The organism is Cellulomonas sp. GTC20042, from assembly GCF_055389595.1.
Map to the genome: position 1 here is coordinate 2616011 of NZ_AP043678.1, position 56286 is coordinate 2672296.

General features: G+C 73.5%; 50 protein-coding genes, 2 tRNA genes and 1 riboswitch (2 of these 53 only partly in view). Of the genes, 21 read left to right on the plus strand and 31 right to left on the minus strand.

All coding sequences use genetic code 11. The features are described from left to right. Window positions 1–2169, plus strand: the 3' portion of a protein-coding gene (aceE, locus tag ACZ5HG_RS12185; RefSeq protein ID WP_464176596.1) for a pyruvate dehydrogenase (acetyl-transferring), homodimeric type. The gene continues 573 nt to the left of window position 1, outside the view; only the last 2169 of its 2742 coding nucleotides appear in the window; the start codon falls outside the window, past its left edge; the stop codon is at window positions 2167–2169. Window positions 2170–2427: 258 nt separating this feature from the next. On the opposite strand, the gene ACZ5HG_RS12190 is transcribed toward aceE, so the two are convergent. After that, the gene (locus tag ACZ5HG_RS12190) at window positions 2428–3090 is read right to left on the minus strand and encodes a hypothetical protein (RefSeq protein ID WP_464176598.1); all 663 of its coding nucleotides are present in this window, start codon (window positions 3088–3090) and stop codon (window positions 2428–2430) included. A gap of 112 nt (window positions 3091–3202) precedes the next feature. Here ACZ5HG_RS12190 and ACZ5HG_RS12195 point away from each other — a divergent pair, with 112 nt between their 5' ends. The 6 genes from ACZ5HG_RS12195 (at window position 3203) to ACZ5HG_RS12220 (ending at window position 8950) form a co-directional block, all read left to right on the plus strand. Then, complete coding sequence (locus tag ACZ5HG_RS12195; protein ID WP_464176600.1) at window positions 3203–4498, plus strand: PucR family transcriptional regulator; 1296 nt, start codon at window positions 3203–3205, stop codon at window positions 4496–4498. Between the two features lie 105 nt (window positions 4499–4603). Beyond that, the gene (locus ACZ5HG_RS12200; RefSeq protein ID WP_464176602.1) at window positions 4604–5599 is read left to right on the plus strand and encodes an ACP S-malonyltransferase; all 996 of its coding nucleotides are present in this window, start codon (window positions 4604–4606) and stop codon (window positions 5597–5599) included. Next, on the plus strand, window positions 5596–6600 hold the full coding sequence (locus tag ACZ5HG_RS12205; RefSeq protein ID WP_464176604.1) for a beta-ketoacyl-ACP synthase III: 1005 nt from the start codon (window positions 5596–5598) through the stop codon (window positions 6598–6600). The genes ACZ5HG_RS12200 and ACZ5HG_RS12205 overlap by 4 nt, the downstream gene beginning before the upstream one ends. Window positions 6601–6691: 91 nt before the next feature. Beyond that, window positions 6692–6940, plus strand: coding sequence for an acyl carrier protein (locus ACZ5HG_RS12210; RefSeq protein WP_464176607.1), 249 nt, complete (start codon window positions 6692–6694; stop codon window positions 6938–6940). A gap of 125 nt (window positions 6941–7065) precedes the next feature. After that, window positions 7066–8304 carry a beta-ketoacyl-[acyl-carrier-protein] synthase family protein gene (locus tag ACZ5HG_RS12215; protein ID WP_464176609.1) on the plus strand — a complete coding sequence of 413 codons (1239 nt, stop codon included), beginning with the start codon at window positions 7066–7068 and terminating at the stop codon, window positions 8302–8304. Between the two features lie 151 nt (window positions 8305–8455). Next, entirely contained in the window at window positions 8456–8950 is a 495-nt protein-coding gene (locus tag ACZ5HG_RS12220; protein WP_464176611.1) for a GNAT family N-acetyltransferase, read from the plus strand. Between the two features lie 10 nt (window positions 8951–8960). Here the strand turns inward: ACZ5HG_RS12220 and ACZ5HG_RS12225 are convergent, their stop codons facing one another. The 7 genes from ACZ5HG_RS12225 to def all read right to left on the minus strand — a co-directional run bounded on the left by ACZ5HG_RS12225 (window position 8961) and on the right by def (window position 18300). Further along, complete coding sequence (locus tag ACZ5HG_RS12225; RefSeq protein ID WP_464176613.1) at window positions 8961–9575, minus strand: NAD-dependent epimerase/dehydratase family protein; 615 nt, start codon at window positions 9573–9575, stop codon at window positions 8961–8963. A 247-nt stretch (window positions 9576–9822) separates the two neighbouring features. After that, window positions 9823–13698, minus strand: coding sequence for a hypothetical protein (locus ACZ5HG_RS12230; protein WP_464176615.1), 3876 nt, complete (start codon window positions 13696–13698; stop codon window positions 9823–9825). A gap of 381 nt (window positions 13699–14079) precedes the next feature. Then, window positions 14080–15612 carry an FAD-dependent oxidoreductase gene (locus tag ACZ5HG_RS12235; protein WP_464176617.1) on the minus strand — a complete coding sequence of 511 codons (1533 nt, stop codon included), beginning with the start codon at window positions 15610–15612 and terminating at the stop codon, window positions 14080–14082. Beyond that, the gene (locus tag ACZ5HG_RS12240) at window positions 15609–16493 is read right to left on the minus strand and encodes an FAD:protein FMN transferase (RefSeq protein ID WP_464176619.1); all 885 of its coding nucleotides are present in this window, start codon (window positions 16491–16493) and stop codon (window positions 15609–15611) included. Before ACZ5HG_RS12240 ends, ACZ5HG_RS12235 begins: the two co-directional genes overlap by 4 nt. Next, complete coding sequence (locus ACZ5HG_RS12245; RefSeq protein WP_464176621.1) at window positions 16480–16980, minus strand: hypothetical protein; 501 nt, start codon at window positions 16978–16980, stop codon at window positions 16480–16482. The genes ACZ5HG_RS12240 and ACZ5HG_RS12245 overlap by 14 nt, the downstream gene beginning before the upstream one ends. A 195-nt stretch (window positions 16981–17175) precedes the next feature. Beyond that, the gene (locus ACZ5HG_RS12250) at window positions 17176–17673 is read right to left on the minus strand and encodes a DUF3145 domain-containing protein (RefSeq protein ID WP_464176623.1); all 498 of its coding nucleotides are present in this window, start codon (window positions 17671–17673) and stop codon (window positions 17176–17178) included. Between the two features lie 141 nt (window positions 17674–17814). Then, on the minus strand, window positions 17815–18300 hold the full coding sequence (gene def, locus ACZ5HG_RS12255) for a peptide deformylase (RefSeq protein WP_464176624.1): 486 nt from the start codon (window positions 18298–18300) through the stop codon (window positions 17815–17817). 187 nt (window positions 18301–18487) lie between these two features. On the opposite strand from def, the gene ACZ5HG_RS12260 reads away from it, so the two are divergent. Genes ACZ5HG_RS12260 through ACZ5HG_RS12270 form a run of 3 tightly spaced genes read left to right on the plus strand, consistent with a single transcriptional unit; the run spans window position 18488 to window position 22104 of the window. Continuing rightward, on the plus strand, window positions 18488–19336 hold the full coding sequence (locus ACZ5HG_RS12260; protein ID WP_464176626.1) for an ATP-binding cassette domain-containing protein: 849 nt from the start codon (window positions 18488–18490) through the stop codon (window positions 19334–19336). Between the two features lie 16 nt (window positions 19337–19352). Further along, window positions 19353–21482 carry a YhgE/Pip family protein gene (locus ACZ5HG_RS12265; protein ID WP_464176628.1) on the plus strand — a complete coding sequence of 710 codons (2130 nt, stop codon included), beginning with the start codon at window positions 19353–19355 and terminating at the stop codon, window positions 21480–21482. Between the two features lie 13 nt (window positions 21483–21495). Continuing rightward, window positions 21496–22104: a TetR/AcrR family transcriptional regulator gene (locus ACZ5HG_RS12270; RefSeq protein WP_464176630.1), complete on the plus strand. Its 609-nt coding sequence runs from the start codon at window positions 21496–21498 to the stop codon at window positions 22102–22104. A gap of 206 nt (window positions 22105–22310) precedes the next feature. Here ACZ5HG_RS12270 and ACZ5HG_RS12275 read toward each other — a convergent pair whose 3' ends face one another. From ACZ5HG_RS12275 to ACZ5HG_RS12285, 3 genes are all read right to left on the minus strand, one after another. Next, on the minus strand, window positions 22311–22529 hold the full coding sequence (locus ACZ5HG_RS12275) for a BldC family transcriptional regulator (RefSeq protein WP_464176632.1): 219 nt from the start codon (window positions 22527–22529) through the stop codon (window positions 22311–22313). 19 nt (window positions 22530–22548) lie between these two features. Next, window positions 22549–22623: riboswitch (cyclic di-GMP riboswitch) on the minus strand. A 135-nt stretch (window positions 22624–22758) separates the two neighbouring features. Next, window positions 22759–23469 carry a response regulator gene (locus ACZ5HG_RS12280; protein ID WP_464176634.1) on the minus strand — a complete coding sequence of 237 codons (711 nt, stop codon included), beginning with the start codon at window positions 23467–23469 and terminating at the stop codon, window positions 22759–22761. After that, window positions 23466–26072, minus strand: a complete 2607-nt coding sequence (locus ACZ5HG_RS12285; RefSeq protein WP_464176636.1) for a DUF4118 domain-containing protein — start codon at window positions 26070–26072, stop codon at window positions 23466–23468. The genes ACZ5HG_RS12280 and ACZ5HG_RS12285 overlap by 4 nt, the downstream gene beginning before the upstream one ends. A 90-nt stretch (window positions 26073–26162) precedes the next feature. Here ACZ5HG_RS12285 and ACZ5HG_RS12290 point away from each other — a divergent pair, with 90 nt between their 5' ends. After that, complete coding sequence (locus tag ACZ5HG_RS12290) at window positions 26163–26645, plus strand: hypothetical protein (protein WP_464176638.1); 483 nt, start codon at window positions 26163–26165, stop codon at window positions 26643–26645. Between the two features lie 9 nt (window positions 26646–26654). Here ACZ5HG_RS12290 and ACZ5HG_RS12295 read toward each other — a convergent pair whose 3' ends face one another. Further along, window positions 26655–26927, minus strand: coding sequence for a hypothetical protein (locus ACZ5HG_RS12295; RefSeq protein WP_464176640.1), 273 nt, complete (start codon window positions 26925–26927; stop codon window positions 26655–26657). Window positions 26928–27149: 222 nt separating this feature from the next. Between ACZ5HG_RS12295 and ACZ5HG_RS12300 the strand changes: the two genes are divergently transcribed. Next, window positions 27150–27767, plus strand: coding sequence for a dihydrofolate reductase family protein (locus ACZ5HG_RS12300; RefSeq protein WP_464176642.1), 618 nt, complete (start codon window positions 27150–27152; stop codon window positions 27765–27767). A gap of 6 nt (window positions 27768–27773) precedes the next feature. On the opposite strand, the gene ACZ5HG_RS12305 is transcribed toward ACZ5HG_RS12300, so the two are convergent. Together ACZ5HG_RS12305 and ACZ5HG_RS12310 are read right to left on the minus strand one after the other, a co-directional pair. Next, a complete protein-coding gene (locus ACZ5HG_RS12305; protein ID WP_464176644.1) occupies window positions 27774–28409 on the minus strand; it encodes a hypothetical protein in 636 nt (211 codons plus the stop codon). 146 nt (window positions 28410–28555) lie between these two features. Then, window positions 28556–28969, minus strand: coding sequence for a hypothetical protein (locus ACZ5HG_RS12310; RefSeq protein WP_464176646.1), 414 nt, complete (start codon window positions 28967–28969; stop codon window positions 28556–28558). A gap of 63 nt (window positions 28970–29032) precedes the next feature. Between ACZ5HG_RS12310 and ACZ5HG_RS12315 the strand changes: the two genes are divergently transcribed. Further along, window positions 29033–30211, plus strand: a complete 1179-nt coding sequence (locus ACZ5HG_RS12315; protein ID WP_464176648.1) for an RtcB family protein — start codon at window positions 29033–29035, stop codon at window positions 30209–30211. A gap of 67 nt (window positions 30212–30278) precedes the next feature. Here ACZ5HG_RS12315 and ACZ5HG_RS12320 read toward each other — a convergent pair whose 3' ends face one another. Genes ACZ5HG_RS12320 through murQ form a run of 3 tightly spaced genes read right to left on the minus strand, consistent with a single transcriptional unit; the run spans window position 30279 to window position 33686 of the window. After that, on the minus strand, window positions 30279–31319 hold the full coding sequence (locus ACZ5HG_RS12320) for a MupG family TIM beta-alpha barrel fold protein (protein WP_464176650.1): 1041 nt from the start codon (window positions 31317–31319) through the stop codon (window positions 30279–30281). Continuing rightward, complete coding sequence (locus ACZ5HG_RS12325; RefSeq protein WP_464176652.1) at window positions 31319–32767, minus strand: PTS transporter subunit EIIC; 1449 nt, start codon at window positions 32765–32767, stop codon at window positions 31319–31321. The genes ACZ5HG_RS12320 and ACZ5HG_RS12325 overlap by 1 nt, the downstream gene beginning before the upstream one ends. Window positions 32768–32780: 13 nt before the next feature. Beyond that, window positions 32781–33686, minus strand: a complete 906-nt coding sequence (gene murQ, locus ACZ5HG_RS12330; protein WP_464176654.1) for an N-acetylmuramic acid 6-phosphate etherase — start codon at window positions 33684–33686, stop codon at window positions 32781–32783. Window positions 33687–33800: 114 nt separating this feature from the next. On the opposite strand from murQ, the gene ACZ5HG_RS12335 reads away from it, so the two are divergent. Next, entirely contained in the window at window positions 33801–34691 is an 891-nt protein-coding gene (locus ACZ5HG_RS12335) for a MurR/RpiR family transcriptional regulator (RefSeq protein ID WP_464176656.1), read from the plus strand. A gap of 37 nt (window positions 34692–34728) precedes the next feature. Here the strand turns inward: ACZ5HG_RS12335 and ACZ5HG_RS12340 are convergent, their stop codons facing one another. The 3 genes from ACZ5HG_RS12340 to ACZ5HG_RS12350 all read right to left on the minus strand — a co-directional run bounded on the left by ACZ5HG_RS12340 (window position 34729) and on the right by ACZ5HG_RS12350 (window position 36046). Then, window positions 34729–35088, minus strand: coding sequence for a hypothetical protein (locus ACZ5HG_RS12340; protein ID WP_464176658.1), 360 nt, complete (start codon window positions 35086–35088; stop codon window positions 34729–34731). Between the two features lie 305 nt (window positions 35089–35393). Then, window positions 35394–35466 (minus strand) — tRNA-Asn (locus ACZ5HG_RS12345). Window positions 35467–35530: 64 nt separating this feature from the next. Further along, a complete protein-coding gene (locus tag ACZ5HG_RS12350; protein WP_464176660.1) occupies window positions 35531–36046 on the minus strand; it encodes a hypothetical protein in 516 nt (171 codons plus the stop codon). Window positions 36047–36121: 75 nt separating this feature from the next. Between ACZ5HG_RS12350 and ACZ5HG_RS12355 the strand changes: the two genes are divergently transcribed. Then, window positions 36122–36195, plus strand: a tRNA-Ile gene (locus ACZ5HG_RS12355). A gap of 35 nt (window positions 36196–36230) precedes the next feature. Here the strand turns inward: ACZ5HG_RS12355 and ACZ5HG_RS12360 are convergent. Next, window positions 36231–36464 (minus strand): hypothetical protein, encoded by a 234-nt coding sequence (locus ACZ5HG_RS12360; RefSeq protein ID WP_464176662.1) that lies wholly within the window; start codon window positions 36462–36464, stop codon window positions 36231–36233. Window positions 36465–36691: 227 nt separating this feature from the next. Here ACZ5HG_RS12360 and ACZ5HG_RS12365 point away from each other — a divergent pair, with 227 nt between their 5' ends. Next, the gene (locus ACZ5HG_RS12365; RefSeq protein ID WP_464176665.1) at window positions 36692–37780 is read left to right on the plus strand and encodes a fatty acid desaturase family protein; all 1089 of its coding nucleotides are present in this window, start codon (window positions 36692–36694) and stop codon (window positions 37778–37780) included. A 94-nt stretch (window positions 37781–37874) separates the two neighbouring features. On the opposite strand, the gene ACZ5HG_RS12370 is transcribed toward ACZ5HG_RS12365, so the two are convergent. Next, complete coding sequence (locus ACZ5HG_RS12370) at window positions 37875–38078, minus strand: cold-shock protein (protein ID WP_464176667.1); 204 nt, start codon at window positions 38076–38078, stop codon at window positions 37875–37877. A 303-nt stretch (window positions 38079–38381) separates the two neighbouring features. Here ACZ5HG_RS12370 and ACZ5HG_RS12375 point away from each other — a divergent pair, with 303 nt between their 5' ends. Both ACZ5HG_RS12375 and ACZ5HG_RS12380 read left to right on the plus strand, forming a co-directional pair. Further along, a complete protein-coding gene (locus tag ACZ5HG_RS12375; RefSeq protein ID WP_464176669.1) occupies window positions 38382–39179 on the plus strand; it encodes a transglutaminase-like domain-containing protein in 798 nt (265 codons plus the stop codon). Window positions 39180–39262: 83 nt separating this feature from the next. After that, on the plus strand, window positions 39263–39778 hold the full coding sequence (locus tag ACZ5HG_RS12380; RefSeq protein ID WP_464176671.1) for a DinB family protein: 516 nt from the start codon (window positions 39263–39265) through the stop codon (window positions 39776–39778). Window positions 39779–39791: 13 nt separating this feature from the next. Here the strand turns inward: ACZ5HG_RS12380 and dnaG are convergent, their stop codons facing one another. The 8 genes from dnaG to ACZ5HG_RS12420 all read right to left on the minus strand — a co-directional run bounded on the left by dnaG (window position 39792) and on the right by ACZ5HG_RS12420 (window position 51637). Further along, window positions 39792–41876, minus strand: a complete 2085-nt coding sequence (gene dnaG / locus ACZ5HG_RS12385; protein ID WP_464176673.1) for a DNA primase — start codon at window positions 41874–41876, stop codon at window positions 39792–39794. 84 nt (window positions 41877–41960) lie between these two features. Further along, window positions 41961–43583: a methyl-accepting chemotaxis protein gene (locus tag ACZ5HG_RS12390; RefSeq protein WP_464176675.1), complete on the minus strand. Its 1623-nt coding sequence runs from the start codon at window positions 43581–43583 to the stop codon at window positions 41961–41963. 179 nt (window positions 43584–43762) lie between these two features. Then, complete coding sequence (locus ACZ5HG_RS12395) at window positions 43763–45040, minus strand: deoxyguanosinetriphosphate triphosphohydrolase (protein WP_464176677.1); 1278 nt, start codon at window positions 45038–45040, stop codon at window positions 43763–43765. 10 nt (window positions 45041–45050) lie between these two features. Further along, window positions 45051–45923, minus strand: coding sequence for an AAC(3) family N-acetyltransferase (locus ACZ5HG_RS12400; protein ID WP_464176679.1), 873 nt, complete (start codon window positions 45921–45923; stop codon window positions 45051–45053). After that, window positions 45920–47773 carry a glycoside hydrolase family 13 protein gene (locus ACZ5HG_RS12405; protein ID WP_464176681.1) on the minus strand — a complete coding sequence of 618 codons (1854 nt, stop codon included), beginning with the start codon at window positions 47771–47773 and terminating at the stop codon, window positions 45920–45922. Before ACZ5HG_RS12405 ends, ACZ5HG_RS12400 begins: the two co-directional genes overlap by 4 nt. Window positions 47774–47775: 2 nt before the next feature. After that, window positions 47776–48663, minus strand: coding sequence for a sugar ABC transporter permease (locus ACZ5HG_RS12410; protein ID WP_464176683.1), 888 nt, complete (start codon window positions 48661–48663; stop codon window positions 47776–47778). After that, window positions 48663–50288, minus strand: a complete 1626-nt coding sequence (locus ACZ5HG_RS12415; RefSeq protein WP_464176685.1) for an ABC transporter permease subunit — start codon at window positions 50286–50288, stop codon at window positions 48663–48665. The genes ACZ5HG_RS12410 and ACZ5HG_RS12415 overlap by 1 nt, the downstream gene beginning before the upstream one ends. Before the next feature lie 101 nt (window positions 50289–50389). After that, the gene (locus ACZ5HG_RS12420) at window positions 50390–51637 is read right to left on the minus strand and encodes a sugar ABC transporter substrate-binding protein (RefSeq protein WP_464176687.1); all 1248 of its coding nucleotides are present in this window, start codon (window positions 51635–51637) and stop codon (window positions 50390–50392) included. A gap of 209 nt (window positions 51638–51846) precedes the next feature. Between ACZ5HG_RS12420 and ACZ5HG_RS12425 the strand changes: the two genes are divergently transcribed. Both ACZ5HG_RS12425 and ACZ5HG_RS12430 read left to right on the plus strand, forming a co-directional pair. Continuing rightward, a complete protein-coding gene (locus ACZ5HG_RS12425; protein WP_464176689.1) occupies window positions 51847–52884 on the plus strand; it encodes a LacI family DNA-binding transcriptional regulator in 1038 nt (345 codons plus the stop codon). Between the two features lie 71 nt (window positions 52885–52955). Continuing rightward, window positions 52956–54707: a glycoside hydrolase family 13 protein gene (locus ACZ5HG_RS12430; protein ID WP_464176691.1), complete on the plus strand. Its 1752-nt coding sequence runs from the start codon at window positions 52956–52958 to the stop codon at window positions 54705–54707. Between the two features lie 132 nt (window positions 54708–54839). On the opposite strand, the gene dusB is transcribed toward ACZ5HG_RS12430, so the two are convergent. After that, complete coding sequence (gene dusB / locus ACZ5HG_RS12435; protein ID WP_464176693.1) at window positions 54840–56003, minus strand: tRNA dihydrouridine synthase DusB; 1164 nt, start codon at window positions 56001–56003, stop codon at window positions 54840–54842. A 187-nt stretch (window positions 56004–56190) separates the two neighbouring features. Here dusB and ACZ5HG_RS12440 point away from each other — a divergent pair, with 187 nt between their 5' ends. Next, a protein-coding gene (locus ACZ5HG_RS12440) for a YibE/F family protein (RefSeq protein ID WP_464176695.1) crosses the window boundary here: on the plus strand, window positions 56191–56286 show its 5' portion. It continues 1146 nt past the right edge of the window; the window shows 96 of its 1242 coding nt (coding positions 1–96); its start codon is at window positions 56191–56193; its stop codon lies off the right edge, out of view.

The window sequence follows — 56286 nt, forward strand, 5'->3', positions numbered from 1 at the left end:
CCGCACCCGCGCCTCGCGCCCGACCTGTGGGAGTTCCCCACGGTGTCGATGGGCCTCGGCCCGGCGTCCGCGATCTACCAGGCGTGGACCAACAAGTACCTCGACCTGCGCGGCATCAAGGACACCAGCCAGCAGGACGTCTGGGCGTTCCTCGGCGACGGCGAGATGGACGAGCCCGAGTCGCGCGGCATGCTCCAGCACGCCGCCCAGCAGGGCCTGGACAACCTGACCTTCGTGGTCAACTGCAACCTGCAGCGCCTCGACGGCCCGGTGCGTGGCAACGGCAAGATCATCCAGGAGCTCGAGGCGCAGTTCCGCGGCGCCGGCTGGAACGTCATCAAGGTCGTGTGGGGCCGCGAGTGGGACGCCCTGCTCAACGCCGACAAGGACCGCGCACTGGTCCACCTGATGAACACCACCCCGGACGGCGACTTCCAGACGTACCGCGCCGAGGACGGCGCGTTCATCCGGGAGAACTTCTTCGGGCGCGACCCGCGCACCAAGCAGCTCGTCGAGCGGATGACCGACGACGAGATCTGGGCACTCAAGCGCGGCGGCCACGACTACCGGAAGATCTACGCCGCCTACAAGGCCGCGCGCGAGCACACCGGCCAGCCGACCGTCATCCTGGCGCACACCATCAAGGGCTACGGGCTGGGCTCCGGCTTCGCCGGCCGCAACGCCACGCACCAGATGAAGAAGCTCAAGGCCGACGAGCTCAAGACGCTGCGCGACTCGCTGCACATCCCGGTCACGGACGAGCAGATCGACGAGAACCCCTACGTCCCGCCGTACTACCACCCCGGTCAGGACGACCCGGCGATCCAGTACCTCCAGGAGCGCCGTCGGGCCCTCGGCGGCTACGTGCCGGAGCGCCGCTCCACGCACAAGCCGGTCACGCTGCCCGGCGAGAAGGCCTACGAGCTGCTGAAGAAGGGCTCCGGCCACCAGGAGGTCGCCACGACGATGGCGCTGGTGCGCCTGTTCAAGGACCTGGTCAAGGACAAGGAGCTGGGCAAGCGCCTGGTGCCGATCATCCCGGACGAGGCTCGCACCTTCGGTCTGGACTCGATCTTCCCGAGCGCCAAGATCTTCAACACGAACGGTCAGAACTACCTGGCCGTGGACCGCGACCTCATGCTCTCCTACAAGGAGTCCGAGTCCGGCCAGATCATGCACACCGGCATCAACGAGGCCGGTTCCGCCGCCGCGTTCCAGTCGGTCGGCACGTCCTACGCCACCCACGGCGAGCCGCTGATCCCGTTCTACTTCTACTACTCGATGTTCGGGTTCCAGCGGACCGCCGACCAGTTCTGGGCGGCGGGCGACCAGATGGCCCGCGGGTTCCTGATCGGCGCCACCGCCGGCCGGACCACGCTGACCGGTGAGGGCCTGCAGCACGCCGACGGCCACTCCCCGCTGATCGCCGGCACCATGCCGCACGTCGTGCACTACGACCCGGCCTACGGGTACGAGATCCGGCACATCGTGCGCGACGGCCTCCAGCGCATGTACGGCGAGGACGGGCGCGACCCCGACGTCCTGTACTACCTCACGGTCTACAACGAGCCGATCGTGCAGCCGGCCGAGCCGGAGGACGTGGACGTCGAGGGCATCCTCAAGGGCATCCACCAGGTGGCCGCCGCCGAGGGCGAGGGCCCGAAGGCGCAGATCATGGCGTCCGGCGTGGCCGTGCCGTGGGCCCTCGAGGCCCGCGACCTGTTGGCCCGCGACTGGGGCGTCAGCGCCGCGGTGTGGTCGGTGACCTCGTGGAACGAGCTGCGTCGTGACGCGCTCGCCGCCGAGGAGCACGCCTTCCTGCACCCGGGCGAGGAGGAGCGGGTCCCGTACCTCACCGCCAAGCTGTCCGGCGCCGAGGGCCCGTTCGTCGCGACCACGGACTACGACCACCTGGTCGCCGACCAGGTCCGTCAGTGGGTCCCGGGCCGCTACGCCACGCTCGGCGCCGACGGGTTCGGGTTCTCCGACACCCGCGCCGCCGCCCGCCGGCACTTCAAGATCGACGGGCCGTCGACCGTGGTCCGCGTCCTCCAGCAGCTCGCCCGCGAGGGCAAGGTCGCTCCGGACGCGCCCGCGCAGGCCATCGAGCGGTACCGCCTGCACGACGTGACCGCCGGCACCTCCGGCAACGCCGGCGGCGACGCCTGATCCGCACGACCTGACAGACACGCAGGGCCCGGACCGCACTGGTCCGGGCCCTGCGTGCGTCTGCGCGTGGGCGGATCTGCGCCGAGTTGTCACCTCTTGTCGCTTCCGCAGCCCGTGAAGCGACGAAAGATGACAACTCGGCGAGGGCTACGGACGAGCGGGAGCGCGCGAGGGCGCAGGGACGCGCGCGAGGGCGCAGGGACGCGCGCGAGGACGCGGGGACGCGCGCGCGGGAAGCGCAGCGCAGCGTGCGGGGGCTCAGGCGTGCGGGACGAGGCGGTCGAGCTCGCGGCGCATCTCCGCGACCCGCTCCTGGTGCGGGTACAGGTCCAGCGACGCCAGGTGCTGCTTGGCGTCCAGCGGCCGGTCGGCCTCGACGGCGGCGAGCACGAGCTCGCGGGCCACCTCGGGGTCGTGCTCGCGCGGGTGCCAGTGCCCCGTGCCCAGGGCGAGCGCCTCGACGGGCTGCCCCGCCTCGCGCAGCAGCCGCAGGCCGGCGAGCAGCGCCTGCCCGGAGGGGTCGCGCTCTGCTGCGGTCGTGAGCCGGCGGACGGTGCCCTCCAGGTCGTCGCGCACGGAGAGCCGGGCGACCTCGACCAGCGGGTACCAGGCGCGCGGGTTGCCGGCCAGCTCCTCGCCGAGGGCCCAGACGGCCAGGTCGGCGCTGCGCTGCTTCTCGGCGTCGTCCACCTCGGCGGTGAGCGGGTCCTCGTCGGAGCCGGTGACCGCGTGCCGGCGCACCAGCTCGGCCAGGGCGGCGAACGCCCGCACGTCGTTCGGGTCGTCGCCGAGGCGGGACCGCAGGGCGTCCTCCTGAGGGACGTCTCCGTGCCGGGTCGTGGCGCCGGGCCGCCGGGCCCCCACGCGGGACGCGGGCGCAGGACGGCCCAGGAGTCGTCGCAGCCGGAACAGCAGAGCCATGACGCGACACTATCCGCTGCCGCACGGCCGCACCCGGTCGAACGGCGTCCGGATCGCTTCCGCGCCGACGATCCTTTGTGGACTGTCCACAACAGGGACCTATGCTCGGGTCATGCCTCAGGCCCCCCGCACCCCGGCGTCCCCCTCCGCCGGGTCCGCCGCCTCCGCCGTGCGCGCCGAGGCCCTCGCCCCCGCACCGCCGGCCACCTCGCCGGCCCGCACCCGCACCCGGGCCGGACGGATCGCCACCGCCCCCGACGCGTTCAACGGCGACACCCTGCGCCGCGTCCGCGAGGGCTCGGGGATGCTCGCGGCAGCCGCGATGCGCCGGCTGGACGAGGACCTCGACTGGTACCGCGCGCTGCCCGCCGACGACCGCTCCTGGGTGGGGCTGGTCGCGCAGGCCGGCATCTCGGCCTTCGTCACCTGGTTCGCGGATCCGTCCAAGCCGCCGCACGGCGTCGGGGAGATCTTCGCCACCGCTCCCCCGGAGCTGACCCGGTCGATCTCCTTGCAGCACACGTTGCAGCTGGTGCGCGTGGTGGTGGACGTCGTCGAGGCGCACTCCGACCGCCTGGCGGCCCCGGGCGCCGAGCGCGACCTGCTGGAGGCGGTGCTGCGCTACTCCCGCGAGGTGGCGTTCTCCGCGGCCGAGGTCTACGCCCGTGCCGCCGAGATGCGCGGCGCCTGGGACGCCCGGCTGGAGGCGCTGGTCGTGGACGCGCTGCTGCGCGGCGACGTGGACGACTCGCTGCGCTCGCGGGTCGCGGCCCTCGGCTGGAGCGGTCGCGGGTCGACGCTGGTCGTGGTCGGCACCACCACCTCCTCGCTGGACGACGTGCGGACCGCGGACCTGCGCCGGGCGACGCGCCGGGCCGCCGACGACGCGCTGGTGGGGATCCAGGGCGACCGGCTGGTGGTGTTCCTCGGCGGTCACGGCGACCTGCGCGAGGCCGCCGAGTCCCTGCTGCCGCGTTTCGGCCCCGGGCCGGTGGTGATCGGGCCGTCCGGCGAGGACCTGGCCGACGCCGCCCGTTCCGCCCGCGCGGCCTTGGCCGGGCTGGCCGCGGTCGCCGCCTGGCCGCAGGCGCCGCGCCCGGTGCTCGCCCAGGACCTGCTGCCCGAGCGCGTGCTGGTCGGCGACGCCACGGCGCGCGAGGCGCTGGTCTCGCAGGCGTACGTGCCGCTGCTGGCCAGCACCGGGTCGCTGCTGGAGACGCTGACCGCCTACCTGGCGGCGGGGCGCTCGCTGGAGGCCGCCGCCCGCACGCTCTACGTGCACCCGAACACTGTGCGCTACCGCCTGCGCCGGGTGTCCGAGGTCACCGGGTGGGACCCGCTGGACCCGCGCGAGGCCTACGTCCTCCAGCAGGCCCTCGCCGTCGGCCGCCTCGACCACCCCGCCTGACCCCGCGCGCCGCCCGCGCAGTTGTGGGAGGGGTACAAGACGCCTCGGCGAGGTTGGTGGGGGTCGTGAGGGGGCAGGAGGGGCGCCGACGGGCAGAGTGGTCGGGTGCTCGCGATCGTCTGCCCCGGACAGGGCGCCCAGACCCCCGGCATGCTCGCCCCCTGGCTCGAGCTGCCCGGATCCACCGACCGCCTGGCGGCCTTCTCGGAGGCCTCCGGCGTCGACCTGACCGCCCACGGCACCACCTCGGACGCGGACACGATCCGTGACACCGCGGTGGCCCAGCCGCTGATCGTGTCGACCTCCCTGCTGGCGCTGCGCGCGCTGCTGGACCTGATCGGCGACGCGGACGGCCTGCCGCTGGCGGACGTCACCGCCGGTCACTCGGTGGGCGAGTTCGCCGCCGCCGCGGTCGCGGGGGTGTTCGACGACGCCGGTGCGGTCGGCCTGGTGGCCCAGCGCGCCCGGTTCATGGCCGAGGCCGCCGCCGCGCAGCCGACCGGCATGACCGCAGTGCTCGGGGGCGACCCCGCCGAGGTCACCGCCGCGATCGAGGCGGCCGGCCTGTGGCCCGCGAACGTCAACGGGGGTGGGCAGATCGTCGCCGCCGGTGCGCTGGACGCCATCGCCGCCTTCGCCGCCGCGCCGCCGGCCCGCGCCCGCGTGGTGCCGTTGCAGGTCGCCGGCGCCTTCCACACGCCGTTCATGCAGAGCGCCCTGGAGAGCTTCGGCGCCGTCGCCGCCGGTCGGCCGAGCGCCGCCCCGCGCACCACGCTGCTGTCCAACGCCGACGGCGCCCCGTACGGCCCGGACGCCACCGGGGCCGAGGTCGTGGCCCGCCTGGTCGCGCAGATCGCCGCCCCGGTCCGCTGGGACCTGTGCCAGGCGACGATGGCCGACCTGGGCGTCACCGCCCTGCTCGAGCTCGCCCCCGGTGGTGTGCTCAAGGGTCTGGCCCGGCGTAGCCTGCCCGGGGTGGAGACGGTCGCGATCCAGTCGCCGGCCGATCTGCCCGCCGCCGCCGACCTGGTCGCGCGTCACGCGCGGACGGCCGACGCCCGGACCTTCCCGATCGCCGAGCAGCAGGAGCACGAGCAGTGAGCCGTCCCACCCTGACCCAGGCCACCGGCCCCGCCCACACGCGGATCCTCGGCCTGGGCGCCGCGCGCGGCGAGAACCTGGTCCCGAACGACGACCTGGTCGGCCCGATCGACTCCTCCGACGAGTGGATCCGCCAGCGGACCGGCATCGTGACCCGTGCCCGTGCCGGCGCCGGGACCGACGTGCTGGACCTCGCGGAGCGCGCCGGCCGGGAGGCCATCGCGAACGCCGGGCTGACCGGTGCGGACATCGACGCGGTGATCCTGTCCACGGTCACGTACTTCCACCAGACCCCCTCGGGCGCGGCGATCCTGGCCGACCGGCTGGGCGCGACCCCGGCGGCGGCCTTCGACATCTCGGCAGCGTGCGCGGGCTACTGCTACGGCATCGGCCAGGCGGACGCCCTGGTGCGCGCCGGCACCGCCCGCAACGTGCTGGTGATCGGTGCGGAGAAGATGAGCGACTTCGTCGACCCGACGGACCGCTCGATCTCCTTCCTGCTGGGCGACGGCGCGGGCGCCGTGGTGATCGGCCCCTCGGACACCCCCGGCATCGGCCCGACCGTGTGGGGCTCGGACGGCGGCCAGTCGCAGGCGATCCGTCAGACGCACTCCTGGCTGGACGTCCGGGACAACGGCGCCGGCTGGCCGACGCTGCGCCAGGAGGGCCCGAGCGTCTTCAAGTGGGCGGTCTGGCAGATGGCCCCGGTCGCGCAGAAGGCCATGGACGCCGCGGGCGTGACCGCCGACCAGATCGACGCGTTCATCCCGCACCAGGCGAACATGCGGATCATCGACCAGATGATCAAGCAGCTCAAGCTGCCCGAGTCCGTGGTCGTGGGCCGGGACATCGCCGACACCGGCAACACCTCCGCCGCTTCGATCCCGCTGGCGACCGAGCGCCTGATCCGCGAGGGCCAGGTGTCCTCCGGCGCCATCGCCCTGCAGATCGGGTTCGGCGCCGGGCTCGTCTACGCCGCACAGGTGGTCGTGCTGCCCTGACCGGGCACCGACCCGCAGTACCGTTCACCGACCGAAGATCGTCGTCGGGCCCCCTCCGGGGCCGGCGCAGACACCAACCGAGGAGACACCGATGGCCTACAGCGAGCAGGAGATCCTGGCCGGGCTGGCCGAGATCGTCAGCGAGGAGACCGGTCTGCCGACCGACTCCGTCCTGCCCGAGAAGTCCTTCACCGACGACCTGGACATCGACTCGCTGTCGATGATGACGATCGTCACCCTGGCCGAGGAGAAGTTCGAGGTCCGCATCCCGGACGACGAGGTCAAGAACCTCGCGACCGTCGGCGACGCGGTGAAGTTCATCGAGGGCGCGCAGGCCTGACCTGCCCCCGTCGGACCGGGGCTGTGCCGTGCGCTCGATCGGCACGGCGCAGCCCCGTCCTGCGTCCGCACGGCCCCAGGCCGTCGGACCGGCACCCAGCACCCCCTGAGCACAGGAGCGAGACCATGAGCACCAGAGTCGTCGTCACCGGACTCGGCGCGACCACCCCCCTCGGCGGGGACGCCACGAGCACCTGGCAGGCCGCCCTGGCCGGCACCTCCGGTGCCCGCACCATGGACAACGACTGGGCGCAGAAGTACGGCATCCCGGTCGAGTTCGCCGCCACGATCAAGGTCGACCCGGCCGAGGTCCTGGCGCGTCCCGAGCTGAAGAAGATGGACCCCTCGGCGCAGTACGCGATGATCGCCAGCCGCGAGGCGTGGGCCGACGCGGGCGCCCCGGAGGTCGAGCTCGAGCGCCTCGGCGTGGTGGTCTCCTCCGGCATCGGCGGGATCTGGACCACGCTGGACGGCTGGGACACCCTGCGCGAGAAGGGCGCCCGTCGCGTCCTGCCGATGACCGTCCCCATGCTCATGCCGAACTCCCCCTCGGCCTACGTCGAGCTCGAGCTCGGTGCGCGTGCCGGTGCGCACGCCATGGTCTCCGCCTGCGCCTCGGGCGCCGAGGCGATCGGCTACGCGGTCGACATGATCCGCTTCGGCCGCGCCGACGTCGTGGTGGCCGGCGGCACCGAGGCCGTGATCCACCCGATGCCGATCGCCGCCTTCGCCGCCTCCCGCACGCTCTCGCTGCGCAACGACGACCCGCAGGGCGCCTCGCGTCCCTACGACGTCGACCGCGACGGCTTCGTGATCGGCGAGGGCGCCGCCACGCTGGTGCTGGAGAGCGAGGAGCACGCCCGCGCCCGCGGCGCGAAGATCTACGCCGTGGTCTCCGGCGTGGGCCTGTCCTCCGACGGCTACCACATCACCTCCCCGGAGCCCTCCGGCCGGGGGCAGATCGCCGCCATGCGGATGGCGATGAAGGACGCCGGGATCACCGAGGCCGACGTGCGGCACGTCAACGCGCACGCCACCTCCACCGCGGTCGGCGACCTGATCGAGGCGCGCTCGGTGCGCGAGGTGCTGGGCTCCGCCGCCGACGGCGCGGTGCTCTCGGCCACCAAGTCGATGACCGGGCACCTGCTCGGCGGCGCGGGCGCCCTGGAGACGCTGTTCTCGGTGATGGCCGTGCACGACCGGGTGGCCCCGCCGACGATCAACGTCGCCAACCCGGACCCCGAGCTGGTGCTGGACCTGGTGCGTGACGTCCCGCGCGACCTGCCGGCCGGCGACCTCGCGGTGATCAACAACTCGTTCGGCTTCGGCGGGCACAACGTCGCGCTGATCGTGCAGAACGCCTGAGCGACCCGCCCTCCCGACGGCCCTCGCGCCCGACGCACCCTCGCGGTGCCGGGTGCGGGGGCCGTCGTCCTGCCGCCCCGCCCGCGCCGACGAGCCCGCCGACCTGATATCCCCTGGCTCGGCGCGATCGGGCTCCCCTACCCTGCCGCCCATGGCGAACGTGCTGATGAGAGCCCCGCACGCCGATCCCGCGCTCCCCGTGCCGACGGTGCCCGGCGTGACGATCCGCCCGGTGACCGATCCCGACATCGACGCCGTCGGCCACGCCTACCAGCAGACCTACCGCGGCACCCCCGACGCGATGACCCTCGACGAGGCCACCGCCGACGTCCGGGCTGCCCGCGCCGGGGAGTACGGCCGCTGGCTGCCGGAGGCCTGCCTCGGCGCCTGGCGTGCCGACCTGCTGCTCGGTGCGGTGATCACCGTGCTCGACCCGCCGTGGGACGACGTGCCGCCGGGGCCGTTCGTCACCGACCTGTTCGTGGTGCCCGAGGTCCGGCGACGCGGCGTGGGGCGCGCGCTGCTCGCGGCGGCACGGCGGGCGGCCGTGGGCGCGGGATCGGGCGAGGTCGGGCTGCGGGTGGACGACGACGCCCCGGAGGCGCGGGCGCTGTACGCCTCGCTCGGGTTCCGGTCGGTGGCGTAGCCGCGGGACGTCAGGCGTCGGCCAGACCCCGATCGACCATGCTGCGCGCGCCCGCGACCACCGCCTCCGTCCACGGCCGGGGGGTCAGGCCGAGCACGTCGCGCGCACGCTCGGTCGACAGGCGCTTGACGTAGCCGAGCTCCGGCACCATCGCGCGCATCTCGGGGTGCGTCGCCGCGCCGGCCCGGATCACGTCCGACGGGACGTCCTCGGTCGGCACCCGGCGCGCGGCCTCGCCGAGCGCGTCCCGCAGCACCGCCCCGATCTCGCGCAGGGGCGTGGCCGTGCCCTGGGAGGCGACCAGCACGCGCAGGCCGGCGGCCTCCGGGCGGTCGAGCGCGGCGAGGTGGGCGGCGGCGACGTCGCGGACGTCGACGACCGGGATCGCGAGGTCGGGGAATCCGGGCATCGCGCCGGTGAGCATCCGCTGCACCAGCCGGTTGGTGCCGGAGACCGCGCCGCCCAGGACCGGCCCGAGCACGGCCACCGGCAGGATCGTGACGAGCTCCGGCCCGCCGTTCTCGCGCACGAAGTCCCAGGCGGCCCGCTCCGCGAGCACCTTGCTGCGCCCGTAGGCGTCCATGCCGGGGCCGTCGAGCGGCGACCAGTCGTCCTCGGTGAACACTGGGACTTCGAGGCCGAGGTCAGGTTTCATCCGATGTAGTTGCCGCGCACCCGGCCGCCACGCCACGCATCTCTCGCCAGCGATCTCGTGCCCCAGCGGAGCAGAGCCCTCCCACGACGGGAACCGACCACACCCGGATGTGGAAGCCGTCCGAGCCACACGCCGCACCCGGGGGCCCGGACGACCGCGTCCCCCAGCCCCAGGTCTGCCGTCTAGACCCGGACGACACCCGCTGGCGGATTGTCTGTCAACCGGCGTTTGCTCGCCCCGCGTTGACCAGCGCGGCCCCGAGTGAGACCACCATGAGCGGCTCGATCAGCCCCGCGTCCATCGCGGCCCGGGAGGGCCCGGCACCGAGCAACCTCAGCGTCTCCCCGGCCAAAGTCACCCCCCGGGGATCGCGAATCTCAGTCTCGAGATGTGCGATCAGCGACGACCACGCCTCGGTGAGCGCATGGCCGGCCTCCGCATCGACACTGGGCAGGAGGCGCTCGGCGCTCTCCCGCAGCGCGTCGACGTCTGCTGCCGTCACCGCTTCTAGACACGCCGGCCACCCGTGCGGTCGCTCACGGTGGACGGCTGCCCTCCACGAGATGTCCAGCGCAGCCTGGAGCAGAGCCGAGAATTCGACGCCGGTCCGGTCGTCGTCGAGAAGCGGCGCCAGCCCGGCCGACTCAAGGGTGCGCGTCAGCATCTCGCGCGTGAGCGGTATCGGGCTCGGGTCGCCGAAGTGGGGCATCGCGACGCCGAGGGGCAGAGGTGCACCGGCTTCGACGCAGGCCAGTACGACCCGGCACGACAGAACGCTCCGAGCCTGCTCGGGCATGGCGGTGAGCCACTGAACGGCCGCGTCCCACTGTGGGAGCGGCACGCTCAGCAGCCACGACCGGTCGTCCGCGGCGCCGGGGAACGGCTCCTCGTCGCGAGCCTCGTGGATGACCACTCCGGGTGCCACGCCCACAACACCGTCGAGCACCTGCCGTTGGGCGGCGTGCTGGGCGGCGACGCAGCCCTCGATGATCTCGTCAACGGATGTGTGGTCGAGGTACCGCAGCGCCTTGAACGAGTCGGGGTCGCGGTCCGCGGCGACCGCGGCCCGGGCTACGCGCTCGAGTCGTTCTGCCGTCGCCTCGGTGATGGGACGACGCAGACCGGAGGTCGTGCCTCCCGCGGTACGCGCGGAGATGCGCACTTGCTCGGCTGCCGAACGCAAGTGGATCGACGCAGCCAGGGGCTCGGTCTGACGCAGGCTATCCAAGGCACGGGCGGCCGCCTCGAGAGCAGAGGTCACCGGGTCGTGCTCCCGCTGCGTCTGGTCTTCGAGCGCCTGTGACGTGGGAAGGTCCGATGTGGCCCGGGTTGGCTGCGGGGCCAGTGATCCAGCGCGTGTCACTGCCGCGCCCACCCGCTCGCGCCACCGCACGTTCCCCGGGGCGTCGTCGGGCTCGGGGCGCAGCCGGAACACCGCCTGGTCGATGAGCTCGTCCAGCTCGCGGCCGAGGCTCGCCTGCGACTCCAGGAGCGACGTCCAGCTCGGCGCGGAGAGCAGTCGACTTACTGCGGCCTGGAAGCCGACGTTGCGACGAACCTGAACCTCGTCCTTGAACCACTCCTTGCCGATGCGCTTGTGTCCCGGTTCGGCGTCCCTGATCCGGAACGGCGTCCCGTCCGCGAGGACGGTGACGACCTCAGCGGTTGGCGCCTCGGGACAGGCGCGGACGAGGCGCCGCGCGATGCCGACGACCGCCTCGTTGAGTTCGTCACGGCGCCGGCTGTCGCCGACGTCCCACTCAGGCGTGACCGCCTTCATGGTGTCTCCGGCACCCGTGAGCACCTTGACCACCGGGATCTCACCGTCGAACTCCAGCGCAATCGCGGCTGGCTCCGCCTGTGCGATCGTCAGCGCCCGGGCGCGCATCGGGCCGAAGACGTCGTCCCAACTCTCGCGGGACACACGCGCTGAGAGCGATCGAATCGCGCGCGACCAGCCCTCGGCGTCCGAGGTTGCCTGCGGCCGTGGCAGCGCGGCGAAGACCGATGCTGCCTGCCTCGGGGTCAGCTGGACGGTCGTGGCGCTCGCTTCGAGCAGCCGGGCCGCGTCGAGCGTCAACGCCCGCGACGCGAGGTCAACCAACCGGTCAGGCGTGAGGTAGCTCGACACCGCCTCCTCGATCTGCGTGGGGCGGTCGGGCATCTGCTGGACGAGCGCCCGGAGGGCCCGCACGGCGTTCTTCATCACCGGGTTACCGCTCAGCGTGTCTGCCAAGCCTTGGTGGCGCATGCCGTAGAGCCAGGACGCGAAGTCCCGAGGCGCAAGGTGCGGCGGGAGCTGAGCCAAGACCGGCAGGCAAGCCCGGGCATACATGACGTTGTCCGCCCGCTCAGCTCCCTCGAGCAGTTCTGCGACCGCTCGAGCGGAGAGCGGGAGGTCTCTGATCAGCTCGCCGACCGCCACCGCCACGGAGACCGCCGACTCGGGGTACCGCTCTGCACTTCGGCGCAGGAGCCAGGCGGCGTCGCCGACAGGCAACGCTCCGGCCACGAGCCGGAGCGTGTGACCGAGCGTCGGTGGCGGCGACGCATGCATGAGCCTCGTGAGCGTCTGCGAACGGAGCTCGTGCAGACCCGACCAGATGCCGCCGTCTTCGACGACGATGTGCTCGCCCTTCAGCACCGCCAGGGCGTCGCCCACCGCAGACTCGGCGCCGATGTCGGCGAGTGCCCTAGCGACCGCATCCGCGGTGAGTGTCAGTCCGACACTGTGCGCCGCGAGAACCAGGCGCGCGGCCTGCCGCTGCAGTTCGCGTCCGGGACCGGCGAGCTCGCCGGCCTGAACCGCCAGGACCTGCTCCAGGTGCTGCCCCTCACGGAGCAGCGACAGGAACTCCATGAGCTGACCGCCGCACCGGTCCCACGCCTCCGCTCTGTCCATCCGGGTCAGGAGCCCTGCGTCCTCTACACGCGAGGCGATCGCGTCGGCGGTGTCGCCGTCGAGGCGGGGCCGAACCACGCGCACCCGGGTTCGCAGGAGCTCCGGGGTGAAGTCCTCCTCGCGACACCCGCCCAGGATGGTCACGTGAGGGACCTCGATCAGCTGGGCCACCGCGTCCGGCCAAGCCCCGGTGTGCCGTCGGCCAAGATCGTCCGCTGCGACGACGACTGGAGACGTTGAGGTCGGGCGGAGCGCGCGAACGTGCCGCACGAGCAGGCTGACGTCGTCGGCTCCCGCGACGCGAGCGACTCGGAGCACTCGGGCCCCGAGCACGAGGTCGCGAGCCGCCCGCCAGAGCAGGACGGACTTCCCAGATCCTGACGGACCGACGAGAAGAGCATTCCGCTCGTACTGCGCGGCTTCTACGAGCTCGCGCATCTCGACCGGACGGATCACGTCGTAAGCGGCGGCCACGTGCCCGGGCGTGCCGTCAAGACCGAGATAGAACTGGTCGGCGCTGGCGGAGCTGGGGGTCAGGTAGTCGGCCGGCCGGCACACACCCGCCGCGATCGCTGCATCGAGACCGGTCACGTCCACCCCGGACTGGACCTCGGCGACGACCACGTCCACGTCACCGACGGTGAGCGAACGCGCGGTGGCCGATGACTGGTGGCGCTGCGCCGCAGCAGCGTCGGTCATGCGGTCGTAGAGAACGCCGACGACAAAAGAGGCGACGCTCGGGTGCAGTTCGAGGTGCTCGGTCAGGGCGGCCTCGGTGACTTCGCGCAGGCTCCACGGCATGGCCACGAGGTGGAGGCGCGAAACGGCTTCCCGGGCGGCGGCGAGATCCACCTGCCGACGCGCCAGGTTCTCCAACAGCCGCTCGTGGCCGCTCGGGGCGCTCTCGCTCACCGGAGCCTCCCACCCGGTGAACTCCAGACCCGAACCGAGCTCACCGTCGGTGACGACGGCGACGGCGTCTCCCCCGGAGCGGATCGCGTGGGCGACCACCGATCCGGACAGCCGTCCGGCTCCCCCGCCGACCTCCTTCGCCTGCACGAGCGTCTCGCGCCCGTCACGGTCATAGCAGTCGATGTCCTCGACGCCCTCGGGAACCACACGAGTGAACGGCAGACGGCCGGCGCGCGACAGCACGAGAAGGTGCACCGAGACCGCGATCTGCCAGGTCACACCCGCGACATTGCGCGACCCCTGCCGAAGGCTCGCCCAGAGTTCCTCACGCGCGTCGGCGGCTTCGTCAAGGGGAGCTGGAGGCGCAGAAGCAGCAGGGCGCGGGCGGAGTCGGGAAGGCGTGCGGCTCTTTCTCGGGGTCACGCGGTGGGCTCCTTCCCGGTCGCGGCGCCCCACGCGCCGCCTGCACGTCGAACTGAGGCTAGTACTCGGCGCTGACACGCTGACGAGCGCCGTCGGGCTGGCCGCCGTGGCTGCGTCGCGCATCGTCCGAACGTCGGCGCTGCGGGAGCGCTCTCGTCCTAGGTTGGTGCACGAGGTCCGACGTAAACCGAGGATCTGTCAGCCGGTGGGCCGCTTGGCCGGAGCGCGCGACGCCGCTCAGTACCCGCTGAACGCGTCCGTCCGCACCCGCCGCACGCCCGCCCCGCGCAGCAGCCGCCGCGTGTGGCCGACCATCCCCGGCGGCCCGGACACCAGGGCCGTGCGCTGGTCGGCGTCCGGCACGGCCTCGGCCAGCGCCTCGGGGGTGAGCCGCCGCACGCCGAGGTGCTGCCAGCCCTCCGGCAGCGGCGCGTCGACGTGCGGGGAGACGACGAGCACCCGGGCACCGGCGGCACTGAGCACCTCGGTGTAGGCGAGATCGGCGTGGTCGCCGACCGCGTAGACCACCACGACGTCCCGCTGCTCCCCCGCCGCGACGACGGCGGCGAGCTGGGCGGCGAAGGGTGTGACGCCGATGCCACCGGCCACCAGCAGCAGCGGGCGCGCGGGGTCGGCGGGCAGCAGGAAGTCGCCGCCGAGGCCGGTGGCGCCGATCCGCGATCCCGCCGGCAGCGCGGCCAGCGCACGCTTGAAGGTGGACGACCGCTCGGGCACGGTGAGCGCGATCGTCAGGTCGGTGACGGCGGCGCAGGACGCCGCACCGGTCGATCCGGCCCCGGTGGACGAGACGCTGAACGTCCGGCGGGTGCCGCGCGCGTCGGCGCGGGCGTGCGGCACGGTGACCTCGACGTACTGGCCGGGCAGCAGCCGCACCGGACGGTCCGCCCGCAGCGCGACCTCCAGGGTGCGCGGGGTGATCCGCCGCTGGCCGGTGACGGTGAGCCGCACCGCGCCGCGCTGCCCGCACCAGAACGCGAAAAGGTTGCCGACCACCAGGGCGAGCTCCGGGGTGCTGAACAGCGGCCCGGCGGAGAACGGGATCGCCAGCAGCACGCCGACCACCACCGCCTCGATGATCTGCTGGTGCCGGCGCGGCGGCAGGGTGAGCGGCTCGGTGAGCATCACCCCGCCGAGGAAGAGCACCGGGTAGGACACGATCGCGGTCCACAGCGCCGGTCCGAAGGCCTGCCCCTCGACGGCCAGGCGGATCGCGATGGCGAGCACGGCGACCACCACGAAGGTGCCGACCAGCGCGTACCGCCGGGTCCGGATGACGATCGCGGCGACCACCAGCAGCACCACCGGCAGCAGCCAGCGGTCCGCCACCCACCAGGTGCTCGCGTCCAGCCCGGTCAGCCCGATCACCAGCGCACCGGCGGCCGCCGGGTTGAGCAGGTGCCGGCCGCGCCAGGCGATCACGTACTTGGCGACGTTCGCGACGGCGGCGGCCAGCGCCAGCGTGCCGAGGTAGCGCAGATCGGTGGTCGGCCAGAACAGGAAGAGCAGGATCAGGCCGGTGATCACCGCCGACTCGGTGTGCGCGCGGGTGCGGACGACCAGCGCCGCGATCCAGGCGCTCGCCACCGACGCCACCACGGCCACCGCCGCGCTCGCGAGCAGCGCCCCCGGCGTGACGAACAGCCGTCCGGCGGCCGACAGCGCGAGCGCCACCACGCCGATCAGGGCGAGGCCCAGCGTGAGCAGCCGGTACATGGTGACGCGGCCGAGCAGCTCGTCGATCCAGCTCATGCGAAGACCTCCCCGTCCAGGCCGAGGGACCAGCGGACGGATCCGTCCGCCCTCAGCACGACGTAGCGGATGCCGAGGCGCGCGGACACCAGGTCCGGCTCGGCGAAGAACAGTGCGGTGGCGGCGGCGTCGGCCACCAGCGCGCTCGGGCCGACGGCCCAGGCGGCGAGCACCTCGTGCACCGGGGCGCCGGTGCGGGCGTCGACCACGTGGTGCAGCCCTTCGCCCCAGGCCCGGCGGTTGGTGGCCGAGCCGCACAGGGCGCCCTCGGTCAGCCGGAGCACGCCGATCGCGCGGCCGGTGTCCCGGGGATCCTCCAGCGCGACGGTCAGCGGCCGGTCGGGCTGCGCGACCCGCAGGTCTCCCCCGGCGTCCACCACGTGCTCGGTGATCCCGTGCTCGGTCAGCACCCCGGCGACCAGGTCCACCAGGTAGCCCTTGCCGGCGGCGCCGACGTCGATCAGCGCGGGGACGGGCAGGGTGATCGATCCCGCGTCGCGCTCCACCTCGGCCCAGGCCGGCGCGGGGGCGACGTCCCAGGTGCCGTCGTCGCCGGTGCGCGGGCGCAGCGTGTAGGACGCGTCGTAGCCCAGCGCCTCCAGCGCGTGCCCGACCAGCGGGGACACCGCCCCGTCGGTGCACCGCGCGACGGTGTCGTACACGTCGAGCAGCGGCCCGGCGTCCGCCGGCAGCGGGTAGGTGCCGGCCCCGGCCCGCGCGACCCGGGTGACCCAGGAGTCGGCGCGGAACCGGGACCAGTCCTCGTCGAAGGCGGCGATCCGCGCGTGCACAGCCGCCAGGACCTCGCCGGGCAGCGGCTCGGCGGTGTCGATCTGCCAGCGGGTGCCGATCGCGTCGAAGCCGGCGCTAGGCCGCGGCATCGGTCCGGATCTGGTCCAGCGCGGCGTTGAAGCCGTCACCGGTGAGCGAGGAGCCGGAGACCTTGTCGACCGACAGCCCCTCCAGCGCCTGACCCACCACCTCGTCGGAGATCCCGGAGGCGAACTCCTTCTGGAACCGTGCGGCGTTGCCGGCGGTGGCCTCGGGGGTGACGGTCACGGCGGTCACCACGTCGTCGGCCACGGTGATCTCGACCTCGATCGCCTCGGTGCCGCCCGGCGAGGAGTAGGACCCCTCGGCGGTGTAGGTGCCGTCGGTGTAGGTGGTGCCGGACGCGGCCTCGTCCGAGGTGCCGCTGTCGGTCTCGGTGGACCCGGTCTCGGCGGATCCGGTGTCGGTGGTGGACTCCTGCTGCGTCGTGCCGGTGTCCTCGGTCGCCGCGTCGGCGTTCCCGCAGGCGGCGACGGCCACCACCACGGAGACTCCGGAGAGCAGGGCCAGGGTGTGGCGGCGGAGCGTGTGCGCCATGGTCGAGTCCTCCCTCGTCAGCCCCGGGGTTGGGACTGATTGAATGCGATCGAATCTGACGGCTCGACGCTACGGGCGATCACTGGAGATTGCCTGAGAACGAGCGAGGCGGCCACCCAGCGCATCCCGGGAGGAGGGGATGCGCGGGTGGCCGCCTCGTGTGACGTCGCGGCGCGCCGGTGCTGGGCGCGGGGGTCAGCCCACGCGGTGCAGCCAGCGCACCGGAGCGCCGGCGCCGGCGTAGCGGAACGGCTCCAGCTCGTCGTCCCAGGACTGGCCGAGCGCGAGGTGCATCTCCTCGCGCATCCGGTGCGCGTCGCCCTGCTCCAGGGCCGCCCGGATCCGGTCCTCGGGGACGACGACGTTGCCGTGCACGTCGGTCTGCGCGTGGAAGATCCCGAGCTCCGGGGTGTGGCTCCACCGCGCGCCGTCGGATCCGTGGCTCGCGTCCTCGGTCACCTCGTAGCGCAGGTGGGTCCAGCCGCGCAGCGACGAGGCCAGGCGCGCGCCGGTGCCCTGGACGCCCTGCCAGGACATCTCCGCACGGAGCATCCCGGGCGCGGCGGGTTGATCCGTCCACTCCATCGACACGCGCGTGGACAGCACGTTGCCTGCCGCCCACTCCAGGTGGGGGCAGAGCGCGCGCGGCGCAGAGTGTACGAAAAGAACACCGCGGGTGATCGCACCAGCCATGTCATCCTCCCAGTCGGCTCGAGGTTCGCCTTCCCCAACGACCTCGTCCCAGCGGGATGGATGCACGGATCTCGCGGCGTGCAGGCACCAGCATGCCTGATCACGGCCGGTCCGCACCAGTGGACCGGCCGCGCGGCGTGTCTAGAGCTGCTCGCGGATCGCCCGCATCGCCTTCTTGCGGACCGCACGGTCGAGCCGGTCGATGTAGAGGTAGCCGTCCAGGTGGTCCACCTCGTGCTGGAGGCAGCGCGCCATCAGCTCGGTGCCCTCGACGACGACCTCCTTGCCGTCCAGGTCGGTGCCGACCACCCGCGCGTACCAGGCGCGCCGGGTCGGGAACCACAGGTCCGGGACGGAGAGGCAGCCCTCGTCGCCGTCCTGGAAGTCGTCGGACAGCTCGACGATCGTCGGGTTCAGCACGTAGCCGATCTCGTCGTCGATGTTCCAGGAGAACGCCCGCAGGCCGACGCCGATCTGGTTCGCCGCGAGCCCGGCGCGACCGTCGTGGTCCACCGTCTCCAGCAGGTCCTCGACCAGGCCACGGACCCGGGCGTCGATCGTGGTCACCGGCTCGCACGGGGTGCGGAGCACCGGGTCGCCGACCACTCGGATCTCTCTCATCGCCATGCCGGAGATTCTTCCATGCCGGACGCAGTGCCCGCGTGCCCGCGGCCTGCGCGCGCCTCCACCTGCGCAGATGCCCCGATGAGACCGGCGTCACACCCGGGCACCCGCATCCGGAGGTGACAGCACGCGGCGATCGTCCTACCTTTGTACTGACCAGTCAGTCTAAGAACGAACGGATCGAGGCATCGTGTCAGCGACACTGCCCACCCCGCAGCCCGCCCGAGACGCCGACGGCGCCACCGGCACGCCGGGGCACTCCTCCCCCCGCGGCACCCACGCCGCCACCGCACCGACCCGCGTGGTCGCCGCCGACGCCGCACCCGAGCCCGCCGCCGCGACCCGGCTCGCGGTGCGCGCCACCGACCTGCGCCTGCACGGCAGCCGCGGCACCGTCTACGGGCCCGTCGACCTCGAGATCGAGCCCGGCACCCTCGCCGTCATCCAGGGACCGCAGGGCGGCGGGCGCTCCAGCCTGCTGCTCACGCTCGCCGGCCGGATGGTCCCGGACGACGGCTCCCGCCTGAACGTGCTCGGCGAGCCGCTGCCCCGCCGGCGCACGGCCGTCCAGCGCCGCGCCGCCATCGCCGGCTTCGCCGGGATCGACGACCTGGACGAGTCCGTGACCGTCGGCGACGTCGTGCGCGAGCGCCTCGCCTGGCTCTCCCCCTGGTTCCGCCGCGTGCCGCGCGTCGACCAGCAGACCTTCGCCCGCCTGGCCGCCCCCGTGTTCGGCGAGCGCCCGCTGCCCCGCACCGACACCCTGGTCTGGGACCTCGACGAGGTCGACGCCATGCTGCTGCGGGTCACGCTCGCCATGGCCCAGCACCCCGACCTGCTGGTCGTGGACGACGTGGACCAGGTGCACGACTCGCGCCGCCGCCAGACCGTGTGGACCCGCCTGGAGGCCATCGCCGCCACCGGCACCACCGTCGTCGCCGCCGTCGCCTCGCTGGACGAGGTCGCCCGGATGCGCTGGACGACGGCACCCGCTCAGATCACCCTCGCCACCGGACCGCACGCGGTCCCGGCCGCCTGACCCCAGGACGCCTCCCATGCTCTCCTTCACCTCTACCGGCACCGAGCTGCGCCGGTTCCGCCGCGGGCTGCTGCCCCGTCTCGCCGTCGGCGCGATGATCCTCGTGCCGCTGCTCTACGGCGCCCTGTACCTGTGGGCGTTCTGGGACCCGACCGGCAACATGGACCGGCTGCCGGTCGCCCTGGTCAACGCCGACACCGGCGCCACCCTGGACGACGAGCCGCTCGACGCCGGCACCCAGGTCACCGACAAGCTCGTCGGCTCCGGCGACCTCGACTGGCGGCTCACCGACGCCGAGGACGCCGCGCAGGGCGTGGCCGACGGCACCTACTACTTCGCCGTGACGATCCCGGCGGACTTCTCCACCGACGTGGCCTCCGCCGGCGGAGACACCCCGACCGCCGCGAGCCTCCAGGTCACCTACAACGACGCGAACTCCTTCCTCGCCTCGACGCTCGGCAAGACCGCGATGGCGCAGGTGCAGTCCGCCGTTTCCGCCACCATCGGCGACCAGGCCGTCGACACGATGCTGGTCGGCCTCGGCTCGGCCCGCGACGGCTTCGCCACCGCCTCCGACGGCGCGCTCACCCTGCGCGCGGCCAGCGGCGACCTGTCCACCGGCGCGCACCAGGTGGCCGACGGGGCGGTCTCCGCCGCCGACGGCGCCGCACAGCTCGCCGACGGATCCGGCACGCTCGCCTCCGGTACCGACACGCTGGCCTCCGGCGCGGCGACGCTCGCCACCGGGGCGTCGACGCTGTCCACCGGCGCGGGCTCCGCGGCCGCGGGGGCGGCGACGCTGTCCGACGGGGCGAGCGCGCTCGCCGACGGCGCGGCGACGCTCTCGCAGAAGAGCGGCGCCCTCGCCTCCGGCGCGCACGATGTCGCCGTCGGCGTGGACTCCGCCGCCGCCACGCTGAGCCAGCTGCCCGGCATCGAGGGCGCGATGGACAAGGCGGTGACAAACCTCACCACGATCGCCCACGGCGGCACGGTGACGCCGCAGGAGGCGATCACCACCCTGACCGCGCTCTCGACCGCGACCGCCAACCTGCCGACGACCGACGCCGCCACGGCGGCGAAGTCTCTCGCTGCGCTGGTCGACGGCGCCCACCAGCTCGACTCCGGTGCAGCAGCCCTGTCCACCGGCGCCGGCACGCTGTCCACCAAGACCGCCGACCTCGCCGCCGGCGCGTCCTCGCTGGCCGACGGCACGCAGCAGGTCGCCACCGGCGCCTCGCAGCTCGCCATCGGCGCGAGCACCCTGTCCACCGGTGCCGCGAAGCTCCAGACCGGCTCGCACACCCTGGCCGACGGCGCCACCGACCTCGCCACCGGCACCGCCACCCTGGCGGACGGCGCCACGCAGGTCGCCGACGGCACCGACCAGGTCGGCGACGGCGCCCAGCAGATCGCCGACGGCCTGGCCGACGGGGCCGCGCAGATCCCGGACGACGACGCCGACACCCGTGCCACCCGGGCCGAGGTGATCTCCTCCCCGGTCGGCCTCACCTCCGACGACCTGGCGCAGGCCGAGGGCTTCGGCGAGGGCTTCGCCCCGTTCTTCATCCCGCTGGCGCTGTTCGTCGGCGCGCTGATCACCTGGCTGCTGCTGCGGCCGGTGCCGTCCCGCGCGCTCGCCACCCCGGTCGCCGGCTGGCGCACCGCACTGGCGGGCTACCTGCCGGCACTGACCATCGGCGTCGCCCAGGTGGCCGTCATGATCGCGGTGATCCACTGGGGTGTCGGGCTCCAGATGTCGACCGCACTCGGAACGATCGCCTTCACCCTGCTGGTCGCGGCGACCTTCCTCGCCCTGCAGCAGATGCTGATGGCGGTGCTCGGCCCGGCCGCCGGCAAGGTCGCGATCCTCGCGCTGCTCATGCTCCAGCTCGCGTCCTCCGGCGGTACGTACCCGGTGGAGACGACCCCGGTGTTCTTCCGGGCGATCCACCCGGTGCTGCCGATGTCCTACGCGGTCACCGGCCTGCGGCAGACGATCACCGGCGGCGCCGACGGCCGGCTGTGGCTGTCGGTCGCGGTGCTGGCGGGCGTGCTGATCGGGTCGCTGGCGATCACCGCCTGGCGCTCCGGACGGCTGCGCACGTGGAGCCTCGAGCGCCTGCACCCCGCGCTGTCGATCTGACAGGCTGAGCACCATGCACACCACCGAGGACCCGGCCGCACCTGCCGCCCCGCAGGCCGCTGCCGGGTCCCGGCGCGTGCGGGACACCCGCACCGCCATCATCGACGCGACCGTCGCGCTGATCGCCGACCGCGGGTTCTCCGCGACCTCCGTGGACGACATCGCCGCCGAGGCGGGCGTCGCCAAGGGCAGCGTCTACTACAACTTCGGCTCCAAGAGCGCCCTGTTCGAGGCCGTGATCGTCGAGGGCGTGCAGCGGCTCACCACCGACCTGCGCGCCGCACGCGCCGGGCTCGAGGGGCGTCGCGCGATCGGCGCCCTGGTGCACGAGCTGCTGGAGCAGATCCAGACCCACCCGGCGTTCGCCAAGCTCGTCGTCGCGGAGATCTTCCGCACCGGTCGTGACTGGCAGGACTCGATCCGGCAGGTCCGCGACGAGTCCTTCGCGGTGTTCGGCGAGGTCGTGGCCGAGTCCTGGCCGCAGCGCGACCCCTCGCTCACCGCCGCCACCATGTTCGGCGCCACGCTGGTGGCCGGGCTGGAGTGGCTGGCATTCCAGCCCGAGCGCTCCGTGGTGGAGGTCCGCCGCGCCGTGCTGTCCACCATCCTCGACCAGTTCTGAGCGCGCGCTACTCGCTGCGCGCACCTGCCGCGCGCTGCGCAGCCCCGCCGAGTTCGGTGGTTCGTGCGAGAAAAGTGCCTCCGAACCACCGAACTCGGCCCGAACCACCGAACTCACCGAGCGGGGTGCACGGGGGTGCTCCCCGGGGATGCAGAAGGGCCCCGAGCGGATCGCTCGGGGCCCTTCTGCTACGTACGGGGGGTGCGTCAGACGCGCTCGACCTGCTGCGGCACGGCGCCGAGCAGCTCCATGACCTCGGACTCGAGGAAGCGGCGGTGACCACCGAGGGTGCGGACCGCGGAGAGCTTGCCGGCCTGGGCCCAGCGGGTGACCGTCTTGGGGTCGACGCGGAACATCACGGCGACCTCGCCCGGGGTCAGCAGGGAACCGGTCTCCATCGGGCGGGTCTCGAGGGGGTACGTCATGGGGGTGACTCCTTGTCGGTTCGGTAGCCCGGCTGGCCCAGTAGGCCCCGTGGCTTTGCGTCCCTGCCTTGCGGCAGGTTTGCCGTTGTCGCTCGTACACGGAGAACTATACCGAAATCGGACAGATCGGCAAGTACCACCCGAGATTGGACAGACGCGCAGGTCGCAGGCCTGCAATCGCTTACCGCGTGAGCACCAGTAGTGGAACCGGTCCCCTCCGTGACCTGCTTCAGGCGGTGCCGGCGTCCTCGCCCTCGGGCACGAACCGGTAGCCCATGCCGGGCTCGGTCAGCAGGAAGCGCGGCTCGGCGGGGTCCGGCTCGAGCTTCTTGCGCAGCTGCGAGAGGTAGAGCCGCAGGTAGCCGGTGTCCGTGACGTGCTCGGAGCCCCAGATCTCCTGGAGCAGGTGCTGCCGGGTGACCAGCCGTCCGGCGTTGCGCACCAGGATCTCCAGGATCCGCCACTCGGTCGGCGTGAGCCGCACGGCCTCCGGCGGGTCGCCGGCGCGGGTCGCCGTGGTCGCGGACAGGTCGACGGTGACGTCTCCGATCCGCACGCTCGGCTCCGCGTCGATCTCGGCACCGGCCGCCCGGCGGCCCAGCGCTCGGATCCGTGCCAGCAGCTCGTCGATCACGAACGGCTTGGTCACGTAGTCGTCCGCCCCCGCGTCCAGCGCGTCCACCTTGTCCGCCGACCCGGTGCGCCCCGACACCACCAGGATCGGCGCGGAGGTCCACCCGCGCAGGGCGTGGATCACCTCGACCCCGTCCAGCCGGGGCATGCCGAGATCGATCATGTAGAGGTCCGGACGCTCCTCGACGGCCAGGTTGATCGCGCCCACCCCGTCGGTGGCGGTCAGCACCTGGTAGCCCCGCGCCCGCAGCGTGATCCGCAGCGCCCGCACCGTCTGCGGGTCGTCGTCCGCCACCAGGATCTTCACGCCTCGTCCTCCGTCGTCCGATCGATCGTCCCGGTGCCGGCCACCGGCAGCCCGACCACCGTCGTCAGACCCCCGCCCGGGGTGTCCTCCGCGGTCAGCGTGCCACCCATCCCCTCGGCGAAGCCGCGCGACAGGGCCAGCCCCAGCCCGAGACCGGTCGCGTTGTCGGTGTCGCCGAGCCGCTGGAACGGCGCGAACAGCTCCGCCCGGCGCGCCGGGTCCACGCCGGGCCCGTGGTCGACCACCCGGATCTCGACCCGTTCGGCGAACCGGCTGGTCGACACCCGCACCGCGCGATCCTCCGGCGAGAAGCGCAGCGCGTTGGCCAGCAGGTTCACCAGCACCCGGCGCAGCAGGGCCGGATCGGCCAGCACCTCCGGCAGCGCGGGATCGAGGTCGAGGGCCACCCGGTCCGGTCCGGCGCCCACCTCGTCCAGCGCCGGCAGCACCACGTCGTCCAGATCGGTCGGCCGCAGCGCGACACCGAGCACCCCGGCCTGCACCCGGCTCACGTCCAGCAGGTCGGTCACCAGCGCGGTCAGCGCCACCAGGCTCTCCTCGGCGGTCGCCAGCAGCTCGTCGCGGTCCTCCGACGACCACGTCACGTCGGTGGCGCGCAGGCTGCTCACCGCGGCGGTGGCGGCGGTCAGCGGACGGCGCAGGTCGTGCGACACCGCCGACAGCAGGGCGCTGCGCACCTGGTCGGCCTCCACCAGCGGGCCCACCTCGCTCGCGGTGGCGGTCAGCCGCTGGTGCTCCAGCGCCGCACCCGACTGCGTCGCGACCACCGCCAGCAGCCGTGCCGCGCCCGCGTCCGGCACCGGGCCGTCGAGCTCCAGCACCGCGCGGGCTCCCCCGGCGGGCACCGGGACCGTCGTGCCCGTGGCGTCCGGGTGCCCGACGCCGGGATCGCCCCCGCCCGATCCGGCCGCGCCCACCGCGCCCCCACCCGATCCGTCCGCACCCGGTCCGCCTGCGTCGGACGGCGGGTCCGCCGCCACCACCGCCCCGTCCACCCGCAGCCGCACCGCCGTCAGACCGAACGCCTCCCGGGTGCGCGCCAGCAGCGCCGCGAGCGCGTCCTGCCCGCGCAGCACCCCGCCCGCCACCGTCACCAGCAGCTCGGACTCCGCCGCCGACCGACGCGCCGACCGTGCCCGGCGCGCGGCCCGATCGACCACCGCGCTCACCAGCAGCCCGTTCACCACGTACAGCACCAGCGCCAGCACGTGCCGGGGCTCGGCGACCTTGACCGTGCGCAGCGGCTCGACGAAGAAGTAGTCGAGCGACAGCCCGGAGAGCACCGCCGCCAGCAGCGCGGGCCAGAACCCGCCGACCAGCGCCGCCACCACCACGAGCAGCTGGTAGGTCAGCACGTCCGCCACCAGCGATCCCGGGCTGCGCGTCGCCGTGAGCAGCGCGGTCAGCAGCGGGCCGAGCACCAGCACCAGGGCGATGCCGAGCGCCTGCCGCCGTGACGAGAGCGCCCCGCCGAGCCGGGGCAGCGCGAACCGGCGGGCGGCCCCCGCGTGGTTCACCAGGTGCACGTCCACCGGCCCGGCCTCGCGGATCACGGTCGCGCCGATCCCCGCCCCGCCGAGCACGGCCGCGATCCCGCTGCGTCGGCTCAGCCCGATCACGACCTGCGTCGCGTCCACCGCGCGCGCGAACTCCACCAGCGCCCGCGCGACGTCCTCGCCGACCACCTGGTGATAGGTGCCGCCGAGCTGCTCGGTCAGCGCCGCCTGCGCCACCAGCGCCTCCGGATCGGCCCCGCGCAGCCCGTCCTGCACGGTCACGTGCACCGCCAGCAGCTCGCCGCCGGCCGACCGTGCCGCGATCCTGGCGCCCCGACGCAGCAGGGTCTCCCCCTCCGGGCCCCCGGTCAGCGCGACCACCACGCGCTCGCGCGCCTCCCACGGCGCCTCGATCGCGTGGTCAGCCCGGTACGTGCGCAGGGCCGCGTCCACCTCGTCGGCCAGCCAGAGCAGCGCCAGCTCGCGCAGCGCGGTGAGGTTGCCCAGCCGGAAGTAGTGCGACAGCGCCGCGTCCACCCGCTCCGCCGGGTACACCACCCCCTCGGCCAGCCGGTCGCGCAGCGCCTGCGGGGCCAGGTCCACCAGCTCCACCTCGTCGGCGGCGCGCAGCACCTCGTCCGGCACGGTCTCGTGCTGGACGACCCCGGTGATCCCGGCGACCACGTCGGTCAGCGAGACGATGTGCTGCACGTTCACCGTGGTCAGCACGTCGATCCCGGCGTCGAGCAGCACCTGCACGTCCTGCCAGCGGTGCACCGGCGACCCGCCCGCACGCCACCCGGTGTGCGCCAGCTCGTCCACCAGAACCACCGCCGGACGCCGCGCCAGCACCGCCGCCAGGTCCATCTCGGACAGGGCCACCCCGCGGCGCGGCACCGTCACCCGCGGCACGACCTCCAGCCCGTCCAGCAGCGCCGCGGTCGCCGGGCGCCCGTGAGCCTCCACCACCCCGACCACCACGTCCCGGCCCTCGGCGCGCAGGTCGTGCGCCGCCTGGAGCATGGCCGTCGTCTTGCCGACGCCCGGGGCCGCACCGAGCAGGACCCGCAGCCGACCGCGCCGCATCGTGCACCCCTCCCGCCGGTCGCACCGCGCTGGCGCCCGGCCCTGCCGCGATCGTAGCCACGCGCCGTCGTGCCGCTACCGTTCTGCCCCATGACCGCACCCACCCGACGCGCCGTCAGCGACACGCTCGCCAGCGCCACCCTCGCCCTGGTCTGGATCCTGCCGATCGTGGGCGGCCTGCTGCGGCTGACCACACCGGGATGGCTGCTGGTGTTCGGCGCGGTGATCGCCGTGCCGGTGGTGGTCGCCGGATGGGTCGTGTTCACGATCGCCCTGCGCCCGGGCGGCCGGCTGCGTCGCGGGCCGGAGCCGCTGCCCACCGGTCTGGTCGCGCTCGCCTGGGTGTGGGTCGGATCGGTGACCGTCGTGAACCTGCTGCTGCCGGACGGCGGCGACTCGGGCCCGGGCAACGCCCCGATCGCCGCGGTGTTCGGTGCGCAGCTGTCCGACGGGGCGCAGAGCGCGCTGATGGGGGTGGCACCGATCGGGATGCTCGCCGCGATCGGCAGCGGGATCGGGGCGCTCGCGCTCCTGATCGGCGAGACCCGCCGCCGGGGCGCCGCCTCCGCCTGAGCCGAGGGGTCAGCGCGCGGCGTCGGCCTTCACCGGCTGCGCCGTCGTCGGCGCGGGCTGGTCCTTCTGGGTCGGCAGACCGCTCGTCGGCGCACGCTCCGCGCGGGTCGCCAGGGCGAAGGTGGTGCGGCGCTGGGCGAGCAGCGCGTCGAAGATCGGGGTCCCGGCGGGTGCGGCGCCGACGGGCAGCGGCAGGTCGAGCACCGCGGGGCGCTCCGGTGCGCCCGGGGCGGCCGTGGCGGCCTCGCGGTTCGGGACGGTCGTCCCCGTGGTCTGCTGCATGGTCGTCCTCACGTCTGTGGTGCTGCGGTGCCCCCGGTTCTTTCCTATCGGCCGTGATCTGCGCGGATGCAGGACTTCCGGCGGCTGCGCCGACCCGGTGGCCGTGCATGCGCGGTGCGGTCCGGCTCGCGCGCGGGGCGGGGATGCGGTCGGATCGTCCCGACGCCGGTCGGTCCCGGCGTGCGCGGACCAGCCGCGACACCCCGAGCACCGGAGGCCCCGATGGCGACGATCGTCTCCACCCTGTTCAGCTCGCTCGACGGCGTGGTCGAGATCGACCCCGCCTGGCACTTCCCGTACTTCGACGAGCACATGGGCGCCGCCGTCACCGAGGACTACACCGACGTCGACGTGCTGCTGCTCGGCCGGGTCACCTACGACTCCTTCGCCGGCGCGTGGCCGGAGCGCGAGGCCGCCGGCGGCGAGGACGCGACCTACGCCGCCCAGCTCGGCGACACCCGCAAGGTGGTCGCCACCCGCGGCGCGCAGGACCTCGGCTGGCGGAACGCCGAGAAGATCGACGGCGACCTGGTCGAGGCCGTGCGCGCCCTGTCCGCCGAGCCGGGCGTGGCGAAGATCCTGATCCCCGGGTCGATCTCGGTGGTCCGTCAGCTGCTGGCCGCCGGACTGCTGGACGAGCTGCGCCTGCTGGTGCACCCGGTGGCGGCCCGGCAGGGCGAGCGGCTGTTCGACGAGGGCACGCCGATCTACCCGCTGCGGCTGCTGCGCTCGGAGGCGTTCCCGACCGGCGTGGTGCGGCTGATCTACGCCCCCGACGCGCCGCCCGCGGCGAAGGCCTACGAGGACGTCACCGACAAGGTCCCGCACGCCGGGGAGTGACCTCCGTCAGACGGTGACCGGCTCGCGCTCCGGCGCGGTGCCCGCCTCGTCGTCCTCGTCCTCGTCCTCGCGCTTGAAGATGACCTTGAAGATCGGGAAGAAGACGAAGAACGAGATCATCGCGTTGATGATCATCGTCACCACGTCGGCGCCGGTCTCACCGGTGGCGCCCCAGCGGTCGATCATCCAGGTGTAGATCGGCGCCTTGTAGAAGCCCTGCAACCAGGCCGCGATGAACGTGATGATCACGTACGCGATGGCGTACCAGGTGGCCGCGCGCCACACGTTGGAGTTCGACTTGAAGGCGACGTTGCGCTGCGCGAAGAAGTTGATCACCTGCGCGATCAGCAGCGTGATCTGCACCGCCAGGAAGTACGCCAGCCCACCGCCGCCGGCCGGCAGCGCGCCCGCCGCGTAGTCGAAGATGTAGAAGGTGCTGCCGTCCGCGTTGGTGCCGGTGCCGAGCACCTGGAACGAGGTGTCCACCAGCGACGTCATGCCGAACAGCCACTTGACCAGCGGCATCATCGCGAGCTGGAGCACGGTGATCCCCTGGCTGAGCAGGGTGAACACGATGAACTGCGCGACGGCCGGACGCTTCTCGGCGAACCGCTGCCAGGCGGCGCGGGTGCGACGGAACATGCGGAGGTCCTCCTTGACGGTCCGGCCCGGATCGTCCCGGGCGGTCCGTCCAGGGAACCCGACGCCGCGGGCCGTGCAGCGCGATCGGGCACAACCTGTCGGCTGGGCGGCACAGGCTGTCGCGCGGAACGTCCTCGCGGTACCGGTCAGTCCCCGGATCCTGGTGCCGGCCGCAGCAGCCGCCGTACGCCCAGCCGCGCGAGCAGCAGCGTGACGATCAGCACGGTCACCGACCAGAACCCGCCGAGGCTCACCGCGTCGCCGAACACCAGCGCCACCGCCTCCAGCACGAGCACCTTCGATCCGGGCAGCACCACCGCGAGGGTCAGCACGCCGACCACCCGGCCGACCGGCGTGGTGGCCGCCGCGAGCCGTCGGCGCGCCCAGTGCTTCGCGTGCAGCACGACCTCCAGCACACCCTTGAGCAGCAGCGCGACCAGCAGCGACGCGGTGAAGGACTCGGTGATCACCCGGGGTGCGTGCTCGGCCGCCAGGTTGAGCACGACGACGTAGACCAGCACGTCGACCAGGTGCACCGGATCGATCCTGAACCTGCCCATGCCCGCCCCTGACGTCGAAAAACCCCGTGCCCCGGTCCCCCGCCGGCCGACATCATCCTCGTCATGACCCGCACGCACCTGAGCAAGCACCTGATCTCCTGGGCCTCCATCCTGGAGGAGAACACCCGCGAGCAGGCCGTGCGCACCTCGACCATGCCGTTCATCTACCCGCACCTGGCCCTGATGCCCGACGCGCACCTCGGCAAGGGTGCGACCGTCGGCTCGGTGATCCCCACCCTCGGCGCGATCATCCCCGCCGCGGTGGGCGTGGACATCGGCTGCGGCATGATCGCCGTGCGCACGCAGTGGACCGAGGAGCAGGTCCGGGCCGCCGGGCCGCTGACCCCGCTGCGCGAGGCGATCGAGGGCGCGGTGCCGGTGTCCGCCGGCAGCTACAACACCGCCCTGACCGACACCGCCGCCGCCCGCGTCGCCGTGCTCGAGCAGAAGGCCGAGCGCGCAGGGTTCTCCCCCGACTCCTACGCCGGCAGCTGGCGGATGCAGCTCGGCTCGCTCGGGTCCGGCAACCACTTCATCGAGGTGTCGGTGGACGAGACCGGCGCGGTGTGGCTGTTCCTGCACTCCGGGTCCCGGGGCGTCGGCAACAAGATCGCGCTGCACCACATCGCCGTCGCCGCGGACCTGTGCCGCCGGTGGTGGATCACGCTGCCCGATCCCGACCTCGCCTACCTGGTCGAGGGCACCGACGAGTCCTGGGCGTACATCCGCGAGCTGCGCTGGGCGCAGGACTTCGCCGCCGCCAACCGCGAGGAGATGATGGACCGCGTCGTCGCCGCGATCTCCGCGCACATGGGCGAGCCGGTGGTGGAGGCCGAGCGCGTCAACTGCCACCACAACTTCACCGAGCAGGAGAAGCACTTCAAGAAGGACGTCTGGGTCTCCCGCAAGGGCGCGATCCGGGCCGGCGTCGGCGAGCCGGGGCTGATCCCCGGATCGATGGGCACCGCGTCCTATGTCGTCGTCGGCAAGGGCGACCCGCTGTCCCTGTGCTCCAGCCCGCACGGGGCCGGACGGAACCACTCGCGGTCCGCGGCGCGCCGGCTGTTCACCCACGAGCAGCTGCGCGAGGCGATGGCCGGGATCGAGTACCGGGACACCGACGCGTTCATCGACGAGATCCCGGCGGCGTACAAGGACATCGACCAGGTGATGGCCGATGCCGCCGACCTGGTGGAGGTGCGGCACGTGCTCCGGCAGATCGTCAACGTGAAGGGCGACTGACGCGGACGCCCGCGCGGCCCCGGCTCCGGCCGGGGTCGCGCGGGGCCCGCACCGGGGGCGTGGCCGCCTACGCCGCGCCGGACGCCACGAACCGCAGGATCTGCCCCGGCAGCAGGTCGTCCACGATCCCGACGTACGGCGCCGCGACGTCCGCCACGCGCGCCTGCCACGGGTGCAGCGGGCGGTCGACCCGCATCAGGTGCACCTCGCCCTGGTACCGCCCGGCGTCCGGCAGGTCCATCTGCACGCTGCCGCGGGCGCGCAGGTCGGCGTTCAGCAGCCGCGCCGGGGTGCGGTCGGACCGGGTGCCCTCCAGGCGGAACGACACCTCGGCGGCGTCCACCCGCAGCGGCCACGTCCCGTCCAGCAGGAACCGCGCCGCGGGGTCGGCCCCGGTCAGCGGCACGGTGATCTCGCCGGTGCGCTCGACGTGCTCGATCCAGTCCAGGTGCTCCTCGGCGACGACGCCCTCGGCGCAGACCAGGGTGCTGCCGGGGCTGAGCCGCCGGATCTGGAGGGCGTTGCGCCACACCGTGCGACCGCGCTGCTCCTCCAGCATCGGCAGGCCGAGCCCCAGCGGCGCACGGAACGTCGTCTCCCCCGGCACGAACGCGTACAGCGGCAGCCCGCGCTCGCGGCACAGGTCGTCCTGCGCGCGGTAGGTGGCCGTCGACAGCCCGGTCTCCGGTCGCGGGTAGTAGTTTTGCCAGCCGACCAGCGGCAGACCGTCGAGCGCGTCGAGCTCGGCGGCCGTGACCGTGCTGGCGTTCACCGCGATCCGGGCGCCGGTCCGCTCGGCGATCCAGCGGATCTGCTCCGGGTCGAGCCCGAAGTCGATCCGCAGCACGGCGATCCCCCAGTCGCGCAGCCGGTCCAGGGCCTCATCCCCGCCGCCGAGGCGCTCCAGGGCCAGCGGGGAGATGTCGCCGCAGAAGGTGGTGCCGTGCATCCGGTGCAGGTCCCGCAGCAGGGCGCCGTGCTCGGCGAGCCGGTCGTGCTCGGGCAGGTGCAGCGAGGTGAACACCAGCTCGTCCCCGCGGCGCACCGCCTGCTCGACCACCGCGTCGCGCACCTCCGGCGGATCCGTCGGGTAGAGCGAGTGCAGCATCAGCCGAGCCTCTCGACCATGTGCTCCTTGAAGCCGAACAGGTAGGTCAGCGTGAAGCCCATGACGTAGGAGATCAGCAGGCCGCCGACGTACCAGAGCCACTGCCCGTTGGTGATCACCGCGGTCATCAGCACGCCGGACAGGCCGAGCGCCCCGGCGCCGAAGCCGTCGGTGACCTGCATGCCGAAGGCGATGAACGCCCCGCCGAACCCGCCGCCGAGGCAGGCCGTGATCAGCGGGTAGAACAGCGGCAGCGAGACGCCGTAGATCAGCGGCTCCCCGACGCCCATCACACCGATCGGCAGCGCGGCGCGGATGATGCCGCGCAGGCGCGGGCTGCGGGTCTTCACGTAGATCGCGATCGCCATGCCGACCTCGGCCGCGCCGGCCATCGCCAGCACCGGGAGCAGCTCGGTGTAGCCGTGGTCGGTGATCAGCTGGGCGTGCAGCGGGGTCAGGCCCTGGTGGATCCCGAGCATCACCAGCGGCAGGAACAGCGAGGCCAGCAGGTACCCGCCGAAGATCCCGCCGCGCTCGAGCGCGAAGTCGATCAGCAGCCAGTCGATGCCCTGCATGAGCAGCGCCGACAGCGGCATGATCACCAGCACGCAGAGGGTCGCGCCGACCAGCAGCGTGACCACCGGCACCACGAACAGGTCGGCGGCGGCCGGCACCCGGCGGCGGACCTGCTTCTCGATCACGGTGAACACCCACGCGGTCGCGATCACGCCGATCACACCGCCGAGCGCCGGTCGCAGGTCGCCGAACAGCGGCAGCGACAGCGGCTGGGCGTCGGTCCCGTCCCCCGCGGGGATCCCGGCCAGCGCCGGCAGGTAGGACACGCCGCCCGCGATCAGGCCGAGCACCGGCGTGCCGCCGAACTCCTTGGCGGTGTTGTGGCCGACCAGCAGGTTCAGCGCGCCGACCACGATCCCGCCGAGGGCCGCGAACGCCAGGTACCAGGGGTTGGCCACCACGTCCGGGTCGATCAGCTTCCACACGTTCGCGATGGCGACGACCAGGCCGCAGGCGATGAAGCCCGGGATGATCGGGATGAAGATGTTCCCGATGTGCCGGAACAGCGCGTGCACGCCGGTGGTCTGACGTGACTTCACCTTCTGCTTGTTCGCCTGCTCCAGCGTCCGCAGGTCGGCGGCGGCATCGGTGTCGTCGTCGGGCCCGTCGACCGGCGCGTCCGGAGCCTGCTCGCTGGTCACCGCGAAGGCGTCGCGCAGCCGCTGGGCGTGCCCGGGGCCGACCACGATCTGCACCTGCTCGCCGGTGACCACGCCGAGCACGCCGTCCAGTGCCTTGAGCGCGTCGCCGTCCACCAGGGACTGGTCGCGCACGTTCACCCGCAGGCGGGTCATGCAGTTGGTGAAGGAGTCGATGTTGGCGACGCCGCCCACCAGGGGCAGGATGTCGGCGCTCAGCCGGGGGTAGTCCACGGTGCGTCCTCTCTCAGTCGGTGGTGCCGGTGACGGCGGTGCGGACGAACCCGTCGGCGGCCACGAGCCGCTCCCGGGCCTGATCGGCGTCGAGGCCGCACAGGATCGCGACGATCGCGGTCTTCGCGTGCTGGTCGGCGGCGGCCAGCTCGGCGCTGGCGGTGGGCTCGTCGCAGCCGGTGGCGTCCCGCACGATCCGGACCGCGCGGGCGAGCAGCTTCTCGTTGGTGGGCCGCACGTCGACCATGAGGTTCCGGTAGACCTTCCCCAGGCCGACCATGGTGGCGGTCGAGATCATGTTCAGCACGAGCTTCTGGCTGGTGCCCGCCTTCAGCCGGGTCGATCCGGTGAGCACCTCGGGGCCGTTGTCCAGCTCGATCGCGACCTGCGCGTGCCGGGTGACCTCGGAGCCGGGGTTGCAGGCGACCGCGACGGTGCGCGCGCCGACCTCCGTGGCGTGGTCGAGGCCGCCGATCACGTAGGGCGTGCGCCCCGAGGCGGCCAGCCCGACCACGACGTCCCGATCGGTCAGCCCGATCGCCGCCAGGTCGGCCGCGCCGAGCGCCGCGTCGTCCTCGGCGCCCTCGACGGCCCGGAACATCGCGCCCTCACCCCCGGCGAGCAGCCCCACCACGGTCGAGGGGTCGGTGCCGAAGGTCGGCGGGCACTCGGCCGCGTCCAGCACCCCCAGCCGCCCGCTGGTGCCGGCGCCCAGGTAGACCAGCCGTCCCCCGGATCGCAGCGCCGCCACCGCGAGGTCGACCGCCCGGGCGATCTGCGGGATCTGGCTGGCGACGGCCTCGGGGACCCGGCGGTCCTCCGCGTTCATCACCGTGAGCAGGTCCTCGACCGACATGGCGTCGAGCTGCGCGGTCTGCGGATTGCTGGCCTCGGTGGTCAAGGCGCTCAGGTCGGGCACGACAACTCCTTCGTTCGCGGTGCGTGAAACAACGTTCCATCATCAGAGCGTCATGTCAAACATCGTGCCATCGGCGTGTGCCAGACTGAGCCGGCCGGATCGAGAGGGAGTTCCATGCAGGACAGCGCGGGAGATGCCCTAGAGGCGATCCGGGCAGCCCTGCCCCGGCTCGGCCCCGCCGAGGCGCGGGTCGCCCACGCCCTGCTGGACGACCCCGAGGCCGCGCTCAGCGCCACCGTCTCCACCCTCGCCGAGCGCTCCGGCACCTCCCGCGCGTCGGTGGTGCGGGTGGCCAAGACCCTCGGCTTCCCCGGCTTCCCCGCCCTGCGGACCCGCCTCACGCAGGACCTCTCCCGGCGCGCCGTCGAGCTCGAGCGCTCCGACATCGCCGAGGGACGGCTCAACGCCTCGGACACGCTGGCCGACATGGTCACCAAGGTCGCGTTCCACGAGGCCCGGACCATCGAGCAGACCGCCCGCACCCTCGACCTCGACGCCCTGGAGCGGGTCGCACGCAGCATCGCCGAAGGTCACCACGTCGTCGTCTTCGGCGTCGGCGCATCCGGCCTGGCCGCCACCGACCTGGCCCAGAAGCTGCAACGGATCGGCCTGATGTGCCTGTCCTCGCCGGACACCCACGTGCAGCTCACCCACGCGGCGCTCGCCGACCAGCGCACCACCGCCATCGCGTTCTCGTTCAGCGGCGGCACCCTCGACGTGCTGCGCTCCCTCGAGGTGGCCGGCCGCGCCGGCGCCCTCACCGTCGCGGTCACCAACGACGCCGCCTCCCCGCTCGGCCTCGCGGCGCAGGCCGTGCTCCGGACCCCCGCCCGCGAGGCCACCCTGCGCGCCGCCGCCCTCGCCAGCCGGATGGCTCAGCTCGCGGTGGTCGACTTCCTGTTCATGCGGGTCGCGCAGCTGCGGTTCGACGACCTCGACGGGGCGCTGCGCGCCACGCGGGCGGCGGTGGACCCGCAGCACCTCCCCTGGCCGCCGGCGACGTAGGCGGGGCGAAGGCGGACGCTCTCCGGCAGATCGGCGCTCAGTCGTCGTCGGAGTCGATGATCTCCTGCCCCCGCGCCGCGGCATCCCGGGCTTCCTGCGAGAGACCCGACGCATCCGCAGTGCTGTCGATCATCGACCGGGCGTGTTCGCGCCGCGCGAGGTAGTCGACCGACTGCGCGAGGTAGACGATCCCCGCGATCAGGCAGAGCAGCCCGACCACGGTTCCGATGATCCCGATGACGGTCCACGCGGTGCCGTCGTCCGGAGTGCTCCAGCCCGTGCTCAGCGCGGCCTCGATCGCCTGCCGCTGGCCGACGTTGTACGCGATCTGACCGAGGATCAGCAGGGCGATGCCCCACCCGAGGAGCCCGGATGACTTCTGCGGCTTCCAGTCCATGTTCTCCCCCTACGCGATATGGCCGGCGCTGCTGCACCGGGACCTGCTCCGCGGATGGTCCCACGCCACGCCCATCGCGCGTGGCGAGTTCATGCGCCCACGACGGGAGGCCCGCGGGGGCCGTCGTGCCCAGGAACGCGGAACTGGACGCGCTCGCCGTCGCGGGGCGGGACGGCGGCCCGCAGGTGCGCGCGGAACCGACCGAGGAGGCGCGTGGCGGGATGTGTGCACCTCTGTGTGCACCACGAGGAAACACGAACGGCCCGCCGTCTGCGATGGTGCAGATGGCGGGCCGTCTCGCTCGGCTCCCTTGACTGGACTCGAACCAGTAACCGTCCGATTAACAGTCGGATGCTCTGCCAATTGAGCTACAAGGGATCGTGCGGGAAGAAGCCTAGCAGCCCTCAGGCGGTGCTCCGCACACCCTCACCCGCACGGACGCTCAGGGACGCAGACCCGCCGCCGCGCGCACCTGCTCCTCGGCCTGGTCGATCACACGGGCGACCTCCGGGTCGGTCAGGTCCACCAGCCCCGAGCCGATGACCTGCGTGAACAGCTCGCCGTCGTCACCGCGACGCAGCGCCACCCGGACCTTGCCGCCGCGCGGGACCGTGACCGTCTCCACGTGCACCACCGAGGACTGCACCCGCTCGCGCAGCGTCTGCGCGAAGGTGACCGGCACCGGCGGGGTCAGCGCGAGCGTCTCGACGGCCCCGGTGACCCGGTAGACCGTGATCGTGGTGGTCTCCGGGTCGAAGGACGCCCGGTCCACGTCCGCCCACGGGGTGCGCTCGACGTCGCCGCCGTCGACGGGCGCGAGGTGCAGGGCACGCCGGGTCGCGACGACCCAGCGGCCGTCGGTCAGCGCGGCGGAGGCGAGCACCCGGTCCCCCGTCACCAGCGCGAGGGACTGGCGGACGGCGGCGGGCAGCGCGGGGCGGCGGCGGAAGATCGGCACGTGCCCACGGTAGTCCGCCGACCTGGGAGGTCCGTCACGCCGGACGTCGGCGAGCGGTAGCCTGGCGCGCGTCGAGGGCCAGTAGCTCAGCCGGTCAGAGCAGCGGACTCATAATCCGTCGGTCGTGGGTTCAAGCCCCACCTGGCCTACTTCGCACGATGTCGTGCCGCGTCCGGAGCACCGCTCAGTCGGGGACGAGGACGTTGAGCGTGAACCGCCACCCGTCGGCCTGGAGCACGCAGTCCCCCAGGTGCGAGTAGCCCTCCTTGTAGTACAGGGTCCGCTCGGTCATGCACGCACCGCGGGTCGCGAACGGCCCGACCGACGACGTCGCAGCGGTCGCTGCCGGTGCGGACGCCATCCCGATGCCGACGAGCAGGGCCACGGTGGCCCCGGCGCCGACGAGTCGCTTCCTCATCTGTCCCCCTGGATCGATGTGCTCGGACGTCGTCCGAGGCTAGGAGCGTGCCCGGGCGGGCGCACGTCGAGCCGACCGCCGGCTCGCGCCCGCAGACCTTCACACGAACCGCACGCGCCGCACCGGGTCGGGCCGCCGACCCCCGGGTTACGCTGACCGGCATCCGAACGTCGAGCGAGCGCTCATGCCGTGGCTGGGAAGCCGACCCGACGTTCCGGAGGCGTCCCGTGACCGTACCCTCGTCCACGCTCGAGCAGGGCGGGCCACGCCCGCGCCAGACAGCCGCCACCGGGTCCTACCAGGCGCTGTCACGGCTGGTGCGCGAGGCCGGGCTCCTGGAGCGCACGCGGGGGTTCTACATCGTCCTGATCAGCGTGCTGGGGCTGGCGCTGGCGGGGCTGGTGGCCGGGTTCGTGCTGCTGGGGCACTCGTGGTTCCAGCTGCTGATCGCCGGGGCGCTGGGGATCGTGCTGACGCAGGTCGCGTTCGTGGCGCACGAGGCCTCGCACCGGCAGGTGTTCACCTCGGGGCGGGCGAACGACCGCCTGGGCCGGGTGCTGGCGAACGGGGTGGTCGGGATCAGCCACTCGTGGTGGATGTCGAAGCACTCGCGGCACCACGCGAACCCGAACCAGATCGGCAAGGACCCGGACATCGCCCCGGACACGATCGTGTTCCTGGAGGACGACGCCCGCCGGCAGCGGCGCGGGCTGCGCTGGCTGACGAAGATCCAGGGCTGGGCGTTCTTCCCGCTGCTGACGCTGGAGGGCCTGAACCTGCACGTGACGTCGATCCGCTCGCTGGTCCGTGACGACCGCGGCCGCTCGCGCACGTGGGAGCTGACGGTGCTGATCGCCCGACTGTCGGTGTACGTGGCACTGGTGCTGTGGCTGCTGCCGCTCGGGATGGCGTTCGCGTTCCTCGGCGTGCAGCTCGCGGTGTTCGGCGTGTACATGGGCGCGTCGTTCGCGCCGAACCACAAGGGCATGGCGGTGGTGCCGGAGGGCAGCCGGATCGACTTCCTGTCCAAGCAGGTGCTGACCAGCCGCAACATCTCCGGCGGCACGCCGATGAGCACGCTGATGGGCGGGCTGAACTACCAGATCGAGCACCACCTGTTCCCGAGCATGCCGCGTCCGCACCTGGCCCGGGCGCGCGAGCTGGTGCGCGAGCACTGCCGCACCCACGGCGTGCCGTACACCGAGACGACGCTGCTGCGCTCGTACGGGATCGTCGTGCAGTACCTCAACCGGGTCGGCCTGGCCGCCCGCGACCCGTTCGACTGCCCGATGGTGAACCAGTACCGGCCGGTCTGACACGCACCCGCCGGCGGCACACCCTGGGCACGACGAAGCCCCCCACGACCAGGTCGTGGGGGGCTTCGCTCAGTTCAAGCCGAGAGCGAGATGCTCAGATGGCCTGGATGTTCGCGGCCTGCGGGCCCTTCGGGCCCTGCTGCACGTCGAACTGGACCTTCTGGCCCTCGTCGAGCGAGCGGTAGCCGTCGGACTGGATCGCCGAGTAGTGGGCGAAGACGTCCGGGCCGTCGCCGTCGGGGGCGATGAAGCCGAAGCCCTTCTCAGCGTTGAACCACTTCACGGTGCCAGTAGCCATGGTGAACTCCTTACGGTCGGGGACGGTCCCGAGTTTCCGGGACCGGTGAATCACGGCGGTTCGTCCACCGCCCCCTCCGAGCGCGCGAGCGCAGGAGCCAAGGCAAGACATACGAAACACAGCGACTACCCGCACAAGGTAGCCCATCCGTGCGACATTCGGGAGGTCCCGGGCACCGATCCGCTCACGGCGCAGCCCCGGAGGGTCACCGCTCTGGCGTCCGGGGACCGCAGGCAGCACACTGCTCTCGCCCCGGCGCACGACCGCTCCGGCCCGCATCCTCCCCGCTCGCGAAGGACGTCCGTGCTGCGCACCGTCACCGCCCACCTGTCCGCCCAGGTCGGCTCCCCCGCCACCCTGATCCTCGCGGTGTCGGTCGCCACCGGGGCCTACGAGGTGGCCGAAGAGCTGACGGTCACCCGGGACGGCGAGCCGCTGGAGGTCACGGAGGTCGCCGGCGACCACGGGACGCGGCTGCACCGGGTGCGCAGCGACGCGGGCGACCTGGTGGTGCGCTACCGGGCGACGGTGACCGGCCGGGACGTTCCGCCGCCGGTGCGCGAGCAGGACCTGATCGAGTACCTGCGGCCGAGCCGGTACGCCGACTCGGACCGGCTGCTGGCGTTCGCGGGCGACCAGTTCCGCGGGCTGACCGGTGCCGATCTGGTGCAGGCGGTGGTCGCGTGGGTGCACGGGCACCTGGTGTACCTGTCGGGGTCGAGCCTGCCGACCGACGGGGCGACGGACACGCTGCTCAAGCGGCGCGGGGTGTGCCGGGACTTCGCGCACCTGGTGATCGCCCTGCTGCGGGCGCGGGACGTGCCGGCACGGCTGGCGGCGGTGTACGCGCCCGGGCTGGCCCCGATGGACTTCCACGCGGTCGTGGAGGCCTACGTGGACGGCGGGTGGCAGGTGGTGGACGCGACGCACCTGGCACCGCGCGCGTCGATGCTGCGGATCGCGACCGGGCGGGACGCGACAGACACGGCGTTCCTGTCCAGCTACCGGGGTGATCTGCTGCTGCGCACGCTCGGCGTGACGGCGACGATCGACGGGGACCTGCCGGTGGAGGACCGCGACGCGCCCGTGGTGCTGGGCTGAGCCCGGCACGGGCGCGCGGCCGCGACGCGCGCGACCCCCGCGACCAGCGACGACGCGCTCGGCGGACGGGTAGCGTTCCCGGCATGGAGCTGTGGGGCGCTGCGCTGTACGGGGACCCGTGCCGAGAGTGCGGGTACACCTGGGACCTGACGCCGCGGGCGGCGGTGCGCGCGGTCGGCGAGGCGCCGGGCCGGTTCGCGGCGGCCCTGGTGATCGCCCCGCGCCCGCTGCGCCTGCCCGGGCTCACCTGGTCGACGGCCGGATACCTGCGGCACGTGGCCGACAACCTGGAGGCGTGGGCGTACCGGCTGGACTCCGCCCGGCTGGACGGACGCGACGCGACCCGCGGCTACGACCCCGACGCGCTCGCCGCGGCCCGCGACTACGAGAACGCCACGGTGGGGGCGGCCATCGCGGCGCTGCGCCGGGTGGTGCCGGGCTGGACGGACGCGGTGGAGGCGGCGCTGGAGGCCGGTGTGGTGCTCGACCACGCGACCCGGGGGCCGCAGCGCGCCGAGGACGTGGCGCGCAACAACGCCCACGACGTGCTGCACCACCTGTGGGACGTCCGCCGCATCGTGGCGGCCGCAGGCTGCTGAGGCCCGCGGGCGGTCAGGCGCTCTCGCGGAGGGCGCGCTTGCGGCTCTCCTGGGCCATCAGCTCGCCGACCACCGCGCGGTACCCCTCGGGGTCGCCGGTGGGGTCCATGCGTTGCAGCCGGCCCTTGAGATCGGCGATCTGCCGGGTCATGCCCATCTCGACCAGGGCCATCACCAGCCCGCGCACGTAGGTGGGCAGCACGTCGGGCCGGTCCTCGGGCAGCGGGGCGACCGCGAGCCGGGTGATCAGGCCCTCGACGGGGGCCGCCGCCTGCTCGCGGACCTGCTCGACCCAGGACAGCGAGGCGCCCGGCGCACCGGAGGCCACCAGGGCACGCGCGGCGGCGGCACCTCCGGCGGCGCGGACGGCGGCGTGCACGGCGCGGTAGGCGGGGGCGGTGAAGGAGTCGCCGTCGAGGTCGTCGAACTCCACGGGCACCAGCTCGGGCAGCTGGAGCACGGCCTCCAGGGCGCGGCGCTCGGTGGCGGTGACCGGGTCGCGGGGGTCGGGCAGGGTCATCCGCGGCTCGGGCAGGGCGATGGTCTCCCGGGGGTCGTGCCCGCCGGGCCCGCCGTCACGTCCACGATCGCCCGGGCCGCCGTCGTAGCCCCGATCACCGGGGCCGCGTCCACGATCGCCAGCCCCGCCGTCACGCCCCCGCGCACCGGCCGACCGGCCGTCGCCGCGCACGTCTCCCCCGCGCGCTGCGCCCGCACCGCCACCGCGCCCCGCACCGGAGCGCACCGCGGCCTGCACCGCGCGCCCGACGGGGTCGAGGTCCATCCCGAGCCACCCGGCGAGCATCCGCGCGTACTCCGGCCGCAGCGCGGTGTCCCGGATCCCGGCGACCACGGGGGCCGCCGCGCGCAGGGCGCCGACGCGGCCCTCGGCGGTGTGCAGGTCGAAGCCGGACAGCGTGGTCTGGATGACGAACTCGAACAGCGGCTTGCGGGTGCGCACCAGCGCGCGCACGGCGTCGGGGCCCTGGGCCTGGCGCAGGTCGCAGGGGTCCATGCCGCCGTCGGCGACGGCCACGAAGGTCTGCGCGGAGAACGCCTGGTCCTCGCCGAAGGCGCGCATGGCGGCCTTCTGCCCGGCGGCGTCGCCGTCGAAGGTGAACACGACCTCGCCGCCGACGCTGGCGCCGGAGGCGAGCTGCACGCCGGAGGACCCGCCGGAGGCACCCATCAACCGGCGCACGATCCGGGCGTGGTCGGAGCCGAAGGCGGTGCCGCAGGTGGCGACGGCGGTGCCGACGCCGGACAGGTGCATGGCCATCACGTCGGTGTAGCCCTCGACCACGACGACCTGCTTGTTCTTGGCGATCTCCCGCTTGGCGAGGTCGATGCCGTAGAGCACCTGGGACTTCTTGTAGAGCGGGGTCTCCGGGGTGTTGAGGTACTTGGGCCCCTGGTCGTCCTCGAACAGCCGGCGGGCGCCGAAGCCGATGGTGTCGCCGGTGACCTCGCGGATCGGCCAGATCAGCCGGCCGCGGAACCGGTCGTACAGGCCACGGTTGCCCTGGCTCATCAGGCCGGAGGCGGTGAGCTCGGCCTCGGTGAAGGAGCGTCCGCGCAGGTGGCGCAGCAGGTGGTCCCAGCCCTGAGGGGCGTAGCCGATGCCGAACTGCGCGGCGGCGGCGCGGTCGAAGCCGCGCTCGGCGAGGAAGGTGCGCGCGGTGGCGGCGCCGGGGGTGAGCAGCTGCTCGACGAAGTACTCGGCGGCGACCCGGTGCGCCTCCAGCAGGCGCTGGCGCTTGCCGGGCTCGTAGCCGGGGCGCGGGGCGCCGCCGTCCTCGTAGCGGAGCTGGACGCCGACCCGGCCGGCCAGGTACTCGACGGCCTCGGTGAACGGCAGCCCGTCGATCTTCTGCACGAAGTCGATGACGTCGCCGCCCTCGCCGCAGCCGAAGCAGTGGTAGAGGCCGACGTGCGGGCGGACGTGGAACGACGGGGAGCGCTCGTCGTGGAAGGGGCACAGGCCCTTCATGGAGCCGACGCCCGCGGTCTTCAGCGTGACGTGCTCGCCGACGATGTCCTCGATCCGGGCGCGCTCGCGGACCGCCTCCACGTCCTCCCGCCGGATCCGACCTGCCACCCGATGATCCTAGGGCCAGCACGAGTGTGCCCCGGGGCCCGCCGCCTGGTGACGGTGGACCCCGGGGCATCTCCCGGTGGGGCGTCAGTACCGGAAGCGGGCGACCTGGGCGTCGAGGTCGGAGGAGAGCTGCGCGAGCTCGACCACCGACTGGCCGACCTGGCCGAGCACGTCGGACTGGCTGGCGGCCGCGGAGGCGACTCCGGTGATGTTGACCGCGATCTCCCCGGAGCCGGTGGCGGCCTCGGCGACGGAGCGGGACATCTCGTTGGTGGTGGCGGTCTGCTCCTCGACGGCGGAGGCGATCGTCAGCTGGTAGTCGTTGATCGAGGCGATGATCTGGGAGATCTCCCCGATCGCGGTGACCGCACCACCGGTGTCGGCCTGGATCGCCTCGACGCGCCGCGCGATGTCCTCGGTCGCCTTGGCGGTCTCCTGCGCCAGCTCCTTGACCTCACCGGCGACGACGGCGAAGCCCTTGCCGGCCTCACCGGCACGCGCCGCCTCGATCGTGGCGTTCAGGGCGAGGAGGTTGGTCTGCTCGGCGATGGCGGTGATCGCCTTGACCACGTTGCCGATCTCCTGGCTGGAGACGCCGAGGCGCGCGACCTGGTCGTTCGTGACGTGCGCGACCTCGGTGGCCTGGCCGGCGACCTTGGCCGCCTGCGAGGAGTTCTGCGCGATCTCCCGGATCGAGGCGCCCATCTGCTCGGCACCGGCGGCGACGGTCTGCACGTTGCGCGACACCTGCTCGGCGGCGGCGGCGACCACACCGGCCTGCGTCGAGGTCTCGTTCGAGGAGGACGCGACCTGCGAGGACGCGGCGGACAGCTCCTCGGCGGCGGCGGCCACGGCCTGCGCGGAGCCCCGGACGTTGCCGATGGTCTGCCGCAGCGCGGTCTGCGCGGAGGACAGGGCGCGCGCCATGTCGCCGATCTCGTCGCGGGAGGTCGCGTGCGCCTCGACGGTCAGGTCGCCGTCGGCCATCGCGACCAGCGAGGTGCGCACGGCGTCGGCGGCCCGGCGGATCCGGCGGGCGACCACGACAGCCACCACGATCGCGGCGGCACCACCGATCGCCAGGCCGATGATCGTCACGGTGATCGCCTGGGCGGCGCGGTCGGCGACCTGGTCCGACTCCTCGGCGATGGTCTCGGCGATCTCCTGCTGCACGGTGGCGATGCTGGCGACCAGGGCGCGGCCCTTCTCACCGGCGCCGCCCTCGTCGCGGATCTGCGCGTAGGCCACCCGGTCGTCCGCGAGCGCGGCGGGGATCAGCTCGGTGTCCAGCACGTCGCGGTACTCGGTCCACGCAGTACCGAACTCGTCCCAGCCGCCGGGGGCGCGGTCGAAGGCCTCGGTGTACGCAGCCTCCAGGGCGGCGGCGGTGGACTCGACGGCGGCGTAGCCGGCCTCCAGAGCGTCGTCCTGCGCGGCCTTGCCCTCGGCGTCGGGGTAGGCGGCGACCATGCCGGCGTTCATCCGCACCGTCCACAGCGCGGCCTGGAACTCGGACAGCGCACCGTTGACGGACGCGTCGGCGGCGGCCATGTCGGCGGTGGCCTGCTTGATCTGGGTCATCTGGACGGCAGCGAACGCGCCGACACCGGCGGCGAACAGCGTCGCGATGGCAGCCACCCCGATGATCTGGGTGGCCAGCGGCAGACGCCAGCCGGAACGGCTGAGGCGTGAGGGGGCAGCGGGCACGGCGGATCTCCTGTCGGTCCGTCCTCCCCCTGCCGGCCGCGACGCGGGACCCGACTTCCTAGGACGTAGGACCCAGATCGACCGGGGGCGCTCCGCCGTGAGCGGTCGGGGGGCCGATCACCGGGTGAGATCCGCGTGATCCCGGGGCTCGGGTGGGTGCTAGCACCCAGCCGCCCGGGTCAGAACAGTCGCGGCGGCGGCGCGAGCCGGGCGTGCCAGGCGGCGGCGGAGACGTCGGTGAGCGAGGCGACCTGGTCCACCACGACCCGCAGCCGGGCGGCGTCGTCCGCGGCGGCGTGCCAGTCGGCGGCGAACGGCGGCTCCAGCGCGATCGGCGCGCGGTCGCTGAGCACCCGCACCAGGTCGGCCAGCAGGTCCTGCTGGCGCTGGTACAGCGGCTCCAGCTCGCGCGGGGCCATCACGTAGGACACGGCGAGGCCCTTGAGCACCAGGATCTCGGCGACGGTCTCCTCGGGGACGATCAGGTCGGCGCCGTACCGGGTGAGCGGCCCGGGGCCGTAGCGCTCGCGGGTGGCGACCTGCGCCGCGCGGGCGAAGCGGCCGATCAGCTGGCTGGTGGTGTCCTTGAGCGCCGCGAGCGCCCCGCGGGAGCCGTCGAAGCGCGGCCGCCACAGCTCGGCGCCCACCAGGCGGTCCATCGCGGCCCCCAGGTCGACGGCGTCGATCGCGTCGCCGTACCAGGTGCGGATCGACGCCGCGATGCCGGAGCGCTCCTCGGGGACGGTCAGCACCTCCAGCGAGATCCGTCCGCCGACCACCCCGTCCTCGACGTCGTGCACCGAGTAGGAGATGTCGTCGGCGAGGTCCATGACCTGCGCCTCCAGGCACTTGCGGCCCGCTGGCGCGCCGTCGCGCAGCCAGGTGAACACCGGCAGGTCGTCGGCGTAGACGCCGAACTTGTGGGTGGGCCGGCCGGAGGCGGCGTCGACCGGGCCCTCGCCGGCGCCCCACGGGTACTTGACCGAGGCGTCCAGGCTGGCCCGGGTGAGGTTGAGCCCGACCGCGGAGCCGTCCGGCGCGGTGACCTTGGGCTCCAGGCGGGTGAGCAGGCGCAGGGTCTGCGCGTTGCCCTCGAAGCCGCCGATGTCCTCGCTGAGGTCAGCCAGCGCGCGCTCGCCGTTGTGGCCGAAGGGCGGGTGGCCGAGGTCGTGCGCCAGGCAGGCGGTGTCCACCACGTCCGGGTCGCAGCCGAGCACCTTGCCGAGCTCGCGGCCGACCTGCGCAACCTCCAGGGTGTGCGTCAGGCGGGTGCGGACGAAGTCGTCGCTGGACGGTCCGAGCACCTGGGTCTTGGCGCCGAGCCGGCGCAGCGCCGAGGAGTGCACGATCCGCGCGCGGTCCCGCTCGAAGGGCGTGCGCGCCTGGGACTTGGGGGCCTCGGGGACCCAGCGCTCCCGGTCGGCGTCGACGTAGCCGTCGGGCTGCTCGCTGGTCACGACGTCCAGCCTAGTCGCGGGCCACCTCCTGCTCGTGCGCCGGCCGACCTGCGGGTCGGGTGCGGGCGAACCAGGACGCCGCGAAGGCCACCAGCACCCGCTGGTCCACCAGCCGCGCCGGTGCGCGACCGACCAGGCCGTGCCGCTCGGCGCCGGTCGTCGCCAGGTCGCGGCCGAGGGCGAGGAAGTCGGCGTCGTCCACGACGGGCTCGGTGAAGGTCACCCAGGTCCGGCGGCCGTCGGCCAGCACCGGTGCCCCGTTCGGCACCCGGTGCACCGGCAGCCCCGAGCGGGCCTCGGCCAGGTGCAGCGAGGTGTTCTTGTCGTGGTCGACCCCGAGCAGCAGCACCTGGCCGTCCCGCCGGTGCACCGCCGCGAGCGGCGACCCCTCGCCCACCGGGTCGTCCAGGTCGTGCCGGGCGACGATCTCCTCGGCGAGCCGGCCGCGGGCGGCGAAGGACCGGTGCGGGTGCGCCGACCGGCGGGTGCCGGGCCGGGTGCGCAGCGCCTCCGCCACCGCGCCCATCGACCGGCTCGGCGTCCACGCCGGGTCGTAGGGCGGCAGCGTCCGGCGGATCGCCTCCCAGCTCGCCGGGGGCACGGCCGGGTCGGCCAGGTACGCGGGGTCGCACAGCTGCCAGCTCTGCACCGGCATCACCACCGTGCCGTCCGGACCGACCGCCTGCTCCAGCGCCAGCACCACCGCGGGCGCTCCGCCGACCACCCGGCCGATCCGGGACAGGCTCACGTGGGCCAGCAGCACGCCGCCGGGGCGCACGCCGAGGGCGCGCAGGTCCGCGACCATCCGGTCGACGGTGACGACCTCGTCCCCGTCGACCTCGGACCCTGCCGCCCCGGGCCCGGCCACCCCCGACCCGGTCATGCGAGCCGCCACACCTGCACACCCGGCCCGTCGCCCGGCAGGTGCACCCCGGCGGCGTCCACCCGCAGCGCGGCCCCGCCGTACAGGTTCGCCGGGGCGTCCGCCCCGAGGATCCGCGACGGGAGCACGGCCCCCGCCCACGGCGCGCGCGAGGCGAGCACCAGCACCGTCTCGTCGGCGGTCTCGCGCAGGTAGGCCACGGCGTCGTCCTGCACGACGGCCCAGCGCAGGCCGCCCTCGCGCAGCGCCCGGGAGGACCGGCGCAGCGCGATCAGCCGGCGGTACAGGTCGAAGGTGGCGGCGTCCCAGCGCGGCCCTCCCCCGGCGTCGATGTCCTGCCAGGGCATCGGCACCCGCCCGTTCTCGCCGTTCCAGCCGGTCAGCCCGCCCTCGTCGCCGGCGAACATCGCCGGCGTGCCGGGGTAGGTGAAGAGCAGGCCGGCGGCGACCTCGACCAGGTCCCGGCTGCCGACCACGGTGCGCAGCCGCGGGGTGTCGTGCGAGCCGAGCATGTTCCACTGCGAGCGGGTCACCCGCCAGGGCACGGTGGAGTCGAACTCGCGCATCGTCGCGACCACCGAGGGCCCGGTGCGGCGCGGGATCGTGGTGGGGATGCCGAGGAAGTCCAGCGTGGTCGCCGGGTCGACCAGCCAGGTCCACACCGGCTTGGTGAAGGCGCCGTAGTTCATGTTCGCCTGCCAGCCGGCGCCGGTCAGGTCCCCGCCGGCGTCGTGGAAGTGCTCGCTGACCAGCACGGCGTCGGGGTTGGCGGCGGCGATCGTGGAGCGCACCGCGCGCGCGACCTGGTGGGCGAAGTCGTCCCCGCCGAACCGGCCGGTCATGTTGGCGACATCGATCCGCCAGCCGTCCAGCGCGTAGGGCTCGGCCAGCCAGCGGGCGATCACCGAGTCGGGGCCGTCGACCAGCCGGCGGGCGAGCTCGGCGGAGCGGTAGGACAGCTTGGGCAGCGAAGGCACGTCCAGCCACGCCGCGTAGCCACGCTCGGAGGAGTCCCAGTAGTAGAAGTCCCGCTCGGCGGCGCCCGGGTCCCCCGCCGCGCGCTCGAACCACTCGTGGGCGACGCCGGTGTGGTTGGTGGTGAGGTCGCCGACCAGCCGCATCCCGCGGGCGTGCAGCGCCTTGCCGAGGGAGGCCAGCGCTGCGTCCCCGCCGAGCAGCGGGTCGACGTGGTCGAAGGTGGTGGCGTCGTAGCGGTGGTTGGACCGGGAGGGGAACACCGGCGTCAGGTAGACCGTGTCGACGCCGAGCCGCTGGAGGTGGTCCAGGCGCTGCTCGACGCCGGGCAGGTCGCCGCCGTAGTACTGCACCGGCGTGAGCGGGCCACGACCCACCGGCTCGTCCTCCCAGGCGGCGGGCACCGCCCAGTCCGGCAGGTCGGTGCGGTCGGCGGGCGCCGGGCCGGAGCGGGCGAAGCGGTCCGGGAAGATCTGGTAGACCACCGCCTCGGACAGCCAGGACGGCGCCCCCGGGTGCACGGTGAGCCGGAAGTCCCCGGCGTCGGTGACGTCGCGGTCGAAGGACCCGCGGCCGGTGAGCCAGCGGTAGCCGCCCGGCTGGTCCAGCAGCCAGCGGTAGGAGGTCACCGGGTTGTGCACCGGCACGTCGGCGACGTACCAGCGCTCGTCGCCCTCGGTGCGGTCCAGCCGGGCCTGCACCATGTACGGCTCGGCGTCCTTCACGGTGCGCACCCACACCGCGTCCTCGGGGGTCGAGGCGGGCACCCGCAGCCGCACCGGCACCACGTCGCCGAGGGCGGGGACGCCCTGCGGGGTGAACTGCTCGGAGCCGTCGTGGTGCGGGACGTCCAGCAGGTGGGGCGTCGAGGTCATGGTCATCCCTTCACGGAGCCGGCGGTCAGACCGGACACGATGTAGCGCTGCAGGAACTGGAACAGCAGGATCACCGGCACCGCCGCGATCACCGCACCGGCGGCGAACACGCCCCAGTACTCGGAGAACCGCTGGCTGACGTACTGGTAGAGGCCGACAGCGAGGGTCTGCTTGTCCGGGTCCACCAGCACGATCGACGCGATCAGGAAGTCCGAGAACGTCCCGACGAAGGACAGCAGGCCCACCACCGCGAGGATCGGCGCGACCAGCCGCAGGATGATCGTGAAGAACGTCTGCGCGTGGCTGGCGCCGTCGATCTTCGCCGCCTCGTCGAGCTCGCGCGGGATCGTGTTGAAGAAGCCGTACATCAGGTACGTGTTCACGCCGAGCGCGCCGCCCAGGTACACCAGGATCAGGCCGAGCCGGCTGCCGAGACCGATCGCCGGGAACAGATCCTTGAGCGTCACCATCAGCAGGAAGATCGCCACGTAGGCCAGCAGCTGCGGGAACATCTGGATCAGCAGCAGCGACAGCAGCCCGCCGCGCCGGCCGCGGAACCGGAAGCGCGAGAACGCGTAGGCCGCGCACGCGCCGAGGAACACCGTGCCGATCGCCGTGACGCCCGCGATCACCAGCGTGTTCACGAACCACTTGGCGTAGGGGTGCACCGGGTCGGTGAACAGGTCCACGTAGTTCTGCGTCGACACGGTGGCGAACAGCCGGTTGGAGCCGGTGAGCGAGCCGGACGGGTTCAGCGAGGACGACAGCACGTAGAGGATCGGGAAGATCGCGAACACCAGCGCCACCGCGGCCACGACGTGCCGCCAGCCGATCTCGCGCCACCAGCGTCCCGCGGGCAGCCGCCGTTCCTGGGTCTGCATGGTCGACATCAGCTCAGCTCCTCGAGGGCGCGGGTCTTGCGGAAGGAGATCGCGGAGATCGTGGCGACGATCAGGAAGATGAGGATCGACACCGCGCAGGCCAGGCCGTACTGCCGGTTCACCCCGCCGAACGCGATCTTGTAGACGAAGGTGATGAGGATGTCGGTGGCCCCGACGTCCACCGGGGCCGACAGGTCCTTCGGGCCGCCCTCGGTGGTCAGGTAGATCACGTTGAAGTTGTTGAAGTTGAAGGCGAAGGACGAGATCAGCAGCGGGGCGGTCGACACCAGCAGCAGCGGCATGGTGATCGAGCGGAACAGCCGCCACGGCTTCGCCCCGTCGATCCGGCCGGCCTCGTAGACCTCGCTCGGGATCGACTGCAACGCGCCGGTGCAGATCAGGAACATGTACGGGAAGCCCAGCCACAGGTTGACCGTCAGCACCGCGACCTTGGCCAGCACGGGATCGGTCAGCCACGGGATCTCCGCGCCGCCGAGCAGCGTCTGGTTGATGAAGCCGTAGTCGCGGTTGAGCATCCCCTGCCAGACCAGCGCCGACAGGAACGCCGGGAAGGCGTAGGGCACGATCAGCAGCGAGCGGTACAGCCGCCGCCCGCGCACCCGCCAGTCGTTCAGCGTGATCGCCAGGAACAGGCCGAGCCCGAAGGTCAGCACCACCGAGGCGATGGCGAAGACGAAGGTCCACACCAGCACCCCGAGGAACGGCCCGCGCAGCGAGGCGTCGCCCAGCACCCGCGTGAAGTTCTCGAGGCCGACCACCACCCGCCATCCGGTGCCGAGCTCGGCGCCGTCCGGCGCGCGGAACGACCCGGTGGCCTCGTCGGCGGTGTAGACGGTGCCGGTGGAGGTGTCGGTGATCGTGCCGGCGGCCTCGTCGTAGACCTTGGTCGACACGTAGACGTAGCCGGAGGACCCGTCGGTGGTGCGCAGCGATCCGTCGTTCGGGTCCTCGGACATCGGCACCCGCAGCGCGAAGACCTCCTGCTGCTGGGCGACCACCTCGGCGAAGCCGAGCACCCGGTACCCGGGGACGGCGGTGACCTTCCCGCCCTCGACGGTCGCGTCCGGGGCCGGCTCCAGCGGCTGCTCCGCCGCGCCGACCAGCACGTCGCCGTCGGCGGGGTCCACCACCGCGAGCGCCAGACCGTCGCCGCCCTCCAGCACGGACAGCGGGTAGGTCGGCGAGTCCGGCACCCGGGCCTCGTCCTGCACCAGGATCGCCTCGACGGCGTCCTCGCGGGTGGAGTTGTGGCCGTCGCCGTAGTTGGTGAACGCCGTCCAGCCGGTGTAGCCGACCACGAACACCTGGTAGACCAGCAGGAACAGCAGGCCGGGCACCAGGTACTTGGCGGGCACGGCGCGCCGGGAGAAGTACACGACGTTGACCACCAGCAGCGCGGCGGCGAGGAACGCGACGATCCCCCACTGCTGCTGCGCGGCGGCGGCCAGCACGCCGTAGACGCCCAGGGCGTCGACGAGGCCGACCAGCACGAGCTTCACGACGAAGCCGGTCGAGAAGGTCTGCGCACCGATCCAGGTGCGGGCGCGGGGTGCCGGGCCGTGCGGGGCCTCGGGCGGGGTGTCCGACGCCGGACGCGTCGTGGTGCTGCTCATGGTCTCGTCTCCACGCTGAGGGCGATCGTGCGGGCTGGGGCCGGGCGGGCGGGCGGGCGCCGGGCGGGCGGCAGGTCGCCACCCGCCCGGCGCGGCGGTGCTCAGCCGGCGGCGATCTTCCCGGCGATCGCGGCGCACATCTGGGTCCACAGCGCGGCGGGGTCGCCCTGCTGGTTCACCAGGGCCACCTCGGTGGCGCCCCAGTCGGCCCAGACCGAGTCCATCGCGGGGATCGAGGGCATCGGCACGCCGTTGGTGCCGACGGCGGCGAAGCCCGCCACCACCGGGTCGTCGGCGATCTTCTCGACCGCGGCGGACAGGGCCGGGGCACGACCGCCGGCCTCGTAGAGCGCGAGCTGCACGTCCTCGGTGCCCAGGTAGTTGACGACGAACTCGTTGGCGAGCAGCGCGTTCTCGCTCTTGGCGCTGATGAAGAAGCCCTGCACGCCCACGAAGGGCTGGGACTTCCCGCCACCGGCGGAGGGGATCGCCTCGATCGAGATGTCGAGCCCGGCGTCCACGAAGTCGCCCGCGTTCCACGGGCCGGTGATCATGTACGGCGCCTTGCCCTGGAGGAACGCCTCCTTGGCGATGTCGCCGGAGACGGTCGTCTTGATCACGCCCTCGGCGCCGAGCTTCTGCACGTAGGCGGCGAAGGCCTGGCCCTCGGGAGTGTCCATGGCGAGCTGGCTGCCGTCGTAGGCGCCGGTGTCGTCCAGGCCGAACACCGGGGCGCCGAAGGACGTCTGGAGCGGGTACAGGTGGTACGGGTCGCCGGTGGTCTCGTCCTGCTGGATCAGCACGGAGTGTTCCAGGCCGAGGCCCTGCGCCTGCGCGACCAGGGCGTCGAAGGTGTCCGGCGTCGGGTCGCTGATCAGGGCGTTGTTCTTCACCAGCGCGATGTTCTCCACCGAGTACGGCAGGCCGTACAGGGTGCCCTCGTAGCTCATGGCGTCCACGGCCACGTCGAGGAAGTCGCCGGCCTTGTCGCCGAGCTCGATCGGGGCGACCACGCCGTTCTGCACGAGCTTGCCCAGCCAGTCGTGCGCGCCGACGATGATGTCCGGCCCCTGACCCGCGGGCACCTGGGAGATGAAGTCGTCCCGGATGTCGCCGAAGTCCTTCTGCACGAACTTCACCGTGACGCCGGTGTCCGCCTCGAAGGTCTTCGCGACCTCCTTGACCGGGCCCGAGCGGGTGTCGTCCACCCAGACCGTCAGCGTGCCGGCGGACCCCGCTGCCGCCGTGGTCTCGTCGCCCTCGGGGGCGTCCTCGCCGCCGCCCGAGCAGCCGGCCAGCACCAGGGACAGGCCCAGGGCGGTCGCCAGCAGAGGGATGCTCCGTCGCATCGTCGTCTCCGTCTCGCAGGAAGTGTGCCGGGCGGCTCGTGCGCCGTCCTCGGCTTGACGGTCCCGGACGTTAGCCCAGTTGATCGGCTCGTTGCAAGGCGTTACGGTAATTCTCCGTCAGCGCTTGCACCGTGGTCGCCGGCGCGCCCCGGCGCGTCCTGGGACCGGTTCCGGCGATCACCCGCGCTCAACGACGACGAGGAGGTGCCATGTCCCTTACGCTCGCCTCCGTGCGCACCCGTCTGACCGACCTCGCCGAGCAGGCGGGCGTCTCCACCGCGACGGTCTCCCGCGTGCTCAACGGCAAGCCCGGCGTCTCCACCCAGGCGCGCGAGGCCGTGATGGCCGCCCTGGACGTGCTCGGCTACGAGCGCCCCTCCACCCTGCGCGCCCGCTCCACCGGCCTGATCGGCCTCGTGGTGCCCGAGCTGTCCAACCCGGTGTTCCCCGCGATGGCGCAGAGCATCGAGTCGATGCTGACCCGGCGCGGCTACACGCCGCTGCTGTGCACCCAGTCCCCCGGCGGCACCACCGAGGACAACTACGTCGAGATCCTGCTCGAGCACGAGGTCGCCGGGATCATCTTCGTCTCCGGCCTGCACGCCGACACCACCGCCAGCACCGAGCGCTACCACGTGCTGCGCGGGCGCGGGATGCCGATCGTGCTGGTCAACGGCCGGGCGGACGACGTGGACGCCCCCGTCGTCTCCACCGACGACGCCGTGGCCGTCGAGCAGGCCCTCGCCCACGTGCTCGCGCTCGGCCACCGCTCGGTCGGACTGGCCGTCGGCCCCACCCGCTTCGTGCCCGCCCGGCGCAAGGTCGAGGCGTTCACGTCGCTGCTGCGCAGCCGGCTCGGCATCGAGGACGCCGCCCCGCACGTGGTGTCCACGCTGTTCACCGTCGAGGGCGGCACCCAGGCCGCGCACGAGCTGATCGACAGCGGGCACACCGCGATCCTCAGCGGCTCCGACCTGATGGCCCTCGGCGCGATCCGGGCCGCCCGCTCCCGCGGGATGGACGTGCCCGGCGACCTGTCCGTGGTCGGCTTCGACGACTCCCCGCTGATCGGCTTCACCGACCCGCCGCTCACCACCGTCCGCCAGCCGGTCGCCGCGCTCAGCCAGGCCGCGGTCGCCGCGCTGATGGCCGACATCAGCGGCACCCCGGCCTCGCGCACGGAGCTGCTGTTCCACCCCGAGCTCATCGTGCGCGGCTCCACCGGCGCCGCACCCGCGCGCGCCTGACCATCCCGACGTCGGCCGCGGCCGGCACCCGCTCCCGACCCGAAGGCTCCACCGTGACCGTTCCTGCCCCCGTGACCTCCACCGCGCCCGCCGCCCCCCTCCAGGTGCACCCCGCCGGGCCGACCGACGGACCCTGGTGGCGCGACGCCGTGATCTACCAGGTGTACCCGCGGTCCTTCGCGGACGCCGACGGCGACGGCATCGGCGACCTGCCCGGCGTCACCGCGCACCTGGACCACCTGGCGGCGCTCGGGGTCGACGCGGTCTGGCTGTCGCCCTTCTACCGCTCCCCGCAGGCCGACGCCGGCTACGACGTGGCCGACTACCGCGACGTGGACCCGCTGTTCGGCACCCTGGCCGACTTCGACGCGCTGCTCGCCCGCGCGCACGAGCTCGGCCTGCGCGTGGTCGTCGACCTGGTGCCGAACCACACCTCCGACGACCACCGCTGGTTCGCCGACGCGCTGGCCGCCGAGCCGGGATCCGCCGAGCGCGCCCGCTACCTGTTCCGCGAGGGGCGCGGCGAGGACGGCACCGAGCCGCCGAACAACTGGCAGTCGATCTTCGGCGGACCCGCGTGGACCCGGCTGGACCCCGAGCGCCACGGCGCCACCGACCGGCAGTGGTACCTGCACCTGTTCGACAGCCGGCAGCCCGATCTCGACTGGTCCAACCCCGAGGTCCGCGCCGAGTTCGAGGACGTGCTGCGCTTCTGGCTGGACCGCGGCGTCGACGGGTTCCGGGTGGACGTCGCGCACGGCATGGTCAAGCAGGACGGGCTGCCCGACTGGGACGGCACCGTGTCGATGATCGAGGGCGCGGCGGAGGACGTCGACCGCGCCGACGCGGTGAACGGCTCCGGCAACCAGGGCCCGATGTTCGACCAGGACGGCGTGCACGAGATCTACCGCGCCTGGCGCGCGATCCTCGACGAGTACGAGGGCGACCGGATGCTCGTGGCGGAGGCCTGGGTGGAGCCGCTGAGCCGGCTGGCCCGGTACGTGCGCGCCGACGAGGCCCACCAGGCGTTCAACTTCGCCTTCCTCGCGACCGGCTGGGACGCCCCGGCGCTGCGCGCGGTGATCGAGGCCTCCTACGCGGTGAACGACACCGTCGGTGCCCCGACCTCCTGGGTGCTGTCGAACCACGACGTCGTCCGGCACACCTCCCGCCTCGGCCTGCCCGGCGCGGTGCAGGGCGACCGCCCCAACGGCATCGGCCACCGCGACGTGCAGCCCGACGAGGAGCTCGGCCTGCGCCGTGCCCGCGCCGCGACCCTGCTCATGCTCGCGCTGCCCGGCTCCGCCTACGTCTACCAGGGCGAGGAGCTCGGCCTGCCCGAGCACACCGCGCTGGACGACACGCTGCGCCAGGACCCGTCGTACTTCCGCACCGACGGCGTCGAGCTCGGCCGCGACGGCTGCCGCGTGCCGCTGCCCTGGCAGGCCGACGCCCCGGCGTTCGGCTACTCCCCGACCGGCGCGACCTGGCTGCCGCAGCCCGCCTCCTGGGCCGCCTACGCCGCCGACGCGCAGGACGGGGTGCCCGGCTCGACGCTGGAGCTGTACCGCGCGGCCCTGCGGCTGCGCCGTGCCGAGCGGCTGGGCCTCGGCGGTGCGGCGTGGGAGCCGGCCTACGCCGAGCACCCCACCGTGATCGCCGTGCGCAACGGCGACCTGCTGGTCGTCGCGAACCTCGGCTCGGAGCCGGTCGATCTGCCCGCCGGCGCGGAGGTCGTGCTGACCTCGGCGCTCACGACGGACGCGCCCGCCCCCGCGGACGTGCTCCCCGCCGACACCACCGTCTGGCTCCGCACGCGCTGAGCCGGGCGGTCCTGCCGCCGAGAGGACAGCAGCTGTCGCTTCCCGGGCTCGGGAGACGACAACTGCCGTCCTCTCGGCGCGTGCGGCTCGCGGGCGTGAGCGCGTGCGGCCAGCGGGCGCGCAGCGTGCGGGTCAGCCGCCGGAGACGCTGAGCTCGGCCTCGTGCAGGCCGCGGCGGAAGTCCTCGGACAGCTCGCGCGAGTCGAGCCAGCCGTCGGGCAGGTGCGGGCGCTTCGGCGTGCCGGCACGGCCGCGCTGGCCCTCGGCGGCGGCACCCGGGTAGGGCTGGTCCAGGTCGAGGGCGGCCAACCGGTCGTCCAGCTCGGCCAGGCTCGACACCAGCCCCAGGGCGGCACGCTGCTCCCCGCCGACGACGTAGCCCTTCCAGTACCAGGCCATGTGCTTGCGCAGCTCGCGCAGGGCCTTGCCCTCGTCGCCGAAGGCCTCGACCATCAGCTCGGCGTGCCGGCGGATCACCTGCGCGACGTAGCGCGCGCCCGGGGTGACCCGGGTGTCGTCACCGGCGAACGCCGCCGCGAGGTCCGCGAACAGCCACGGGCGGCCCTGGCAGCCGCGACCGACCACGACGCCGTCGCAGCCGGTCTGCCGGACCATCTCGAGCGCGTCCTCGGCGGACCAGATGTCGCCGTTGCCGAGCACCGGGATGTCGGTCACGGTCTGCTTGAGCCGCGCGATCGACTCCCAGTCCGCGGTGCCGGAGTAGTACTGCTCGGCGGTGCGGGCGTGCAGGGCGACCGCCGCGACGCCGAGGTCCTGCGCGACCAGGCCGGCCTCGAGGTACGTGAGGTGGTCGTCGTCGATGCCCTTGCGCATCTTCACCGTGACCGGCACCCCGTAGGGCTCCGCGGCCTTGACCGCCGCCTGCAGGATCGAGCGGAACAGCTCCGCCTTCCACGGCAGCGCCGAGCCACCGCCCCGACGGGTGACCTTGGGCACCGGGCAGCCGAAGTTGAGGTCGACGTGGTCCGCGCGGTCCTCCGAGGCGATCAGGTGCACGGCGGCGCCGACGGTCGCCGGGTCCACGCCGTACACCTGCACCGAGCGCGGCTTCTCGTCCGGGGCGTGCGAGATGATCCGCATCGACTCCTCGCCGCGCTCCACCAGCGCCCGCGAGGTCACCATCTCGGCGACGTAGAGGCCGGCGCCGGACTCGCGGCACAGCCGACGGAAGGCCGCGTTGGTGACACCGGCCATCGGCGCGAGCACCACGGGGGTGTCCACGGTCAGCGGCCCGATGCGCAGCGGCGGCAGCACGGCGGTGGTCGGAGCAGTCATCCCGCCATTCTCCCCCACCCGCCGCGGACCCTCGCGCGCGGGGCCTGCGCCGAGGTTGCACGAACGCAGGCTTCAGCGCGATCGAAGGGTGCATTCGTGCAACCTCGGCGTGACGGGGCGGGTGCGGGGCGGGTGCGGGGCGGGTGCGGGGCGGGACGAGTGCGCGTGGAGCGGGCACAATCGCCGGGTGCCCTCCGACGCCGCCCGCCGCACCCGCCTGATCATCCTCGCCGTGCTGGTCCCCCTGGTGCTGCTCGCCGGGGTGGGGATGGCGCTGACCTGG

Excerpts from the sequence above, each read along its gene's own strand:
- dusB (WP_464176693.1), bottom strand. The coding sequence starts at position 56,003 with ATGACTGCTCCGACCACCGCCGTGCTGCCGCCGCTGCGCATCGGGCCG.
- ACZ5HG_RS12265 (WP_464176628.1), top strand. The coding sequence starts at position 19,353 with ATGCTCTCCTTCACCTCTACCGGCACCGAGCTGCGCCGGTTCCGCCGC.
- ACZ5HG_RS12270 (WP_464176630.1), top strand. The coding sequence starts at position 21,496 with ATGCACACCACCGAGGACCCGGCCGCACCTGCCGCCCCGCAGGCCGCT.
- ACZ5HG_RS12310 (WP_464176646.1), bottom strand. The coding sequence starts at position 28,969 with ATGGGCAGGTTCAGGATCGATCCGGTGCACCTGGTCGACGTGCTGGTC.
- ACZ5HG_RS12220 (WP_464176611.1), top strand. The coding sequence starts at position 8,456 with ATGGCGAACGTGCTGATGAGAGCCCCGCACGCCGATCCCGCGCTCCCC.
- ACZ5HG_RS12210 (WP_464176607.1), top strand. The coding sequence starts at position 6,692 with ATGGCCTACAGCGAGCAGGAGATCCTGGCCGGGCTGGCCGAGATCGTC.
- ACZ5HG_RS12410 (WP_464176683.1), bottom strand. The coding sequence starts at position 48,663 with ATGTCGACCATGCAGACCCAGGAACGGCGGCTGCCCGCGGGACGCTGG.
- ACZ5HG_RS12380 (WP_464176671.1), top strand. The coding sequence starts at position 39,263 with ATGGAGCTGTGGGGCGCTGCGCTGTACGGGGACCCGTGCCGAGAGTGC.
- ACZ5HG_RS12195 (WP_464176600.1), top strand. The coding sequence starts at position 3,203 with ATGCCTCAGGCCCCCCGCACCCCGGCGTCCCCCTCCGCCGGGTCCGCC.
- ACZ5HG_RS12425 (WP_464176689.1), top strand. The coding sequence starts at position 51,847 with ATGTCCCTTACGCTCGCCTCCGTGCGCACCCGTCTGACCGACCTCGCC.
- ACZ5HG_RS12415 (WP_464176685.1), bottom strand. The coding sequence starts at position 50,288 with ATGAGCAGCACCACGACGCGTCCGGCGTCGGACACCCCGCCCGAGGCC.
- ACZ5HG_RS12315 (WP_464176648.1), top strand. The coding sequence starts at position 29,033 with ATGACCCGCACGCACCTGAGCAAGCACCTGATCTCCTGGGCCTCCATC.
- ACZ5HG_RS12360 (WP_464176662.1), bottom strand. The coding sequence starts at position 36,464 with ATGAGGAAGCGACTCGTCGGCGCCGGGGCCACCGTGGCCCTGCTCGTC.
- ACZ5HG_RS12275 (WP_464176632.1), bottom strand. The coding sequence starts at position 22,529 with ATGACGTACCCCCTCGAGACCCGCCCGATGGAGACCGGTTCCCTGCTG.
- ACZ5HG_RS12300 (WP_464176642.1), top strand. The coding sequence starts at position 27,150 with ATGGCGACGATCGTCTCCACCCTGTTCAGCTCGCTCGACGGCGTGGTC.
- ACZ5HG_RS12295 (WP_464176640.1), bottom strand. The coding sequence starts at position 26,927 with ATGCAGCAGACCACGGGGACGACCGTCCCGAACCGCGAGGCCGCCACG.
- def (WP_464176624.1), bottom strand. The coding sequence starts at position 18,300 with ATGGCGATGAGAGAGATCCGAGTGGTCGGCGACCCGGTGCTCCGCACC.
- ACZ5HG_RS12285 (WP_464176636.1), bottom strand. The coding sequence starts at position 26,072 with ATGCGGCGCGGTCGGCTGCGGGTCCTGCTCGGTGCGGCCCCGGGCGTC.
- ACZ5HG_RS12405 (WP_464176681.1), bottom strand. The coding sequence starts at position 47,773 with ATGACCTCGACGCCCCACCTGCTGGACGTCCCGCACCACGACGGCTCC.
- ACZ5HG_RS12370 (WP_464176667.1), bottom strand. The coding sequence starts at position 38,078 with ATGGCTACTGGCACCGTGAAGTGGTTCAACGCTGAGAAGGGCTTCGGC.
- ACZ5HG_RS12250 (WP_464176623.1), bottom strand. The coding sequence starts at position 17,673 with ATGGCTGGTGCGATCACCCGCGGTGTTCTTTTCGTACACTCTGCGCCG.
- ACZ5HG_RS12320 (WP_464176650.1), bottom strand. The coding sequence starts at position 31,319 with ATGCTGCACTCGCTCTACCCGACGGATCCGCCGGAGGTGCGCGACGCG.
- ACZ5HG_RS12215 (WP_464176609.1), top strand. The coding sequence starts at position 7,066 with ATGAGCACCAGAGTCGTCGTCACCGGACTCGGCGCGACCACCCCCCTC.
- ACZ5HG_RS12235 (WP_464176617.1), bottom strand. The coding sequence starts at position 15,612 with ATGAGCTGGATCGACGAGCTGCTCGGCCGCGTCACCATGTACCGGCTG.
- ACZ5HG_RS12400 (WP_464176679.1), bottom strand. The coding sequence starts at position 45,923 with ATGACCGGGTCGGGGGTGGCCGGGCCCGGGGCGGCAGGGTCCGAGGTC.
- ACZ5HG_RS12420 (WP_464176687.1), bottom strand. The coding sequence starts at position 51,637 with ATGCGACGGAGCATCCCTCTGCTGGCGACCGCCCTGGGCCTGTCCCTG.
- ACZ5HG_RS12290 (WP_464176638.1), top strand. The coding sequence starts at position 26,163 with ATGACCGCACCCACCCGACGCGCCGTCAGCGACACGCTCGCCAGCGCC.
- ACZ5HG_RS12190 (WP_464176598.1), bottom strand. The coding sequence starts at position 3,090 with ATGGCTCTGCTGTTCCGGCTGCGACGACTCCTGGGCCGTCCTGCGCCC.
- ACZ5HG_RS12305 (WP_464176644.1), bottom strand. The coding sequence starts at position 28,409 with ATGTTCCGTCGCACCCGCGCCGCCTGGCAGCGGTTCGCCGAGAAGCGT.
- ACZ5HG_RS12245 (WP_464176621.1), bottom strand. The coding sequence starts at position 16,980 with ATGGCGCACACGCTCCGCCGCCACACCCTGGCCCTGCTCTCCGGAGTC.
- ACZ5HG_RS12335 (WP_464176656.1), top strand. The coding sequence starts at position 33,801 with ATGCAGGACAGCGCGGGAGATGCCCTAGAGGCGATCCGGGCAGCCCTG.
- ACZ5HG_RS12340 (WP_464176658.1), bottom strand. The coding sequence starts at position 35,088 with ATGGACTGGAAGCCGCAGAAGTCATCCGGGCTCCTCGGGTGGGGCATC.
- ACZ5HG_RS12240 (WP_464176619.1), bottom strand. The coding sequence starts at position 16,493 with ATGCCGCGGCCTAGCGCCGGCTTCGACGCGATCGGCACCCGCTGGCAG.